At 39.0% G+C, this 57,671-nt stretch carries 54 protein-coding genes and 4 tRNA genes; 39 read left to right on the top strand and 19 right to left on the bottom strand.

The window, feature by feature from the left end; all coding sequences use genetic code 11:
• Positions 1–209: 209 nt before the first annotated feature.
• The 7 genes from I2F17_RS06065 to I2F17_RS06035 all read left to right on the top strand — a co-directional run bounded on the left by I2F17_RS06065 (position 210) and on the right by I2F17_RS06035 (position 9,849).
• Positions 210–1,814, top strand: coding sequence for a TerC family protein (locus I2F17_RS06065; protein ID WP_196421733.1), 1,605 nt, complete (start codon positions 210–212; stop codon positions 1,812–1,814).
• Positions 1,815–1,870: 56 nt separating this feature from the next.
• Positions 1,871–2,344: a YchJ family protein gene (locus I2F17_RS06060; RefSeq protein WP_211139341.1), complete on the top strand. Its 474-nt coding sequence runs from the start codon at positions 1,871–1,873 to the stop codon at positions 2,342–2,344.
• A 120-nt stretch (positions 2,345–2,464) separates the two neighbouring features.
• Entirely contained in the window at positions 2,465–3,106 is a 642-nt protein-coding gene (locus tag I2F17_RS06055) for a trimeric intracellular cation channel family protein (RefSeq protein ID WP_196421731.1), read from the top strand.
• A gap of 51 nt (positions 3,107–3,157) precedes the next feature.
• Positions 3,158–4,468, top strand: a complete 1,311-nt coding sequence (gene niaP, locus I2F17_RS06050) for a niacin transporter NiaP (RefSeq protein ID WP_211139340.1) — start codon at positions 3,158–3,160, stop codon at positions 4,466–4,468.
• A gap of 94 nt (positions 4,469–4,562) precedes the next feature.
• Entirely contained in the window at positions 4,563–5,765 is a 1,203-nt protein-coding gene (locus I2F17_RS06045) for an MFS transporter (RefSeq protein WP_211139339.1), read from the top strand.
• Positions 5,766–5,875: 110 nt separating this feature from the next.
• Positions 5,876–8,095 carry a DNA topoisomerase IV subunit A gene (gene parC, locus I2F17_RS06040; RefSeq protein ID WP_211139338.1) on the top strand — a complete coding sequence of 740 codons (2,220 nt, stop codon included), beginning with the start codon at positions 5,876–5,878 and terminating at the stop codon, positions 8,093–8,095.
• A gap of 83 nt (positions 8,096–8,178) precedes the next feature.
• A complete protein-coding gene (locus I2F17_RS06035; protein WP_196421727.1) occupies positions 8,179–9,849 on the top strand; it encodes an AMP-binding protein in 1,671 nt (556 codons plus the stop codon).
• 38 nt (positions 9,850–9,887) lie between these two features.
• Here the strand turns inward: I2F17_RS06035 and I2F17_RS06030 are convergent, their stop codons facing one another.
• A complete protein-coding gene (locus tag I2F17_RS06030) occupies positions 9,888–10,274 on the bottom strand; it encodes a hypothetical protein (protein WP_196421726.1) in 387 nt (128 codons plus the stop codon).
• A gap of 107 nt (positions 10,275–10,381) precedes the next feature.
• On the opposite strand from I2F17_RS06030, the gene I2F17_RS06025 reads away from it, so the two are divergent.
• Together I2F17_RS06025 and ppa are read left to right on the top strand one after the other, a co-directional pair.
• A complete protein-coding gene (locus I2F17_RS06025; protein WP_196421725.1) occupies positions 10,382–10,780 on the top strand; it encodes an MAPEG family protein in 399 nt (132 codons plus the stop codon).
• Positions 10,781–11,013: 233 nt separating this feature from the next.
• Positions 11,014–11,538 (top strand): inorganic diphosphatase, encoded by a 525-nt coding sequence (ppa, locus tag I2F17_RS06020; protein ID WP_196421724.1) that lies wholly within the window; start codon positions 11,014–11,016, stop codon positions 11,536–11,538.
• Between the two features lie 71 nt (positions 11,539–11,609).
• Here the strand turns inward: ppa and I2F17_RS06015 are convergent, their stop codons facing one another.
• Positions 11,610–12,905: an OprD family outer membrane porin gene (locus I2F17_RS06015; RefSeq protein ID WP_211139337.1), complete on the bottom strand. Its 1,296-nt coding sequence runs from the start codon at positions 12,903–12,905 to the stop codon at positions 11,610–11,612.
• 305 nt (positions 12,906–13,210) lie between these two features.
• Here I2F17_RS06015 and I2F17_RS06010 point away from each other — a divergent pair, with 305 nt between their 5' ends.
• The gene (locus I2F17_RS06010; protein WP_211139336.1) at positions 13,211–13,993 is read left to right on the top strand and encodes a TorF family putative porin; all 783 of its coding nucleotides are present in this window, start codon (positions 13,211–13,213) and stop codon (positions 13,991–13,993) included.
• Between the two features lie 39 nt (positions 13,994–14,032).
• Here the strand turns inward: I2F17_RS06010 and I2F17_RS06005 are convergent, their stop codons facing one another.
• Positions 14,033–15,517: a YifB family Mg chelatase-like AAA ATPase gene (locus tag I2F17_RS06005; RefSeq protein ID WP_211139335.1), complete on the bottom strand. Its 1,485-nt coding sequence runs from the start codon at positions 15,515–15,517 to the stop codon at positions 14,033–14,035.
• Positions 15,518–15,899: 382 nt separating this feature from the next.
• Between I2F17_RS06005 and glnK the strand changes: the two genes are divergently transcribed.
• From glnK to I2F17_RS05975, 6 genes are all read left to right on the top strand, one after another.
• On the top strand, positions 15,900–16,238 hold the full coding sequence (glnK, locus tag I2F17_RS06000; RefSeq protein ID WP_196421720.1) for a P-II family nitrogen regulator: 339 nt from the start codon (positions 15,900–15,902) through the stop codon (positions 16,236–16,238).
• A gap of 60 nt (positions 16,239–16,298) precedes the next feature.
• Entirely contained in the window at positions 16,299–17,687 is a 1,389-nt protein-coding gene (locus I2F17_RS05995; RefSeq protein WP_196421719.1) for an ammonium transporter, read from the top strand.
• A gap of 131 nt (positions 17,688–17,818) precedes the next feature.
• Positions 17,819–18,292, top strand: a complete 474-nt coding sequence (gene nrdR, locus I2F17_RS05990) for a transcriptional regulator NrdR (protein ID WP_196421718.1) — start codon at positions 17,819–17,821, stop codon at positions 18,290–18,292.
• Positions 18,289–19,389: a bifunctional diaminohydroxyphosphoribosylaminopyrimidine deaminase/5-amino-6-(5-phosphoribosylamino)uracil reductase RibD gene (gene ribD / locus I2F17_RS05985; RefSeq protein ID WP_211139334.1), complete on the top strand. Its 1,101-nt coding sequence runs from the start codon at positions 18,289–18,291 to the stop codon at positions 19,387–19,389. The genes nrdR and ribD overlap by 4 nt, the downstream gene beginning before the upstream one ends.
• A complete protein-coding gene (locus I2F17_RS05980) occupies positions 19,386–20,690 on the top strand; it encodes a DNA adenine methylase (RefSeq protein WP_196421716.1) in 1,305 nt (434 codons plus the stop codon). Before ribD ends, I2F17_RS05980 begins: the two co-directional genes overlap by 4 nt.
• Before the next feature lie 17 nt (positions 20,691–20,707).
• Positions 20,708–21,367: a riboflavin synthase gene (locus tag I2F17_RS05975; protein ID WP_211139333.1), complete on the top strand. Its 660-nt coding sequence runs from the start codon at positions 20,708–20,710 to the stop codon at positions 21,365–21,367.
• Positions 21,368–21,380: 13 nt separating this feature from the next.
• On the opposite strand, the gene I2F17_RS05970 is transcribed toward I2F17_RS05975, so the two are convergent.
• From I2F17_RS05970 to I2F17_RS05960, 3 genes are read right to left on the bottom strand one after another with little or no spacing between them, the layout of a single operon-like run.
• Positions 21,381–21,983 carry a hypothetical protein gene (locus tag I2F17_RS05970; RefSeq protein ID WP_196421714.1) on the bottom strand — a complete coding sequence of 201 codons (603 nt, stop codon included), beginning with the start codon at positions 21,981–21,983 and terminating at the stop codon, positions 21,381–21,383.
• A 30-nt stretch (positions 21,984–22,013) separates the two neighbouring features.
• The gene (locus I2F17_RS05965; RefSeq protein WP_211139332.1) at positions 22,014–22,418 is read right to left on the bottom strand and encodes a DNA polymerase III subunit chi; all 405 of its coding nucleotides are present in this window, start codon (positions 22,416–22,418) and stop codon (positions 22,014–22,016) included.
• Between the two features lie 2 nt (positions 22,419–22,420).
• The gene (locus I2F17_RS05960) at positions 22,421–23,851 is read right to left on the bottom strand and encodes a leucyl aminopeptidase (RefSeq protein WP_211139331.1); all 1,431 of its coding nucleotides are present in this window, start codon (positions 23,849–23,851) and stop codon (positions 22,421–22,423) included.
• A gap of 216 nt (positions 23,852–24,067) precedes the next feature.
• Between I2F17_RS05960 and lptF the strand changes: the two genes are divergently transcribed.
• The 4 genes from lptF (at position 24,068) to I2F17_RS05940 (ending at position 29,083) form a co-directional block, all read left to right on the top strand.
• Positions 24,068–25,159, top strand: coding sequence for an LPS export ABC transporter permease LptF (lptF, locus tag I2F17_RS05955; RefSeq protein ID WP_196421711.1), 1,092 nt, complete (start codon positions 24,068–24,070; stop codon positions 25,157–25,159).
• Between the two features lie 9 nt (positions 25,160–25,168).
• The gene (gene lptG, locus I2F17_RS05950; protein ID WP_196421710.1) at positions 25,169–26,239 is read left to right on the top strand and encodes an LPS export ABC transporter permease LptG; all 1,071 of its coding nucleotides are present in this window, start codon (positions 25,169–25,171) and stop codon (positions 26,237–26,239) included.
• A gap of 109 nt (positions 26,240–26,348) precedes the next feature.
• Complete coding sequence (gene gpmI, locus I2F17_RS05945; protein WP_196421709.1) at positions 26,349–27,896, top strand: 2,3-bisphosphoglycerate-independent phosphoglycerate mutase; 1,548 nt, start codon at positions 26,349–26,351, stop codon at positions 27,894–27,896.
• Between the two features lie 11 nt (positions 27,897–27,907).
• Entirely contained in the window at positions 27,908–29,083 is a 1,176-nt protein-coding gene (locus I2F17_RS05940) for a S41 family peptidase (RefSeq protein WP_211139330.1), read from the top strand.
• Between the two features lie 6 nt (positions 29,084–29,089).
• Here the strand turns inward: I2F17_RS05940 and I2F17_RS05935 are convergent, their stop codons facing one another.
• Genes I2F17_RS05935 through gacA form a run of 3 tightly spaced genes read right to left on the bottom strand, consistent with a single transcriptional unit; the run spans position 29,090 to position 32,719 of the window.
• On the bottom strand, positions 29,090–30,493 hold the full coding sequence (locus tag I2F17_RS05935) for a sigma-54-dependent transcriptional regulator (protein ID WP_211139329.1): 1,404 nt from the start codon (positions 30,491–30,493) through the stop codon (positions 29,090–29,092).
• A 25-nt stretch (positions 30,494–30,518) separates the two neighbouring features.
• A complete protein-coding gene (locus I2F17_RS05930; RefSeq protein WP_196421706.1) occupies positions 30,519–32,075 on the bottom strand; it encodes an ATP-binding protein in 1,557 nt (518 codons plus the stop codon).
• 8 nt (positions 32,076–32,083) lie between these two features.
• Entirely contained in the window at positions 32,084–32,719 is a 636-nt protein-coding gene (gacA, locus tag I2F17_RS05925) for a response regulator transcription factor GacA (RefSeq protein ID WP_196421705.1), read from the bottom strand.
• A gap of 208 nt (positions 32,720–32,927) precedes the next feature.
• Here gacA and I2F17_RS05920 point away from each other — a divergent pair, with 208 nt between their 5' ends.
• Entirely contained in the window at positions 32,928–33,956 is a 1,029-nt protein-coding gene (locus tag I2F17_RS05920; protein WP_407926552.1) for a serine hydrolase, read from the top strand.
• A gap of 63 nt (positions 33,957–34,019) precedes the next feature.
• Here the strand turns inward: I2F17_RS05920 and thrC are convergent, their stop codons facing one another.
• The 4 genes from thrC to xerD all read right to left on the bottom strand — a co-directional run bounded on the left by thrC (position 34,020) and on the right by xerD (position 38,469).
• A complete protein-coding gene (gene thrC, locus I2F17_RS05915; protein WP_196421703.1) occupies positions 34,020–35,159 on the bottom strand; it encodes a threonine synthase in 1,140 nt (379 codons plus the stop codon).
• A gap of 60 nt (positions 35,160–35,219) precedes the next feature.
• Positions 35,220–36,521 carry a homoserine dehydrogenase gene (locus I2F17_RS05910; RefSeq protein WP_196421702.1) on the bottom strand — a complete coding sequence of 434 codons (1,302 nt, stop codon included), beginning with the start codon at positions 36,519–36,521 and terminating at the stop codon, positions 35,220–35,222.
• A 100-nt stretch (positions 36,522–36,621) separates the two neighbouring features.
• Entirely contained in the window at positions 36,622–37,437 is an 816-nt protein-coding gene (locus tag I2F17_RS05905; RefSeq protein WP_211139327.1) for a DsbC family protein, read from the bottom strand.
• 111 nt (positions 37,438–37,548) lie between these two features.
• Positions 37,549–38,469: a site-specific tyrosine recombinase XerD gene (xerD, locus tag I2F17_RS05900; protein ID WP_211139326.1), complete on the bottom strand. Its 921-nt coding sequence runs from the start codon at positions 38,467–38,469 to the stop codon at positions 37,549–37,551.
• A 140-nt stretch (positions 38,470–38,609) separates the two neighbouring features.
• Between xerD and I2F17_RS05895 the strand changes: the two genes are divergently transcribed.
• The 5 genes from I2F17_RS05895 to ftsW all read left to right on the top strand — a co-directional run bounded on the left by I2F17_RS05895 (position 38,610) and on the right by ftsW (position 43,692).
• The gene (locus I2F17_RS05895; protein ID WP_211139383.1) at positions 38,610–38,873 is read left to right on the top strand and encodes a FeoA family protein; all 264 of its coding nucleotides are present in this window, start codon (positions 38,610–38,612) and stop codon (positions 38,871–38,873) included.
• Positions 38,870–40,723: a ferrous iron transporter B gene (gene feoB / locus I2F17_RS05890; protein WP_211139325.1), complete on the top strand. Its 1,854-nt coding sequence runs from the start codon at positions 38,870–38,872 to the stop codon at positions 40,721–40,723. The genes I2F17_RS05895 and feoB overlap by 4 nt, the downstream gene beginning before the upstream one ends.
• A 17-nt stretch (positions 40,724–40,740) precedes the next feature.
• Positions 40,741–40,992, top strand: coding sequence for a DUF6587 family protein (locus I2F17_RS05885; RefSeq protein WP_211139324.1), 252 nt, complete (start codon positions 40,741–40,743; stop codon positions 40,990–40,992).
• Between the two features lie 155 nt (positions 40,993–41,147).
• Positions 41,148–42,503, top strand: coding sequence for a UDP-N-acetylmuramoyl-L-alanine--D-glutamate ligase (gene murD / locus I2F17_RS05880; protein WP_211139323.1), 1,356 nt, complete (start codon positions 41,148–41,150; stop codon positions 42,501–42,503).
• A complete protein-coding gene (gene ftsW / locus I2F17_RS05875) occupies positions 42,490–43,692 on the top strand; it encodes a putative lipid II flippase FtsW (protein WP_407926551.1) in 1,203 nt (400 codons plus the stop codon). The genes murD and ftsW overlap by 14 nt, the downstream gene beginning before the upstream one ends.
• A 35-nt stretch (positions 43,693–43,727) precedes the next feature.
• Here the strand turns inward: ftsW and gluQRS are convergent, their stop codons facing one another.
• The 4 genes from gluQRS to I2F17_RS05855 form a co-directional block, all read right to left on the bottom strand.
• Complete coding sequence (gluQRS, locus tag I2F17_RS05870) at positions 43,728–44,615, bottom strand: tRNA glutamyl-Q(34) synthetase GluQRS (RefSeq protein WP_196421695.1); 888 nt, start codon at positions 44,613–44,615, stop codon at positions 43,728–43,730.
• A 2-nt stretch (positions 44,616–44,617) separates the two neighbouring features.
• The gene (gene dksA, locus I2F17_RS05865) at positions 44,618–45,142 is read right to left on the bottom strand and encodes an RNA polymerase-binding protein DksA (protein ID WP_196421694.1); all 525 of its coding nucleotides are present in this window, start codon (positions 45,140–45,142) and stop codon (positions 44,618–44,620) included.
• Between the two features lie 217 nt (positions 45,143–45,359).
• Entirely contained in the window at positions 45,360–46,136 is a 777-nt protein-coding gene (gene cpdA, locus I2F17_RS05860; RefSeq protein ID WP_196421693.1) for a 3',5'-cyclic-AMP phosphodiesterase, read from the bottom strand.
• Complete coding sequence (locus I2F17_RS05855; RefSeq protein WP_211139322.1) at positions 46,133–46,780, bottom strand: NUDIX domain-containing protein; 648 nt, start codon at positions 46,778–46,780, stop codon at positions 46,133–46,135. Before I2F17_RS05855 ends, cpdA begins: the two co-directional genes overlap by 4 nt.
• Before the next feature lie 387 nt (positions 46,781–47,167).
• On the opposite strand from I2F17_RS05855, the gene phoU reads away from it, so the two are divergent.
• Positions 47,168–47,902, top strand: a complete 735-nt coding sequence (phoU, locus tag I2F17_RS05850) for a phosphate signaling complex protein PhoU (RefSeq protein ID WP_196421691.1) — start codon at positions 47,168–47,170, stop codon at positions 47,900–47,902.
• Positions 47,903–48,193: 291 nt separating this feature from the next.
• Here the strand turns inward: phoU and I2F17_RS05845 are convergent, their stop codons facing one another.
• Positions 48,194–48,463, bottom strand: a complete 270-nt coding sequence (locus I2F17_RS05845) for an oxidative damage protection protein (RefSeq protein ID WP_196421690.1) — start codon at positions 48,461–48,463, stop codon at positions 48,194–48,196.
• Between the two features lie 10 nt (positions 48,464–48,473).
• Positions 48,474–49,916 (bottom strand): argininosuccinate lyase, encoded by a 1,443-nt coding sequence (gene argH / locus I2F17_RS05840; RefSeq protein ID WP_211139321.1) that lies wholly within the window; start codon positions 49,914–49,916, stop codon positions 48,474–48,476.
• 272 nt (positions 49,917–50,188) lie between these two features.
• Here argH and hemC point away from each other — a divergent pair, with 272 nt between their 5' ends.
• The 12 genes from hemC to I2F17_RS05780 form a co-directional block, all read left to right on the top strand.
• A complete protein-coding gene (gene hemC / locus I2F17_RS05835) occupies positions 50,189–51,109 on the top strand; it encodes a hydroxymethylbilane synthase (protein WP_211139320.1) in 921 nt (306 codons plus the stop codon).
• Positions 51,109–51,882 (top strand): uroporphyrinogen-III synthase, encoded by a 774-nt coding sequence (locus tag I2F17_RS05830; RefSeq protein WP_211139319.1) that lies wholly within the window; start codon positions 51,109–51,111, stop codon positions 51,880–51,882. The genes hemC and I2F17_RS05830 overlap by 1 nt, the downstream gene beginning before the upstream one ends.
• Entirely contained in the window at positions 51,882–52,706 is an 825-nt protein-coding gene (locus I2F17_RS05825; protein ID WP_196421686.1) for a hypothetical protein, read from the top strand. The genes I2F17_RS05830 and I2F17_RS05825 overlap by 1 nt, the downstream gene beginning before the upstream one ends.
• Before the next feature lie 25 nt (positions 52,707–52,731).
• On the top strand, positions 52,732–53,928 hold the full coding sequence (locus I2F17_RS05820; protein WP_211139318.1) for a heme biosynthesis protein HemY: 1,197 nt from the start codon (positions 52,732–52,734) through the stop codon (positions 53,926–53,928).
• 124 nt (positions 53,929–54,052) lie between these two features.
• On the top strand, positions 54,053–54,385 hold the full coding sequence (locus I2F17_RS05815) for an H-NS histone family protein (RefSeq protein WP_196421684.1): 333 nt from the start codon (positions 54,053–54,055) through the stop codon (positions 54,383–54,385).
• Positions 54,386–54,653: 268 nt separating this feature from the next.
• Complete coding sequence (locus tag I2F17_RS05810; RefSeq protein WP_211139317.1) at positions 54,654–55,181, top strand: FHA domain-containing protein; 528 nt, start codon at positions 54,654–54,656, stop codon at positions 55,179–55,181.
• Positions 55,182–55,326: 145 nt separating this feature from the next.
• Positions 55,327–56,820, top strand: coding sequence for an anthranilate synthase component I (trpE, locus tag I2F17_RS05805; protein ID WP_211139316.1), 1,494 nt, complete (start codon positions 55,327–55,329; stop codon positions 56,818–56,820).
• A gap of 98 nt (positions 56,821–56,918) precedes the next feature.
• Positions 56,919–56,994 (top strand) — tRNA-Thr (locus I2F17_RS05800).
• Positions 56,995–57,043: 49 nt separating this feature from the next.
• A tRNA-Tyr gene (locus I2F17_RS05795) sits at positions 57,044–57,127 on the top strand.
• A gap of 35 nt (positions 57,128–57,162) precedes the next feature.
• A tRNA-Gly gene (locus I2F17_RS05790) sits at positions 57,163–57,238 on the top strand.
• A 12-nt stretch (positions 57,239–57,250) separates the two neighbouring features.
• Positions 57,251–57,325 (top strand) — tRNA-Thr (locus tag I2F17_RS05785).
• Positions 57,326–57,478: 153 nt separating this feature from the next.
• On the top strand, positions 57,479–57,671 hold a 193-nt coding region (locus tag I2F17_RS05780), incomplete at its 3' end, for a GTP-binding protein (protein WP_235985925.1).

Below are 57,671 nucleotides of genomic sequence, written 5' to 3'. Positions count from 1 at the left end.
CTATAAAAAATGATGAAAGTTAGTGAATTTGCAATTAATCTTTTCTATACTGAAAGTCCGTTTAACAACATTTTTATTAATATGAGTAGTGGTTGTAGGCCCTCAACTAAAAAACCCCAAATTTCAAATGCAATCGCTTGCGTACAAGCGATTGCATATATTAAAACTAAAAACCAAAATCAGACTACTATCATGCAGGAGCATGGGCGATGATATTTGAATGGATGTCGGATCCATCTGCATGGGTAGGTTTAGCCACACTTGTGGTATTAGAAATTGTTTTAGGTATTGATAACCTTGTATTTATTGCAATTTTAGCAGAAAAACTACCACCAGAGCAGCGTAACAAGGCTCGAATGATCGGTCTGACTTTAGCACTTGCAATGCGAATGGTATTACTTGCGTCTATTGCGTGGGTTATCACGCTGACGCAACCACTCTTTCATATTTTTGACCAAGCATTCTCTGGCCGAGATCTCATTTTAATTTTTGGCGGTATATTTTTATTGTTTAAAGGAACCATGGAGTTACATGAGCGCCTTGAAGGTAAAATGCATGTCAAAGATGATAACCCTGTACATGCTGCCTTTTGGGTAGTAATTGCGCAAATTGTTGTGCTTGATGCAGTATTTTCACTCGATAGCGTGATTACTGCAGTGGGTATGGTGAAGCACCTTTCTGTCATGATGATTGCGGTGGTGATTGCAGTGGGTATTATGATGCTTGCCTCAAAAGCACTCATGAACTTTGTCAATCGTCATCCAACCGTAGTGATGCTGTGTCTTGGCTTTTTAATGATGATTGGTTTTTCATTGGTGGTGGAAGGCTTTGGCTTTCATATTCCAAAAGGCTACTTATACGCAGCGATTGGATTCTCTGTGATGATTGAATTTTTAAATCAAACAACACGTAGAAATCAAGAAAAATTGGTCACGACCAACGACCTACGTTTCAAAACAGCATCTGCTGTAATGCGTATGCTAGGTGGTAAACCGAAACATAGTCAAAATACAGAACATAATCATGGCGACAGCGATGTTTTAGCAACACGAGCATTGGCCGATGAGTTATTTGACGATGAAAATAGCACTTATCATAGTGTAATGGTACAAGGTGTATTGGGCTTGTCGGAACGTCCAGTTAAATCAATTATGACACCACGTCCAGATATTGATTGGATTGATTTAGCAACAAACCCTAAAGATATACAAACACGTCTAATGCAAATGACACACTCAAGAATCATTTTTGCGCATGGTGAATTAGATAATCTTGCAGGTATTGCATTGACACATAAGTTGCTCAATGAGTATGTAGAACATGAGCAATTTAATATTGAACAAAACATGCGTGAACCGATGATTGTGCATGAAAATGCACCTGTATTAATGGTTTTAGAACAATTGCGCCAAGCACCATTGCAGATGGCCATTGTACTGAATGAATACGGATCTATTGAAGGTTTAGTGACCCCAATTGATATTTTAGAAGCCATTGCAGGTGAGTTTCCTGACGAAGATGAAATGGAAGCGATTGCAGAAAGTCTTGAAGATGGTTCACTGATTTTAGAAGGCTCTACAGATATTCGTCATTTATCGTTGTTGTTAGATCAAGATCTTGTTGACGATAGTGAAGAATATTCGACATTATCGGGTTATTTACTAATGCATTTAGGGCATTTGCCTGAAAATGGCGATGTCGTGACAGCCGATGGGTATCATTTTGAAATTGTGACGATGGATGGTCATAAAATTGAAAAGGTACATATTACAGCCATTGAACAACCAAAAAATGATCAGTCAGAAGATCACTAGTCATGTTTGATTCAGATCTGAACTGATTTAAAATAGCCTTTTTAAAGGCTATTTTTATGTCTGAAGTTTATTGCCCATGTAGTGGTCATTCCAATTTATACGCAGCATGTTGTCAACCCTTACATGAGGGTCAAAGCAAGGCAACAACGGCAGTACAATTAATGCGTTCACGCTATAGCGCGTTTGTAAAACACAACATTGATTATATTGTTCAAACGACGGCAATTGGGCAACAGCAACAGCTCGATGTCAGTGCATTAAAAGAATGGAGTATTACAACACAGTGGCATCATTTAGATGTTTTACAGCATCATGTGCATTCAGATAAGCGCCATGCGTATGTTGAGTTTAAGGCTTATTTTATGCAAGCAACTCAATTACAGGCCCATCATGAAACATCTGCTTTTGTATTTGTAAATGGGCAGTGGTATTTTCTAGATCCTACTGTCGAACTAAATTACAGCATGAAAAAGCCATGTATTTGCGGGTCTGGCAAAAAGTTTAAGGCCTGCTGTGCGACATTTTTATAAGCTTGATGGTTATTGTAGCAATGCATTGAAATGATAAGACTAAATAATTTTATTTTTTAAGTTGAATCGCTTATAAGTTCTGTAAAATAGCGCCTATTTTAGCCCCTAAAAGGAAAGGGTATGCTACTGACCATTATTTACATTGTTGCCATTACTGCAGAGGCCATGACAGGTGCACTTTCTGCTGGGCGTCGTAGTATGGACTGGTTTGGGGTCATTTTAATTGCTTGTGTCACGGCATTGGGTGGGGGTTCAGTGCGAGATGTATTACTTGGTCATTACCCTTTGGGATGGGTAAAGCATCCAGAATATTTAGTACTGACCTGTTGTGCTGCCTTATTTACCATATTAATTGCCAATTGGATGAAGCATTTACGTTCTATATTTTTATTGCTTGACGCTTTGGGATTAATTGGTTTCACCATTATCGGTTGTCAAATTGCCATTCATTTAGGCCATGGATTTGTTGTATCTGCTGTTGCAGGGATGATGACAGGGGTTTCAGGTGGAATTTTACGTGATATTTTATGTAATGATATTCCTTTAGTATTCCGCCGTGAGTTGTATGCCAGTATTTCTTTTGTGGCTGTGATTTGTTATTGGCTATGTATGTCGTTAGGAATGTCGCTTGAATGGACAGTGGTGACGACATTGGTATTTGGATTTAGTCTACGAGTCATTGCAATCTACTTTGGTTTAGAAATGCCAAAATTTATCTATCAAGATGATGATGATCAATCGGCATCTTCTCGAGATCATTAATTCAATAATGAAACTGAATTCTAAAAATAAATCAGTGTTTAGGACAAATGCATGTCAGATTTGATTACACGGGTACAGCGATTACCTGTTGGTAAATTTCATTATACCTTGCTATGGGTGGTGGGTTTGGGATGGATGTTTGATGCCATGGATACAGGGATCATCGCATTTATCTTACCTACACTGATTAAAGATTGGCAATTGAGCCCCACACAAAGTGGTTTGATTGTCAGTATTAGCTTTGTTGGTATGGCATTTGGTGCGATTCTATCTGGAAAGATGGCTGATCGTTTTGGGCGTAAGGTCATGTTTATGTTGACTTTAGCCGTATATAGTATTGCAACAGCCTGTTGTGCTTTTGCACCCAATTTGAGTTGGCTTTTGCTATTTCGTTTTATTGTGGGTATTGGTTTAGGGGGGCAATTGCCCGTGGCTGTGTCATTGGTGAGCGAGTATATGCCAGCACAAGTGCGCGGAAGATTTATTGTATTGCTCGAAAGCTTTTGGGGGTTAGGCTGGTTGATTGCAGCGCTGGTGTCTTATTTTTTGATCCCGCAATTAAGTTGGCATATTGCATTTTTAATTGGTGGACTGCCTTTATTTTATATTTGGGTCATTTGGAAAAAAATCCCAGAATCTATTCCGTATTTGATTCAACGTGGTGACATTGAACGAGCACATCGTATTATACAGCGTTTAGAACACCAAGCAGGGGTACCTGTTGTAACCGAAGCAATCAAGCCTGCTGTTCAGCCACATCAAAAAACAAGTTTTAAACAGTTGTGGTCAAAAGATTTTTGTCGTGCAACAGCCATGTTATGGCTCATTTGGTTCGGTATCGTTTTTTCTTACTATGGTATTTTTACATGGTTGCCTAGTTTATTGGTGAAACAAGGTTTTGATATTGTAAAGTCTTTTGAATATGTTTTATTGATGATTTTAGCTCAACTTCCAGGTTATGCCGTTGCTGCATGGTTGGTTGAACGGTTAGGACGAAAAATGACCTTATCAGGTCTGATTGGTTTATGTGCTGTGTGTGCTTATTTTTTTGGTCAAGCACAAAGTAATCAAGAGATTATGTTTTGGGGCTGTTTGATGTCATTTTTTAATTTAGGTGCATGGGGCGTTTTATATACCTATACCCCAGAGCAATATCCTACACACATCCGTGCGTTTGGTGCAGGTTGGGCTGCGGCCATTGGGCGTATTGGTGGCATTTTAGCACCAATGGCAGTGACACAAATGATGGTCTTTGAGCATGCATTTCAATATGTATTTATGATGTTTACTGTAGTGATGCTTGCTGTGGCGCTTACCGTAGGTGTGTTGGGTAAAGAAACAAAGGGTCAACCTTTACAATAGCCTTGCTTATTGTTTTGTATCTGAAAGCTGAACTTTTTGTCAGATTGATTTATAATCAGTTACATCCTAAAAAACGAAGATTTCATATTATTGCATGGCTACCACCTCATCTGCCCACTTATCAACATTTCAACTAAATAAACGCATACTTTCTGTGGTTATGTTTACTTTTATGGTGTATTTGTCCATTGGTTTACCTTTGGCAGTACTCCCACAACTTGTACATAAAGAACTGGGTTTTAGCTCATTTATGGCAGGAATTGTGATTAGTGTGCAATATGTGGCAACGCTGTCATTTAGACCAAAAGCTGGGCAGTTGGCTGATTCTTTAGGCGCCCGTACAGTTGTACTGATGGGTTTAGCCTGTTGTGCAATGAGTGGTGTGTTGGGTATTTTTGCAATTTTATTTTTATCGAATCCCACGGTAAGTATTGTTCTGATTATTTTGAGTCGATTGTTTTTAGGTACGGGTGAAAGTTTTACAAGTACAGGTGCAACCTTATGGGGCATGAATTTAGTTGATCGTAGTGAAACATCTCGTGTCATTTCATGGAATGGTGTTGCAACGTATTCTGCCATGGCATTTGGTGCACCATTGGGTGTATATCTAGACAGTAAAATTCCTGCGTATGGATTTGCAGTATGTACTTTACTTATTGCTATTTTGGGTTTTATATTGGCATATCGTAAGCCAAAAATAAAAGTGAAAGTAGATACAAAAATTGCCTTTTTAAAAGTTGCTTCTAGAGTATGGATCTTTGGTGTGGCGTTGGCTTTAGGTACAGTCGGTTTTGGGGTGTTGTCTACCTTTATTACCATATATTTTGCAGAGCAACGTTGGCCCAACCCTGCATATGCACTGAGTGTTTTTGGTGCAGGTTTTGTGATTATTCGTCTTATATTTGGTCAAATGATTCCTAAGTTTGGTGGCATAAAAGTCAGTATGGTGTCGTTTGTTGTAGAAGCACTTGGGTTGTTTTTAATTTGGGGCGGAGAGCATATTGGTGTGGTGTATGCTGGTGCCTTTTTAGTTGGTGCAGGATTCTCTTTGGTCTTTCCATCATTAGGTGTTGAAGCAGTAAAACAAGTTGAAGCAAAAAATAGAGGGTCGGCCCTTGGGGTTTACAATGCCTTTTTAGATATTGCACTGATGTTTATTGGTCCAATGGCAGGACTTCTTATTCCTTTGATTGGTATACGAGATGTTTATGGCGTTGCAGGTGTGATTACGGTCTTTGCCGTATTACTCATGGCGTATCTACTCTATAAGACCAAGCCTACGGTAAAAAATGTATAATTGCAGATAAAAGCAATAAAAAGAAGCAACAACAGAACAAATGCTTGATCGCTTGCACAGCACGGTCTAGCATAGGCTGAGATTAAAAGTAATATACTGGCCTTGTTCTTATGTCTAACCTTCATCCGCATGCCACCGAAAATCGTTCTCTTGCCGAATTTACCGAGCAAGCATATTTAAAATATGCCATGTACGTGATTATGGATCGTGCATTGCCACATATCAGTGATGGACTCAAACCTGTACAACGCCGTATTGTATATGCAATGAGTGAGCTTGGATTAAAAAACAGCGGTAAACCCAAAAAGTCTGCTCGTACAGTGGGCGATGTACTTGGAAAATATCATCCGCATGGCGACTCAGCATGTTATGAAGCGATGGTGCTTATGGCACAGCCGTTTAGCTATCGTTATCCTTTTGTCGAAGGCCAAGGCAATTGGGGGTCGCCTGATGATCCAAAATCCTTTGCTGCGATGCGTTATACAGAGGCAAAGCTGTCGCAGTATAGTGAGCTATTATTGTCTGAATTGGGACAAGGCACATGTGAGTGGCAAGATAATTTTGATGGTTCAATGAAAGAACCCATTAATTTACCTGCACGTGTACCTAATATTTTACTCAATGGCACCACAGGTATTGCTGTAGGTATGGCGACCGATGTACCACCACATAATTTGCGTGAAGTGGTCAAAGGTACAATTGCACTGATTCGTCAGCCTCATTTAACAGATGCTAAAGTTGCAGAGTATATTCCTGCTCCAGATTTACCAACACACGCTGAAATTATTACTGCAAAAGAAGAATTACTCAAAATACAAATGACGGGGCGTGGTAGCTACCGCATGCGTGCAATCTATACTCTAGAAAAAAATGAGATCGTTATTGCACATTTGCCCTATCAGGTGTCGGGATCAAAAGTCATTACTCAAATTGCAGATCAAATGCAGGCAAAAAAATTGCCGTGGGTATTAGACATTAAAGATGAATCTGACCATAGAAACCCAACTCGTATTGTGATTGTTTTACGTTCTAATCGCGTTGATGCAGACAAGGTGATGAGTCACTTATTTGCCACTACAGATTTAGAAACAAGTTATCGTGTTAATCTAAATATGATTGGTGCAGATGGTCGGCCACAAGTAAAGTCGATTCGAACAATTTTACTTGAATGGATTGAAATACGAAAAAATACGGTCACACGGCGCTTGCAATATCATTTAAATAAAATCGAAAAACGCTTACATATTTTGGCGGGTTTGCTCATTGCTTATTTAGATATAGATGCAGTGATTCAAATTATTCGTGAAGAAGATAAGCCTAAGCCTGCGCTTATGCAACGCTTTCATTTAGATGATACACAAGCTGAAGCCATCTTAGAGCTTAAATTACGCCACCTTGCTAAATTACAAGAAATGGAAATTAAACAAGAGCAAGATGAGCTTTCAGCACGTGCAGCAATCATCAAAGAACAGCTTGAAAATCCTGAATCATTAAAAAACCTGATGATTGGTGAGTTAAAAGCAGATGCTAAACGCTTTGGTGATGATCGTCGTTCACCTTTAGTGACGCGTGCCGATGCAGTACAATTAAAAGAGCAAGATTTTATACCTGCTGAAGCGGTGACGGTCGTTTTGTCACAAGCAGGTTGGATTCGATCTGCAAAAGGTGCAGAAGTTGATGCAGAGAAACTGAACTACCGAGCAGGGGATCAGTATTTAAGTCATGCTTCAGGAAAAAGTAATCAAAGAGTGTATGTGATTGATGATGCGGGGCGAAGTTATGCTTTGGGTATATCAACACTTCCTTCAGCAAGAGGGTTAGGTGAGCCACTAACATCACGGTTAACACCTGCGCAAGGCGTACATTTTAATCAATTGTTGATTGCAGATGATGAACAAATGTTGATTGCATTAAGCACGGCAGGATTTGGGTTTAAAACCAAAGCACAGGCACTCGATACAAATGCAAAAGCGGGTAAAGCATTTTTAACTCTTTCGGACAATGCACAAGTATTACCACTTCAAACTGTACAGCAACAGACGCATTTGGCGCTGTTAAGTTCAGCTGGGCGTTTACTTCTTGTCGATTTAGCAGAATTGCCAATGCTAAATAAAGGTAAAGGCAATAAATTAATGGCTTTAGATGGACAAGACACAATTGTTGCCGTACAACTTTTAAATTTGTCAGCAACGTTAGAAGTAACAGCAGGTCAGCAAAAGTTGAAATTAAAAGCGGACGATTTACACAAGTATATTGCTAAGCGTGCCAGTAAAGGACATATTTTACCAAGAGGCTACCAAAAAGCACATCAGTTGTTCTGTTTAGCTTGATGTGATCATGGTAAAAATAAGTAGATGAAAATATAAACTGCTAAACAGCAATATATGTATTTGGACATGAAGTGAGTAAAATTATGGAAAAGAGATGGTTGGGTGAGTTTGATAAAACGGGGATTCAAGATGAGATTAAATTACCTCCAGAAAACACGTCTTTACTCGATCTCTTTGAAAGTAGTTTTCAAAAATATGGCTCACGAGATGCATTTATCTTTATGGATAAAGCCATTTCTTATGCAGAATTGGAAGAAGAAAGTCGTAAATTTGCATGTTACTTGCAAGGAATTGGTTTAAAACAAGGTGATCGTGTCGCCATTATGATGCCGAATGTATTGCAATACCCTGTAGTGAGTTTAGGTGTATTGCGTGCAGGGTGTGTATTGGTGAATGTAAATCCACTTTATACTGCACGAGAGTTAGAGCATCAGCTTAACGATGCAGATGTAGATACATTGGTTATTATTGAAAATTTTGCGGCTGTATACGAAAAAATTATCGGCAAAACTTCTGTTAAACATGTGGTGGTTGCAACTGTAGGTGACATGCTTGGTTTTATTAAAGGCAATGTAGTCAATTTTGTTTTACGCACCATTCGTAAGCAAATTCCTAAATGGAATATTCCTGGTGCAGTATCTTTTAGTGATGCACAAAGTCAGTTTAACCCAAGTCAGTACAAGCGCCCAGCCCTGAATTTAAACGATACAGCATTACTGCAATACACAGGTGGTACAACAGGACTGTCTAAGGGCGCAGAGCTTACACACCGTAATTTAGTGGCAAATATACTGCAAATTAGCAATCTTTTTGACAGTAAATTTAGAACCTTACCACATGTAGAATATCGCTTTTTAGCGGCTTTGCCTCTGTATCATATTTTTGCATTTACATTGTGTGAATTATACGCATTGCACCAAGGTGCAACCAATTTACTGATACCAAATCCAAGAGACCTGCCTGCATTAGTAAAAGAAATTGGTAAATTTAAACCGACTCTATTTCCTGCAGTAAATACATTGTTTAATGCACTGATTCATAATGAAACCTTCAAACAGCTTGATCATAGCCAAATGCAAATTGCTGTTGGTGGAGGTATGCCTGTCCTTCCTGCAACCGCAGAAGCATGGAAAAAGCATACAGGTATTATTATTCATGAGGGCTATGGACTATCAGAAACTTCTCCTGCGGTGGTATTTAATCCACCAATATCACAAGAATTTACAGGCACGATTGGCATACCATTACCAACCACAGATGTGGCTTTGCTAGATGATGCGGGTAAAGAAGTGGCTTTGGGTGAACAAGGTGAAATCTGTATTAAAGGCCCACAGGTAATGAAAGGATATTGGAAACGTGCCGATGAAACGGAACAAGTCATGACCAAAGATGGCTTTTTTCGAACAGGTGACATCGGAATTATGGATGAAAAAGGCTATATCAAAATTGTAGATCGTAAAAAAGACATGATTTTGGTGTCGGGTTTTAATGTATATCCGAATGAAATTGAAGAGGTAGTATCGCAACATCCGAAAGTATTAGAGGTGGCAGTGATTGGTGTACCTGATGATAAATCAGGTGAGGCACCCAAATTGTTTGTCGTCAAAAAAGATCCATCTTTGACAACGGAAGAAATTCTTGCATATGCCAAAGGCCATTTGACAGGTTACAAACGTCCTCGATATGTAGAATTTATGGATGAATTACCAAAATCAAATGTTGGAAAAATTTTGCGTAAAGAACTTCGTAAATAAAGCAATAGACCTAAAAAGGCCGATATATTCGGTCTTTTTTATGGCCGAGAGTTACGCATAAGTTGATCTAGGCGAGGACGTGCAAAGTAGATGATCACCATAAAGCTAATCATTGTACCTGCTTGCATTTTAAACGGGCTGAGTTTGAATGTACCGTAACTAAATATGTTGTCGATTACACAATATACAGCAACAATGATCATTCCGATGAGTAAAGGAAGGCGTTTAATACTCACAGCAATGAGAGCAACAGAGAGAATCAAAAATGTTGCGAGAGTCGATTGCCAATTTAAGTTAGCACAAATCATGCTGATTAAAAATGAAACAATGGGTAAGACAATATATAAAATACGATCTAATTTTTTCTGTGTATTATTGTGTTGTTTTAAAGCATGAAGCAGCTCATCTTGACTTTGCTTAGACATATTTTTTCCATATACAAATTGCTATATTTAACCGAAAAAATCATGAAAAAGCCATGATATGATAGTCAATCATAGATAAATTTCATTGAGATGACAATATAATGATCATGCAAAGCATCAGTGCAGTGGTTTATATTATTCTGATTGCTTGTTTGCTCCCGTATGTGTTTACAGTGGTTGCAAAAGTCATTGGTGGTTTTAAAGGACAAGACAACCTTAATCCGAGAGAATTTCTTTCACAAACCACAGGGCTTGCTGCAAGAGCAGATGCAGTACAGAAAAATAGTTTTGAGAGTTTGCCTTTGTTTATTGCTGCTATCTTAATGGCAGAATATATGGTGGTAAATCAGTATTTTATTTACAAATTAGGCTCAATGTATATTGTTTTACGTATCATTTATGGTATTTGCTATTTAGCCAATTGGGGTAAGCTTCGCTCAGTGGTTTGGCTTCTTTCAATGGCCTGTCCAATTTTATTACTTATTTTAGTGATTCGTTTAAATTAAAAGGTATGTTGTTTTGATGTTGATCTAAAATGACAGATTGTCAATAAAGTGTCATATCGTATTGTTAACCTGTGATTGGCTACAGAAAAAGATAGATTTATCGGCTATAGTATGGCGAGAGCTACGTCATACATTGTCCATGCTATATGAGTGCTTAAAAAAGCGGTTAAAAATCATTGTAGTAAGTGTATAATTTATGACGTAATCCGTTGACTGTCATATAGAGTATTGAAATGAGCTATAACAATATCCCCGCAGGTAAAGATGCACCAAACGACATTTATGTCATTATTGAAATTCCTGCAAATGCAGCACCTATTAAATATGAAATCGATAAAGATTCAGATGCTTTATTTGTTGATCGCTTTATGGGTACAGCGATGTTCTATCCTGCAAACTATGGTTACGTACCAAATACATTGTCTGAAGATGGCGACCCGTTAGATGTATTGGTTGTAACACCACACCCTGTTGCCCCAGGTTCAGTGATTCGTTGCCGCCCAGTCGGTAAACTTAAAATGGAAGATGATGGTGGTATTGATGCAAAATTAATTGCAGTACCACACGAAAAGCTTTCACCTTTATATAAAGATGTTCAAGAATATACTGACTTACCTCAATTATTGATTAGTCAAATTGAACATTTTTTTGCGCATTACAAAGATTTAGAGCCAGGTAAGTGGGTTAAAATCTCAGGTTGGGAAAGTGCAGACGTGGCAAAAGCAGAAGTGCTCAAAGCCATTGAAGCAGCAAAGTAATGTGAAGAACTAAAAAAACCTACACGAAGGTGTAGGTTTTTTTTATGCATGAAAGAATATATTACTTCATATTAGAAGTTTAAAGTATATTCAATAAAGCCACGCCAATCGCTAGTGTCACCTGCATAAGACTTATACGCATCGTTGGTACGATAAGTTGAGTTACGTAGTTTGAAGCTTAGGTTTTTAGCAAATCCACTTTGAACGGTATATTTAATTTGGTTAAATAATTCGTGTTCTTTCCCCTTGCTAGTTTGACCATCCACTTTAATATTCCAACCGTATAAAAATGCGGTTGTCCAAGAAAGACCTGGTACGCCAAACTCACCAAAATCAACCGAGTAAAGCGCTTGCATAGATTTTTCGCTATTACCATTGTAATCAGAGAAGAATGAATTTGGTACAGCAAGTGTTGCACCACCATCACCTACGATGCCATAGTCATATCCAACGTTACCTGTACTTTGCTCATAAGTTAGCATCGCAGTATGAGGGCCTTGGTTATATGTTGCAGAAGTTGCCCATAAATTATTTTTCTTTTCAGTACCAGCCGAACCTGTAGGATAGGTAAGTATGCGTTTTGAAGGATCAGGTGAGTTTAAAGAAGCATCATATTTGGTGTGATAGCCACTTGCATCAAGTGTTAAAGATGCATTGTTATCTAAAGCCATTTTATAATTGACATTTAAGTAATGACGTTCTAAAGCATCTTTAAGTTTTGAACCAAAATATGAACCACTCAATGCATCTGTAAATTTATAGCTTGCACCCCAGACATCAGCACGCTTTAAATGGTTACCATCGCTTGAAATTTGGTTTACATCTTGGTCTTTCGTGAAATGACCATAGGTTAATTCAAGGTTTTTAATTTCACGGCTGGTCACCAAAGTACCTGTAAAATATTCAGGTGTTAAGCGATAGTCACTACTTGCAAGTACAGGCAGCTGTAAATATTGTGTACCATATACAACAGTGGTATTTGAAATACGTGCTTTAACGTTTGCCCCACCACGAGTCCATTGATCTCGACCTGATTTGCCATCAATCATGTTGAGCATTTGGTTGCCCGCTTTGTTGTTTTGGCCAATTTTGAATGAAAAATCACCCAATACACCCACACCCACACCCACAAGCCCTTGGGTATAGCCAGAATCTAATTTAACAATCGCTGTTTGACCCCAAGAATTTGTATCTTGACGACCATCCGTTCTGTCACGGTAAATCCAACCATTACGGAATAATACAGAACCTTTCGCCTCTTCTACAAAGCCTTTTGCTTCACTTTGTTCGCTGGCATGTAGTGTTGTTGAGAGTAAAGCAGCATTTACAACGAGTGCAAGTGTCAGTTTTTTGTGTATTTTTGGCATTTATATCCCCGAGGGTGAACTGTAGTTCTGAGCTAATCGAAACACAGTAAGGTAACAGAAAGACTAAACAACTTATAACAAAGAAAACGTTATTTGCAAATTTATTTACCATATAAAGAATATAAATGGCCAATTTATCAGGTGTTTTTCAATGTTTTGAGTAAAATAGTCATCTTTTAATCATTCAAGAATTATACCAAGTTATTTAATCTTTATAAAAAAATGTAATTTTTGTTAAAAGATTGTATTGTTGGCGTAGTATTTGCTATTTTTGTCAGGTGGTTAAACTATAGACGGATGTCAACATGATTAAAAAATTGGTACTTTTATCATTGCTTACAACTGCTTCAGGGGTGGTAATGGCGCAAGACAATGCACTACAAGCGTATGGCTTGAGTTTTAGTGGTGCAGCAACCCTTGCTTCAGATTATCGTTTTCGTGGTCAATCTCAAACAGAAAACGATCCAGCATTGCAAGGTACCTTTACCTTAGCGCATTCATCGGGTCTATATTTTAATGTATTTGCATCAAGTGTAGATTTACCAGTTTCAGAGGGTAAGTCGGCACATTTGGAACTAGACCCAACTATTGGGTTTACAACACCGATTACATTGGGGCAGATTAAGCCAACTTTAGATGTTGGTGTGGCATATTACAATTACCCAAGTGCAAGTGATTTAAACTATCCAGAGTTTTATGCAAAACTTACTTTTGCAGACAGTATTATTAAAGGCGATCTCTTAACTCCAAGTGTTGCATATACATATAAATATGGGGGTAATACTACTTCAGAAATTGCAGGCGATGATGCAACAAACTGGACAGTAAATTTAGCTTATAGTGCACCATTTGCAGATACTGGCTTCGGTGGTGTTGCAAGCGTGGGGTATAGTAAATCTAATAAAGACATTTATGGTGTTAAAGATAATTTTGTAGATTGGAAAGCAGGTGTGACCTATAGCTTTAAAGCGGTTAGTGGTTTAACCGCTGAATTAGATGCAGTTGGTTCTACCATTGATGGGTATACAGGTGCTGCAAATCGTGCAGTTGATGCAGGTGCAATGTTTAGTTTGACCAAGAGTTTCTAAAAAACACGCTAAAAAATACCCGTTTTAACGGGTATTTTTTTATTCAAAAGGGGCTCTATATGATAATGCTTCAGATAAGTGTTTGGTTTGAATGGTTTTTTTAAGATCTAAATCTGCAATTGTACGAGCAACACGTAGTACACGATGGTAGCCTCGCATCGATAAGTTAAGTTTTTGTTGTGCAAGTTCTAAAATACGCTGACAATGTTGATCTAGAGGACAATACTTTTCTAAATCATTGTTATTTAATAATTGATTTTGTATACCTTGACGCTCAACCTGTTGTTTATAGGCTTGATAAACACGTTGTTGTACGGTGGTTGAGTCTTCAGGTTTTTGTTCTTGCATGTCTTTGTAACTGATTGGTGGTACATCAATATGTAAATCTATACGATCAAGCAGTGGCCCTGAAATACGGTTTTGGTATCGTTTAATTTGATCGATACTGCATTGACAACGTGTATCTTGATTAAAATGGTAGCCACATGGACAAGGGTTCATTGCAGCAATCAGTTGAAAATGTGCTGGAAATGTGACTTTTCTAGATGCTCTTGAAATGGTGATCTCTTTACTTTCCATCGGTTGTCTTAATACTTCTAGGACTTTGCGATCAAATTCAGGTAGTTCATCTAAGAACAGTACACCATGGTGTGCCAACGTAATTTCCCCAGGTTTTGGTTGTGTTCCACCACCCACTAAAGCCACAGCTGAACAGGTATGATGAGGAGCTCTAAAGGGCCGTGTTCCTAGCATATACGCCTGATCTGCAATGGAATAAATATTTGCAATATCTAGCATGTCATGTGAGTTTAATGGAGGTAAAATCCCCGCTAAACAAGAAGATAAAAGCGTTTTACCTGTGCCTGGTGGGCCTCTAAACAATAAAGAGTGTCCTCCTGCTGCTGCAATTTCAAGTGCTCTTTTGGCAGCAGCTTGTCCTTTGATTTCTGATAAATCTGATGTACGTACTGTGTGTGATTGAAGTGGTATAGATTGACCTTCGATGAGTTTTTTTGTATTTGAAAAGTGTTCACAGACTGTTTTTAACGTTGTGGCAGGAAACCAAGTAAGTGATGTAAGTTGCTGTATATGTTCTTGATTTTCTAACGGTAAAATCAATGCACGTTGATCTTTTTGACATGCCATGGCAATGGTCAACATACTACGAATAGGTCTTAGTCGGCCATCTAAAGCCAGTTCTCCAACAAACTCATAATCTTGTACCTGTTCAGATGAAATTTGCCCTGAGGCCATTAAAATTCCCATCGCAATAGGTAGATCTAAACGTGTTCCCTCTTTAGGAAGATCTGCAGGTGCTAAATTAATGGTGAGGCGTTGGCTTGGAAAAGTAAAACCACTGTTAATAATCGCAGAACGTACACGATCTTTACTTTCTCTGACTGCTGTTTCGGGTAAACCTACAATAGTGAGAGAAGGAAGTCCCTGACTGATATGTACTTCAACTTCAATCAGTGGTGCAGATAGTGCACAAATGCTACGAGTGTAAATTTTAGAAAAAGACATTTTTATCCCATTTTAGTGCTTTTTTACCATAATATAAAAAATCATGTTAACTTTTGGTGCAAAAAACATGCACTGTTGTTGTGCCACTTAGAGAGGTAGTATAAAAAATGTTTTTATATTTGTGTTGTACAGTTCACATTTTAAAAGATCACACGAGGCTAAAGTGCTACAAAACTGACAGTGATTGAATAAATCCAAAAAAATAAAGCGTGTAGTCAAAGAGATTGGAACACTCCTCTATAAGAGTATTCATATAAACTCAATTATTTCAATATTAAAGCGCTTTAATTTAAGCAAAATTAAAAACATGATGCTGTATTATTGGCACGAAACTTGAACATAAAATGATGTAATAACTAAGCACTCAGGCGAAGGAAAAACAATGAAGCTCGTAACTGCTATTGTAAAACCATTTAAATTAGATGATGTACGTGAAGCTCTTTCAGATATTGGGGTTCAAGGGATTACTGTTACTGAGGTGAAAGGCTTTGGTCGTCAAAAAGGGCATACCGAATTGTATCGTGGTGCAGAGTATGTGGTTGACTTCCTTCCTAAAGTGAAAATTGAAATTGCAATTAGTAGCGATATGCTCGATAGCGTGATTGAGTCTATTACGCGTGTTGCAAGTACAGGAAAAATTGGTGATGGTAAAATTTTTGTGACAAGCCTTGAGCAGGTCATTCGTATTCGTACCGGTGAAACAGGGCCAGACGCAGTATAGCTTGGCATAAACATTGCTAAGAGCTGAGTAACTTGCAAAACATACAGCTTGGGGGGAGTCATGAAAAGAATAATGATGGCGTTTGGTTTAGCCGGCGCATTGTTCGGTGGTAGTGCAACATGGGCAGAAGAAGCCAGCTCAGTTGCGCCAACATCTACATCGGTCACGGCAAGTACAACAACAGCACCTGTGGTCACTGTACAAACAGCAACACCTACAACTGCACCTGCCGCGCCTGTTGCCACTGCAAAATTAGATACAGGCGACACAGCATGGGTGCTGATTTCAACAGCACTTGTATTAATGATGACAATCCCTGGGCTTGCATTGTTTTACAGTGGCATGGTGCGTAAGAAAAACGTACTTGCAACAATGGCACACAGTTTAATCGCAACAGCAGTGGTCAGTATTGTATGGGTGGTGATTGGTTATACATTGGCCTTTGATTCGGGTAATGCATTTATTGGTGGTTTAAGTAAAACCATGCTTTCAGGCATTACTTTAGATGCATTACAAGGCACGATCCCTGAAATATTGTTTGTAATTTTTCAAATGACTTTTGCGATTATTACTGTTGCCATTATTAGTGGCTCTGTCGCAGAACGTATGAAATTTGGCTCTTTTGTGACATTTATTGCCATTTGGGTTGTGGTTGTTTATGCACCCATTACACACTGGGTTTGGGGTGGAGGCTGGTTAGGAGCAGATGGTGCTCTTGATTTTGCTGGTGGTACAGTTGTACACATTAACTCAGGTGTAGCAGGTTTGGTGGCAGCATATGTGCTGGGCAAACGTGTTGGGCTAGGTAAAGAATCTATGGCACCTCATAACCTTGTACTCACTGTAATTGGTGCAAGTTTACTTTGGGTTGGCTGGTTCGGTTTCAATGGTGGTTCTGCGTTAGGTGCAAATGGGGCTGCAGGTTATGCTCTAGTGGCAACGCAAGTAGCTGCTGCGGCTGCTGCAATTTCGTGGGGACTGGTTGAGAAATTTGTGAGAGGAAAGGCATCTATTTTAGGTGTTGCATCTGGTGCAGTTGCAGGTTTAGTTGTCATTACTCCTGCGGCAGGCTTTGTGACAGTAGGTGGCTCATTAGTCATGGGACTCATCGGTGGTGTGGTCTGTTTCTGGGGTACAACAGCACTTAAACGTATGTTAAAAGCAGATGACTCTTTAGATGCTTTTGGTCTACATGCGGTTGGTGGTATAGCAGGCGCTATCTTAACAGGGGTATTTGCAAGTCCATTCATTATGGGTGATAAAGCACCTACTGACTTAATGCATCAACTTTGGGTACAAGTGGAAGGTGTACTTGCAACGATCGTTTATAGTGCGGTATGTACTTTTGTGATCTTGAAAGTGATTGATGTCATGATGGGTCTACGTGTGAGCACAGATGATGAACGCATGGGTCTCGATTTAAGCCAACATGGCGAACGTGTTGAATAAGCATTTTTGAGATAAACCTCATAAAAAATAGCTCCGATCTCGGGGCTATTTTTATTTCAAACACCACATTTAGTATCTTTATGTTTTTTGCTACACTAGATGAAACATGGCTGATTGACTGAAAAATCATAATGTATTGTCCATTTTGTAATGTTCCAGATAGTAAGGTTATTGACTCACGGCTTGCTGCTGAAGGCAGTCAGATTAGGCGCCGTAGAGAATGCGCAGGATGTGGTGAGCGATTTACAACGTTTGAAACCTATGAGGTGGTGATGCCTCGAGTCATTAAATCAAATAAAAAAAATGAACCTTTTGATGAAATGAAGCTACGTAAATCTTTAATGCATGCCTTACAAAAACGCCCTGTGACACAAGAAAAAATTGAAGCCGTACTCAATGACATTCAACAAATGATCCGACGATTAGGTGAGCGAGATATTACATCGTTACGCATCGGTGAAATTGTTATGCAGGCTTTATTTGCTTTAGATCATGTCGCTTATGTACGTTTTGCATCGGTATATCAAGACTTTCAAGATGTTGAAGCTTTTCGTAAACACATTGCACAAATGCAACAGATGCAAAACAACACAGGCAATATATGAATCATATTTTCTCAGAAAAAGAACAACAATATATGTTGCAGGCGATTGCACTAGCGCATCAGGCACGTTATGCAACCAAGCCTAATCCAAATGTCGGTTGTGTCATTGTCAAAGATGATGAAATTGTGGGTCAAGGATTTCATCCTAAAGCAGGCCAGTCTCACGCAGAAGTATTTGCTTTAGCACAAGCAGGAACACAGGCAACAGGTGCGACAGCATATGTGACCTTAGAACCTTGTGCTCATTTTGGAAAAACACCCCCATGTGCACTGGCTTTAGTAAATGCAGGTGTCGCAGAAGTGATCATTGCAAACTTAGATCCTAATCCTTTAGTGGCAGGAAAAGGGGTAGAGATACTTAAACAAGCAGGTATAAAGGTACGATATGGCTTGTGTGATGAACAGGCAAAACAATTAAATTTAGGATTTTTAAAAGCAATGGCAACGGGATTGCCATACGTGCGCTTAAAGATTGCTTCAAGTTTAGATGGTCGAACTGCAATGGCTTCGGGTGAATCTAAGTGGATTACAGGAGCACAAGCTCGCCAAGATGTTCAACACTTGCGTGCCATTTCTGGAGCGGTCATTACAGGCATACAAACAGTGTTAGCAGATGATTGTCAGCTTAATGTACGTCATTTAACTGATGTAGAAGACCATCAAATGAGTCAAATTGTGCAACCTAAAAGAGTGGTACTCGATCGTCAAGGGCGATTGCCTCTCAATGCTCAGATTTTACAGCAACCTAAGCAAACGATCGTAATGACCCCTTTTCGTGAAGATTTAGCCGCGTTAGGTGTTGTACAACTTGAACCACAATCTTTGACATCTTTATTACAGACCTTAGTGAAACAATATCAAGTGTACGATGTTTTAGTTGAGGCAGGGGCAACACTCGCTACCGCATGTTTAGACCATGAAGTTGTTGACGAATTGATTCATTATATTGCACCAACATTGCTTGGACAAACTGCTCGCCCAATGTTTACCGCTGAGTTGGAGCAACTTTCAGCACAAAAGCGCTTTACGATTTGTGATGTCACTCAGCTAGGGCAAGATATACGCCTGACGATGACCCCTGTTATCGAGGTTGTATGAGCTTAGAACAGCAACAAACGATTTATCATAAACGCAAACATGCTGCTCGAACCACAGATGAATATTTATTTCATCAACTTGTACCTTATTTAGGAAATAAACGCCGTTTACTACACCTCATTTTAGAAGCATTAGAAATGACTGGCACACTCAATGGGCATGATCAACACAAGAGAGCCCCTATTTTTGCCGATTTTTTTGCAGGTAGTGGCGTGGTATCTCGATTGGCGCGACAAAATGGGTATCGAGTGATTGCGAATGATTGGGAGCCATACAGCCATGCTTTAAATCATGCTGTATTAGCCAGTACGTATGCGCCTGAATTTAAACAATTGGGTGGCTATCAACGGGCCATAGATTATTTAAACCGATTACCTTTAGTAAAAGGCTGGGTAACACATAATCTGTGTCCACGTAATGATGAAGCATATGATCCTGCAAAAGATCGTTTATTTTTCAAACGTAGAAATGGCATGCGTATTGATGCGATTCGTCAGCAAATTGCTATTTGGCAAGCAGAAGGTGCAATTGACGATGTGGAAATGAGCGCACTTTTAGCACCATTATTATATTCTGCCAGTTTTGTGAGTAATACCAGTGGTGTATTTAAAAGTTTTCACCATGGCTGGGGTGGAAAAACACAAACGGCACTAGAGCGTATAGAGTCTTTACTGTGGCTTACCCCGAGTCGTTTTTGTGATAAAGGTGATATTCAACATCCTATGGCGGAAGTATGGTGTGTTGATGCACAGCATTTGGCCAATCAAATGCGTAACTTTGAAGTTGATGTTGCCTATTTAGATCCACCTTACAATCAACATGCTTATGGAAGTAATTACCATGTATTGAACTCACTGACTTTGTGGGATCAAGTTGATCTACCATCGCCTGATACAAAAGGCTTTAAAAGTGGTATTGATCGTGCATGGCGTAAAGAGCGCCCAAGTTTGTATAATTCGTCTAAATATGCCAAAGAAGCCTACGAAAAGTTATTAGATACCGTCAATGCACGATATATTTTGACCAGTTATTCAACAGATGGAAATATTTCAGCCACAGATTTACTCAAAGCCAATTTGGCACGAGGCAAAGTCACATTGCTGACTCAAGATGTACCACGTTATCGTGTGAGTAAACAGCGCCAATCTGAGCGTGCACGTGTGTTAGAGTTTATTGTAATTACAGATACAAAAGCGAAATCAGGGCCTCCATTGCGCCAATTGTTGGCACAATTGTATCACTATGCTGAATTGGGTGGTGTAGATACATCAGGCGTTAGTTCACAACTTGCGCTTTGGTAGCGTAAAAGGAAAAACATATGTTTACAGGTATTATTGAGCGAGTTGGTCGTGTTAAAAGTATACAAAATATTGCAGGTGATGTCCGCATCACGATTCAGACAAATTTAGATTTATCAGATGTCCAACTTGGTGACTCGATTGCGACGAATGGTATTTGTCTAACAGTAGTGGCTTGGGGCGTGGATTGGTATGCTGCTGATGTATCTATAGAGAGTTTAAATCGTACAACGTTAGCACAATGGCAAATGGGTCAGGTTGTGAATGTTGAAAAAGCCATGCTTCCGACGACTCGATTTGGTGGCCATATTGTCAGTGGTCATGTTGACGTTGTGGGTGAAATTACAGCCATCCGCCATGATGCACGTTCATTATATTTTGAAGTGACAGCACCTAAAGAGATTGCTAAATATTTGGCAGAAAAAGGTTCGATTACTGTGGATGGGATTAGTTTAACAATTAACCATTTAAATGGTTGTGTACTGAGTTTAAATTTGATTCCACACACGGCTGAACGAACCAATATTGATGCATGGATCGTGGGTGCAAAAGTGAACCTAGAAGTCGATATTTTATCGCGATATATCGAACGATTATTATTAGGTGATCGTGCAGGTGACAGTCAACCAAGCTCAAACATTAGTATGGACTTTTTAGCCAATCACGGTTTTTTAAAATAACTGCTGATAGATGTTATTTTTTGGTATGAGTGGCTTGAGTCATTTGTACCAAAGAAAGTTTAATTTCTTCTTGTGTCGCTTGGTGTAAGTTTTGTGTGAATTCACTCACCACCTGCTTGAGTTTATTGGCTAAACCTTCGGCTTCAAGCTCTAGCAAGATATTCATGTTTTCAATGGCTTGTTGCTGTTTTTTGTTGCTGGATTTTTGCTTTACGAGTGCTCTATTTGTATCGTTTAAAGTGTGCGTAATCAGCTCATTTTTTAAATTATTTAATGTGATTCGCTGTTGTTCTTGACGCTGTTTTTCATGCGCAAGATGGCTTACATGCTGTTCTTGTTCGTATTGACGTTGTTGTGCAAGATTTTGCTCTCTGCGCTGTTGTTCTTGTTGTTTTGCTTTTTCTAAACGTTGCTTTTTGAGCTCAGTATATGTTTCATCAATACGTTGCTGTGACTCTTGCTGTGCTTGGTGATTGTGTGTTTGCCATTCGGATAGTACTGTATTTGGCTCTAATAATCGACAAATACGTTCTAGATCAGCAATATAGGTTGTACGTACTGTGTCTGGGGTACTGAGCCAACGTGCTGTAAAATGCTCTCCAACATTTAATGTCATGGGGGTTACTCCAGTAAGATGATCAGCCATTTATAATTTAAACGTTCTGGGGGTGATATTACACTGGCGATAATATTTAAATTTATCGCGCCCAATCACTTTGGTGCTTTCATTATTCTCGATGATTTCAATGCTGTGTGTAATGTAATCATTTTTCGGAATAGGCGTATCTGCAAAATTAAACACAATCCATTCATCGGCTTGGGGGAGTTGTGTAGAAATGCAGATTTGACCCATGTGGCAATCAATTCCATGTGTAATAAAACTACTAGAATCAAACGACCACAATAATTCATCAAGTAAATGTTGTTGCTTAGGATCAGGGCAATACCACCATAATTTTTTTGTACTTTTTAATATTTTTCGTGCCAAACGGCAAGCACTGTGTGCTTGCGGTTCGGTACTTGTTTCAAATAAATAAAAGCTAACTTGCATGGTTAGGCTTTAACACGATTAGCAATAAATTGAGTAAGCAACGGAACAGGGCGACCTGTTGCACCTTTGTGTGCACCAGATGTCCATGCAGTGCCTGCAACGTCCAAATGTACCCATGTGTAATCACGAGTAAAACGTTGCAAGAAGCATGCAGCTGTGGTTGCCCCTGCGCCAACAGGGCCTGTAATATTACCCATATCTGCAAATGGAGAATCTAGACCATCTTGATAATCATCAATCACAGGCATGCGCCATACACGGTCAAAAGTTTGCTCACCTGCATGATTAAGTTCAGTAATTAATGCGTCATTGGCAGAAAATACCCCACTTAGAATTTTACCTAGAGCCACAACACAGGCACCTGTAAGTGTAGCAATGTCTATGACCACTTCTGGATTAAAGCGTTTGACATAGGTCAGTGTATCGCATAGAACTAATCGTCCTTCTGCATCTGTATTTAAAATTTCAACGGTTTGACCACTCATGGTGGTTACGATATCACCTGGGCGTGTGGCATTACCTGATGGCATATTTTCAGCAGCTGCAATTGCACCAACCACATGAATTGGTAAACGTGCTTCGCATAATGCACGAATGGTTCCGAAAACTGAAGCTGCACCGCACATGTCAAATTTCATTTCGTCCATACCTGCGCCTGGCTTTAATGAAATACCACCTGTATCAAAGGTTACGCCTTTACCTACGAGCACAATCGGTGCTTCTTCACGTTGTGCGTTGTATTCAAGCGTGATCAGTTTCCCTTCACGTTCAGAACCTTGACTGACTGCTAAAAATGCACCCATACCAAGATCGGCCATCTGTTGTTCATCAAGCACAGTGACTTTGAGTAAGTCTGGAAACTCTGCTGCAAGTGATTGTGCAAGTGTTGCCAAATATGCAGGATAGCAAACATTACCCGGTTTATTGCCCAAGTCACGAGCAAGATTTTGGCCTGATTCTAAAGCATTGAGTAATTCAATTTGAGCTGTCGTGAGTTTTGCACCAATGAGTTGAATATCTGTTAAAACTTGTTCGTGTTTTTTGGATTTGAACTCATCAAAATGATAGTTGGCTTGTGTTAAATTTAAGGCAAAAATATAGTGAAACTGCTCAGGTAGGGCAGAAATATCAACGTCAATGACATCAAATTTTTTCTGTGCAAGTTGAATGACCTGTTGTGCAAGTGTACTGAGCTGGCGTGTGTTCAGTGTATTTGCATCACCTAAACCAATTAAAGTCGTGACTGCTGAATAGGTGCTTTGACCGAGTGTTGGTAACACTTCATTGAAATTGGCATTAAATTTTGCATGTTGTACAAGGGTATCTAATGCTTCGATACCTGTTTTATCTTTTGCTTGCGCAAGTTGATGAGTATCAATCAGAGAAAATCGTGCAGGGCTGTGGTTGAGCTGAGAAGATAAAGAAAGTTTCATATATACCAAATGACCTTTAATTTTAAGATATGATGATTTGATCAAAATAACATTAGATATGAAGTCAACAAAACCTGCAACAATAGGCGAGCGTGTTTTGTTGTAAAACTGCACATTATAGAGTAAAGAGCAGCAAAGACGATGCCATATGCTTTTTTATTCTGTGTATTCGGTTAAACTAAGCACATATTAGTTTTTCGATCATGGAAAATACTTTTGATTATTCGGCGTTATCTGGTGAAACAGGTTGTAGCGACCACGATAGTAGTGGTGGCATTGCTCACACTGATTATGATGGGTGCGCGACTCATTAAATATTTTGGTGTTGCTGCACAAGGTCGTTTAGACAGTGGTGTGCTGTTTAGCATTATTGGCTATCGTTTGCCTGAATTTCTAACCCTTATTCTTCCTTTGGGTTTTTTTATTGCACTTATGCTTGTATTTGGACGTTTGTATACCGATAACGAAATGGCGGTATTCAACGGCAGTGGTATGAGTCGAAATCGCTTGGCGGGATTGTTAATACCGCTCACTGTATGTGTGTTGGCTGTGCAAACTGCACTCATGGGGTGGATTTCACCGTGGGGGTTGCGTCAGTTTCAGCAATTAACCAGTGCTCAAGCCATTCGAACGGGATTTGATTTAGTTCGTCCAAAAGAGTTTGTATCTTCAGGGCCGTATACGATCTATGCCAGTGATTTATCTGAAGATCGAAAAAATTTAAAAGATGTTTTATTTTACCAACGTGCTCAAGCAGAAAATAAACCAGATATTGTGATCTTAGCACGAGAGGCGAAGCGGGTAGATATACCCAATGACCCTGCAAATGTTGTCGATTTAATTGATGGCCGTCGTTATGAACTTCGCCCAGGCCAAGCACAATATGCACAAGCGGAGTTCAAAAACTATCGTTTACGCATTGAAAATGACCGTGAAGCAGCCGTATCAGGCGACCAAGTTGAGTCCATGAGTATGGCAAAACTATGGAAAAAACGTGATGATATGGTGGTGCAAAGTGAGCTAGGTTGGCGTATCTTTGGCCCTTTTGTGATGGTCATTGCTCTGATGTTGGCCACCATTTTATCTGAAGTTAGCCCACGTCAAGGTCGTTATTATCGATTATTACCAGGAATTTTAATTTTTGCGAGCCTCATTGTAGCGCTGATGGCAGTGAAAACACGTATGACGCGTGGTGAACTTGCGATATGGACATATCCTGCTGTTATTTTATTTTATGGCGTAATTACTTTGGTTTTTATGAAGTCGCCAAATTTAGCCCCTAAAATTAAATCTAAATTGAGCAAGTGAGGTCTATAAATGTTTGCACGCCGTATTGTTGCGAAACATGTTACGCAAACGACAGCGCTTGCTATGCTAGGCGCAACTGCAGTTTTAACCATGTTACAAGTATTGTTTACTTATTTGGCTGAGCTGAGTCAATTAAAGCATGGCTATAACGCGATCCAAGCGTTGCAATTTGTATCTTGGAATACTCCACATTATTTGTATCAAATTTTACCGATTTCTGCCTTAATTGGTGCAGTGATTGGTTTGGGTACATTGGCATCTAATAGTGAACTTGTCGTGATGCGTTCGGTTGGTGTCAGCCTGTGGCGTATAGTTGGTTGGGTGATTCGTTCAGCGATGTTATTGGTGATTTTGTCTTTTGCTTTAAGTGAATGGGTGATTCCATATAGCAGTGAAAAAGCAGATCAGTTAAAAAAATACCAAACAGTTGCATCTTTAGGGGAAGTAAAAGGGTATTGGACACGAGAAGGTCAACGATTTATTTATATTGATTATGCCAATGCTCAAGGGGCACTTAAAGGTATACAAGTATTGAGTTTTGATGATGAATATCGTTTAAATACTTTAACCAATGCTACAACAGGGCAATTTAAAAGTGATGGTCATTGGTTGCTGAATGACAGTGATGAAACAACCATTCAGCAAACAGGAAATGCCGTATTACAGCATCTTAAACAACAAGATTTTGAGTTGGCCTTACAACCTAAATATGTACATATGGTCACGATTGATCCTGAGGATTTATCACCAAGCCAATTGGTTTCTTTTATTCGTTATTTATCAGAATATAGTCAAGTTCCAAAAACATATCAGTTGGCATTTTGGAAAAAGATCGCAATGCCATTTTCTTTAATTGCATTAGTTGTGGTGGCTTGTTCTTTTATTTTTGGCCCGTTACGTCAGCAGTCTATGGGTTTTAGGCTCGTGATTGCTTTATTTGTTGGTTTGGGCTTTTATTATTTACAAGACTTTTTAGGCTATGCCAGCCTTGTCTATACACCATCACCTGTTTGGTTTGTATTTGGCCCTATTGCATTGATTTTATTGATTGGTGGTTACTTATTGCACCGTGCAAAATAGCTATTTTTAAGGTTGTAAATCTTTGTAGCTTACCACCTTGGTAACATAGTCTATTGCTCAAAAATTAGGTAATATAGATATTTCAAGTAGACAACAAAGAGAATATACGATGACGGACGCTAAGGTTGGCAAGATTCCGCATATCTTGGTCATAATGGATGGTATAGGTCATAGAGAAATAGCCGCAGATAATGCTGTGCTTGCAGCAAGAACGCCACATCTCGCCCAAATGAAAAAAGATCACCCACATAGTTTAATCTCTGGTTCAGGTGAAGATGTTGGATTGCCTGATGGTCAAATGGGTAACTCAGAAGTTGGGCACATGAACCTTGGCGCTGGGCGGATTTTGTATCAAGACTTTACCCGTATTACCAAAGAAATTCGTACAGGTGAATTTGAAAAAAATACTGTATTGGTTGATGCTGTAGAAAAAGCCAAAGCAGCACACGGTGCAGTACATATTATTGGCCTGCTTTCTGCAGGGGGTGTACATGCGCATGAAGATCATATTGCGGCAATGTGTGAACTTGCACTCAAACGCAATGCTAATGTGTATTTACACGCGTTTACAGATGGTCGTGATACACCACCAAAAAGTGCACAGCCATCTTTAGAAAAGTTAGATGGCTTATTTGCAAAATATCCAAACCAAGGGCGTATAGCGACAATGGTCGGTCGCTATTTTGCCATGGATCGTGACAATCGTTGGGATCGAGTGGAACAAGCCTATCGTGTGATTACAGAAGGTGAAGGCTTGCGTACGGCAACGTCTGCACAAGATGCATTAGCACAAGCCTATGAAGCTGGTGAAACAGATGAGTTTGTGAAAGCCACTCGTATTGGTGAGAAAGTACCTGTACAAGATGGTGACGCGGTAATTTTTATGAACTTCCGAGCAGACCGTGCACGTGAATTAACACGTGCTTTTGTTGAAGAAGATTTCACCGCATTTGAACGTAAAGTACAGCCAAAACTGTCCGAATTTGTGATGTTGACACGTTACCAAGCATCGATTAAAGCACCTGTAGCATATATGCCAACAGAGCTACACAACAGCTTGGGTGAGTACGTGTCTAACTTAGGTAAAACACAGTTACGCATTGCAGAAACTGAAAAATATGCCCATGTAACCTTCTTCTTCAGTGGTGGACGTGAAGATGAATATCCGGGTGAACAACGTATTTTGGTCAAGTCACCCAATGTGGCGACATACGATTTGCAGCCTGAAATGAGTGCATATGAAGTGACAGATAAAGTCATTGAGGCACTAGAATCTGAAGCATTTGATTTGATCATTTTAAACTTTGCCAATGGCGATATGGTAGGTCATACAGGCGTATTTGATGCCGCAGTAAAAGCGGTAGAAACGGTAGATACCTGTGTGGGTCGAATTTATGATGTGGTGATGGCTAAAAAAGGTCACATGTTAGTTACAGCAGACCATGGTAATGTCGAGCAAATGCAAGACTATGAGAGTGGTCAGGTGCATACACAGCATACAACAGAACCTGTGCCATTTATTTATGTGGGTCCAACACAAGCAACAATTGCTGATGGTGGTATTTTGGCCGATGTTGCTCCAACACTTTTAGCCCTCATGAAGTTACCACAGCCTGAAGAAATGAAAGGTCGTAACCTCGTGACGCTGACCCCTTAAAAGGAATAAACATGACTTCACCACATAAAATACTGATCTTATGTTTGGGTTTAATGGGGTGTGTAAGTCATGTTGTTTATGCTGCCGATACTCAGTTTTCGGCAGCACATTCAGATTTTGATAAAAACACAGCAAGTAGCCAAGAAATTCCTATTGAGTCGATTCAAAGTTTTGTACAAATTTATGCCATGATTAAAGACAATTATGTCGATGAAAAGGCAGATGATCAGTTGTTTGATCAAGCCATTAAAGGGTTGGTGAGTGGTTTAGATCGTTATTCTCGTTACTTACCTGCAGAAGACTACAAAAAACTTTTGCAATATACAGATGGAGATTTGGCATCGATTGATTTTGAGCTAATTTTAGATAAATCAAAGCAACAATGGTTTATTCGTAATTTGAAAGAAAGCTCAGATTCTGCAAAACTTGGTTTATACAATGGTCAAACCATTTATAAAATAGATGGTGTTGAACTGAAAGATTTAACAGTTGAACAGGTCAAAAATTTGGTATATGGCGCAATTGGTACAGCAATTAATGTGCAAACGACAGCATCATCTGCACCGATTATTATTATTAGAAATCGAAAAATCGAAGCAGAAGTCAGTGAGATTTTATTAAAAAATCAAGTATTAATCATTAAAGTTCCTGTGTTTCAACAAGAAACAGCCAGTGAAATTAAAAATATTTTAGAGCGTTATTCTCATAAAAATATTAAATCTGTTGTGATTGATTTAAGAAACAACCCCGGAGGACTCTTGTCCTCTGCTGTTGAAACGGCAGATTTATTTTTAACCAATGGTGTTATTGTAAAAACAGTGAGTCGTTCAGAGGGCAGTCAAACATTTCAAGCATTGCCAAATAAAGAATTTAATGATTTACGCATCGGAATACTGATTAACCAGCGTTCTGCATCTGCAGCAGAAGTATTTACCGCAGCATTAAAAGACCATCATCGTGCATGGGTCATGGGTGAAAAAAGTTATGGTAAAGGTGTCGTACAAAAGTTATTTCCTTTACCGAATGGTGCTGCTGTACAAATGACGGTATCGCACTATATTACCCCAAGCGGAAATATGATTGATGGTAAAGGAATTGTGCCAAATCAAATCATATTGCCGATGATAGACGAAAAAGATCAGGTGTATTTAGATTCAGTATCTACTGCATTATTAGCACAACAGTAAAATTATTTATTCATTGTTTTGATGATCTAATCCAAATTTTTTCAATCTGTAACGTAAAGATCGAAAAGACATTTTTAATTTTTTAGCAGCCAATGTTTTATTCCAATACGTTTGATTGAGTGTATCTACTAAAATTTCTTTTTCAATAGACTCTAAATATGCTTCAAGGCCTTGTTGTGCCATCACATCTGGCTGTGGCGCAGTCTTTTGATGGGTTTGAGCATGGGGGAAGTGTTGTGTTTGAGGTGGTGTAGGTACTGAATTGATTGAGGGTACACAAGGTAGATGATTGTATTCAATCACTTGTTCATCACAAAGGGTAATGGCTTTTTCTAAAATATTTCTAAGTTCACGAATATTCCCCTGATAAGGATGTTGATATAGCCAATCTATGGCAGATGGAGCCAATGTTTTTTGAGTAATATTCCATTCTTCACAAATCTGTGTAATAAAATATTCTGCAAGTTGTAAAATATCTTCGCCACGATCTCGTAAAGGAGGTAAAAACACGTCCATCACATGAAGTCGAAAGTACAAATCTTGTCGAAATAAACCTTGTGCAATACGTTGTTCTAAGCGCTGATGAGTTGCACTAATCACTCTAAAATCGACTGCTATTTCTTGATCTGAACCAATGGGTCGAATTTTCTTTTCTTGTAAAGCACGTAATAATTTGACTTGCATGGGCATGGATAATTCAGCAATTTCATCGAGAAACAATGTTCCACCATCTGCTGCGACAATAAGGCCTGCTTTTTGTTGAGTCGCTCCTGTAAAACTGCCTTTGGTATGGCCAAAGAGTTCACTTTCCATCAATTCAGATGGAATAGCCCCACAGTTGATGACAACAAATGGCCCAGACTTACGATGACTTTTTTCATGAATAAAACGTGCAGCAATGTCTTTTCCTGTACCTGATTCCCCCGTAATAAACACCGGTGCTTGTGTACGAGCAATTTTTTCGAGTGTTTCTCGAAGGGTTTGCATGGTTTGAGATTGACCAATCATTTGAATGGTTGAACGGCCGATTTCTTTGTGTGATTTTACACTTTGTTTGATCAGTTGATATAAAGCTTGAGTATCAATAGGTTTATTTAAAAAATCAAAAGCACCTGCTTTGAGTGAGTGAATTGCAATATCCATTGAACCGTAGGCGGTAAGTACAGCAATCGGAATGTGATTAAAATGCTGAGAAACGTAACGTACAAGTTCAATGCCATGTCCATCTGGTAAATTTAAATCACTAATACATAGATCATATCGATATTTTTTGAGTTTTTCTTTCGCTTGAGCAATAGAGTGAGCTGTATCGCATTGAATATGCATTTTTTTTAAACTCATTTGTATGAGTAAACACAAATCAATTTCATCATCTATGAAGAGGATTTTTATGGTTGGTGTGTTTTGCATTGTCTTTCCCCATCAAGAATAATTTTTATAGTGCTGTACACTCAATACGAAAGTAAGTTGCATTGTGCTGTCTTAAATAGGATAACTGTGCTTGATTTGCTTCGCATAGACTTTGAGATAAGTATAATCCAAGCCCTGTTCCTTGTTTTTCTGTCGTAAAAAATGGGTTAAATAAGTTTTTTACATGCTCTTCAGGGACACCTTGACCAAAGTCAATAATATCAATCATAATTTTCTTGTGCTGTTGATATGCATGAAGCTGAACAGGTTTTTCAGTATGGATATTATACCGTAAGGCATTGCGAATGAGGTTAATTAAAATTTGCTTGAGATGAATTTCATCAAAAAGTAATTGAATAGGTTGATTTTGTACATAGCTGATCTGTGTGTTTACATCAAATAAATCTTCAGTAAATAATGTGTCAATGGTTGTTTTTAAATCAATCTGTGTGGGTTGCTGAGAAGGGGCATGTGCTAAATCAAGTGTAGATTGAATAATACGATTAATACGGTTACTTTGCTTTTTAATCATATTATGCATGACGTGTTGTTGTTCTGTGTTGGCATCAAGCATTAATTCGTTGGCTTGCACTATGGTTGCAAGAGGGTTTCGAATTTCATGTGCAATACTTGCAGAAAGTTTTCCAAGCGAGGCAAGTTTCAGTTGTTGGGCATGTTGTTGTAAACGTTGCCCATCTTGCATAATGAGTAGTGTCAATTGTTGTTCTTTTACATGAAGTTGTTGTATTTGAATGTGAATGTGTTTTTTAGGTGTGGTTAATTCAAAAATAAAACGATCACCATTTTTTAAGTGTTGTTGTTTCATTTTTTGATACAGCATAGGCTGAAGAATAGATAAATGCTGTGTAGCTGTGCCATGCGCTGTGTAATGAAGTAATTGATAAGCTGCAGGATTAATTAACACAACTTGATCATGGGCATTTAAGATGATGTAACCCATATCAATTTGTTCGAGTAAATATTGGTTTAATTCATGGAGTTGATTCAACTCTATTTTTTGGTTGAGGTTTACTTTTTCTAAAAAGTAAAAATACTTACCTAAGTATTGTGCAAGAATATAAATCGTGAAAAAAACAAAAGCCAGAATTAAGTTGTTACTGAGGGTCTCACCTTTATTACCGCCATTGATCCAATTTAAAATGAGTGGGCTATAAATGACGCTACTCATCGATAACAGCGTAATCAAAAAGGCCATTTTTCGCTGTAAAACAAAATTGCTAATAAAAAGTGTGATCGCAAAAAGCAGGCCAATATTAATATTTTGCCCACCTAATACCAAACTCATGAGGTTAAATGCAATCAGGTCAATACTTGCAAAAAAAACAGCGGTGTATTTGACGGTTTTATGGTAGCAAAGTACAACAATAAATTGACCAATGGTCATTAATAGATAGATAAGTAGGGTAAAAATATACAACACATCAATATTTCTAAATGTGTGTAATGCTTGGTAGATGGGTATGCTCAGTGAAAAAAATAGGCCACCTGCAATAATAATCCGATAAATGCCATACCAGAGCCTAAGGTGGTGAGGGTCTTTTACGGGAGCACGTGTGGCCATCAACAAACTTATAATTGAACGAGGTTATAACGTAGTGCTAAATGTGTCAGCTTGACATCACTATCGATATTGAGTTTTTCAAAAATACGATAACGATAGGTATTCACTGTTTTCACACTCACAAAAAGTTTATCTGCAATATCTTGTGCACTATGGCAGTTAACAACCATCATTGCCACTTGCATTTCTCGTTCTGATAACTGATCAAAAGGTGAAAGCTGTTGATCTGAAAGGTAGGAGCTGGCCAATTGTTCTGCGATATCTGCACTAAAGTATTTGCCACCTTGCATGACCTTTTTAATGGCACGAACCATTTCATCAATAGGAGCACCTTTGGTAATGTAACCTTTTGCACCTGCTTTAAGAATCAATGAAGGGTAAGGCTCTTCTGCAATACCACTCACTGCAATCACACGAGTTTCAGAAGCACTTTGCACAATACGACGTGTGGTTTCAATACCGCCTATACCGGGCATATTTACATCAAGTAAAACAATGTTTGGGTGATGTTGTTTTGCAAGTGCCAGTGCATCTTCACCAGACTCAGCTTCGGCAATCACATGAATACCAACTTGGTCTGCTAACATACGACAAATACCAGTACGCACTAACTCGTGGTCATCTACGACTAAAACTGAAATCACATTTTACCTCGTGGCTAACTTTTTTGTTACATAAAGCAAATTCGGCTTGCAATTTAACCTTAAAGTTAGCAATGTTATCTTAAAATGCAAATCTGTAGCTCTTTTGTATGAAGTGACAGGTTTGCAACGTTCTGTTATATGCCAATGTAAGCCAATTTGTTGGTATAAGCAAATGTCTCTTAGTGTCCTTTGAGTCGAGTATGATATTGTGAAAATTTTAAAAAAAATCTCGACATACTTTTTGGGTGTGTCACTTTGCATGGGGCTATCTAGCGCAAGTTTTGCAGATCTCCAAATCAATAATACGCCAACAAGTGTGCCTAAAGCACATGTGAGTTGGTCGGATGACGACGCAAAACAGCTTTTGTCTAACGATACCGATGAAGAAGGCACTCCTGAAGGCAGTACGGTTGTTTCGATTACTCAAAGACCTAATGCACCAACAACCAATAGTCCTCCTGTTTCTGACACACGATTTTTTAATAATGCAGGACCGATTGTACAAGCAGGTTCTGCGTTGGTGATGGATGCACAAACAGGGGAAGTACTGTTTAGCAAAAATAGTAGTATGGCTCGTCCTATGGCGTCTATTACCAAGCTAATGACTGCTGTTGTGATTGCAGATGCACACTTAGATATGTCAGAACAAATTTCTTTAGATCCAATTGATTTTGTGGGGCCTAAGCAAGCCAGTACGAAGCTTCGTATCGGTGATCAGATGAATCGTGCAGAAGTGTTGCTCATGGCGCTCATGAAGTCGGAAAACCCTGCGGCGGCGGCATTAGCAAGAACATATCCTGGTGGAAAAGTAGCATTTATTAGTGCAATGAATTTAAAAGCACAGAAATTAGGTATGCATTCGACACGTTATTTTGAGTCTACAGGTTTAGATTCGCGTAATGTTTCTTCTGCGCGTGATTTGGCCATTTTAGTGGCTGAAGCCTATAAATATGGTGTCATTCGCCAGTTTTCATCTACAGCGCATTACGATTTTGACTTAGGATATCGTATGTTAAATGCAAGTAATACCAATGCATTGGTGCGTAATGGGGGTTGGAATATTAACTTGTCCAAAACAGGTTTTATTAATGAGGCAGGGCGTTGTGTGGTCATGCATACTACTGTGAACTCTCGACCTGCAGTAGTGGTGTTGATGGGTGAACCATCTACAGAAGCACGTAATGCAGACGCTACAGACTTATTAAATTGGTTGAGTGCTTTACCAAAAGATGCTTAATTTTTAACTCACAACAATAAAAAAACCCCTGTGTACATACAGGGGTTTTTAAAAATACGAGTATTACATATTTGCTAGAATCGATGTTTTTACATCATTCATCGTAGCATCAATTGTGAGCATGACTGCATCTGCACATTGTTTAATGGCAGTATCAGGATCTTTCAGGCCATTACCTGTAACAGTACATACAATCACTGAACCTTCTGCAATTTTACCTGCTTTAATATCGCGGATTGCTCCACCAATTGACGCGGCTGATGCTGGTTCAACAAAGACACCTTCGTACATTGAAAGCATGCGCTGAGCATCTAAAATTTCACTGTCGTGTAGTTCATCAAACCAACCGTTTGAGTCACGTACCACAGCTTTAGCGTGGTTCCAACTTTGTGGGTTACCAATACGAATTGCCGTTGCTACAGTTTCAGGGGAATCGATGGGTGCGCCACGTAAAAATGGTGCAGCACCTGATGCTTGATAACCGACCATTTGTGGGAGGCCGTCAGGTTTTGGTCCTGTAAATTGATCTGTTTGCGCATCGTAAATTACTTGTTCAAACTGATCTACTGGTTGATCTGCAACAGCTTCAGTATAACCCATCCAGTGTGCTGTAATGTTTCCTGCATTTCCAACAGGCAGACAGTGATAATCAGGAGCACGCCCAAGTGCTTCAACGATTTCATATGCAATCGTTTTTTGTCCTTGCAAGCGATACGGGTTAATTGAGTTTACAATCGTAACAGGTGCTTCGCTTGCAATCTCTTTCACTAGGCGCATGCCATCATCAAAATTACCACGAATTTGCATTGTGATTGCACCATACATCATGGCTTGGGCAAGTTTACCCATTGCAATTTTGCCTTCAGGAATCAAGACAAATGCTTTAATTCCTGCACGTGCTGCATAAGCTGCTGCCGCTGCTGAAGTATTACCTGTAGATGCACAAATGATGGCTTTAGAACCTTCTTCAACTGCTTTGGTTACAGCCATTGTCATACCACGGTCTTTAAAAGAGCCTGTTGGGTTTAGCCCTTCATATTTGACATAAATTTCAACATTTTTGCCAATAATACGTGGAATGTTTTCTAGCTTAATCAGTGGCGTATTACCTTCGCCCAAAGAAATTGCACGTGTGGTTTTAGACACAGGTAAACGATCACGATAGCGATCTACAAGACCAGTATAACGATGGGCATTCGACATGATGATGTTCCAAAATTTGTTAAAGCTGGTGAGGGAATGATCCTCACCAATGAAAGTTGATTAGCTATCGAGCGATTCTAAACGAATTCTCACAATTTCGCCATGTGTTGCAGGCAATGCTTGAATTTTTGTAATGGCTTCATCCATTTTAGATTCAACAATAGGATCTGTCATAATCACAATTGGCACACGATTTTTCAGACGTGGTTGTTGTAAAATCGCATCAATACTAATACCACAATGGCTTAAAATAGTCGTAATATCAGCCAAAACACCTGTGTGGTCATCGACATTTACACGTAAATAGTAGCCAGTGGTGAACTCTTCACGGCTAAGTATGTTCATATCTTCAAGTGATTCAAATGCCAATTGAGGAATGGTTCCTGAACCATCTTCGGTGTAACAAATGTCACGTACAATATCAATAATGTCGGCAACCACTGCAGAAGCCGTTGGACCACCACCAGCACCTGGGCCTGAGTACATGGTTTGACCGACTGCACTGGCTTTCACAGAGACAGCATTTTGAACGCCATTTACATTTGCTAGTGGTTGTTCTTTAGGAATGAGTGTTGGGTGTACACGTAGCTCAATGCCTTTAGGTGCACGGCGTGCGATACCAAGGTGTTTAATACAAAAACCTAATTCTTCAGCATATTGCACATCTTGTGCAGTAATTTTACTAATGCCTTCGGTATATACCTTATCAAATTGCAATGGAATACCAAAAGCAATAGAAGCCAATAACGTCAGTTTGTGTGCAGCATCAATGCCTTCAACATCAAAGGTTGGATCTGCTTCAGCATAGCCAAGCGCTTGGGCTTCTTTAAGAACATCTTCAAATGGACGAGCATGGTCACGCATTTCGGTCAGAATAAAGTTTCCTGTACCGTTAATAATACCTGCTAACCATTCAATTCGGTTGGCTGCAAGACCTTCACGCATGACTTTAATAATTGGGATACCACCAGCTACAGCTGCTTCATAAGCAATTTGTACGGTGTGTTGATCAGCAGAAGCAAAAAGTTCATTGCCGTGTTCAGCTAAAAGTGCTTTATTTGCTGTAACGACTTGTTTGCCATGCTTAATCGCTTCAAGAAAAATTTCTTTTGCAGGTGACACGCCACCAAGGAGCTCAATGACAACATCGACGTCTGGTTGACGAACGATATCGAGTAGATCAGCACTTTGTTGAATGCCTTCAAGGTTTAAGTCTGGGCGGGGACGGCGGGTACCTACATGGGTAATCTGAATTTCTCGACCTGTACGGCGTTTAATTTCTTTGGCATTTTCTTGTAATAGTTGTAGTACACCAGTACCGACAGTGCCGAGGCCAAGAATGGCCAAGCGAACAGGTTTCACGTTACACTCCAAAAATAATCTAACGATTGACCTTAGATCATAGCTAAAAAAAGTGAGATTAAATAGGTAAAGATGTGTGAATCTTTACCTATTTTTAAGATTATTTGCTTAAACGTTTATTAAGTTCATCTGCAGTGAGGTAGCCACCCAAATAATGTCCATCTTGGCTATAAATTGCAGGTGTGCCGTTCACGCCAATTTTCATCCCTAACATATATTGTTCTTTCACGGGATTTTTACATTCTGCAGTCGAGATATTTTCACCTTTTACCGCAGCAGCAAATGCTGCTTTACGATCTTGACTACACCAAATGCTTTGCATGGTTGGATAAAACTGTTCGCCACGTGGCCATGCGATATAGCGAACTTCGATGCCTTTGGCCGTAATTTCTGGTAATGATTCGTGGAGTTTGTGACAGTATGGACAGCTAGCATCGGTAAATACATAAATAATGTGCTGAGTCTTTCCTTGTGCAGGGTAAACAATTAAATCTTTATTGTCTAAAGCTGCAAATAATTTTTTGTTTTCTGTGGCTTGAAGATCTTCACCTATATTGTGAATTTTGCCATCGCCTAAGCCTAAAATATCACCTTGAATGACATATTTCCCATCTGCTGTGGCATAAATTGAAGGTGCACCATCTAGATTAACCCAATATATATTAGGTACTTCAGTTTTTTTAATGTCTGTGACTTTAATATTAATATTTGATTTTTTAAGTTGCTCTTCAAATGTCGTAATGAGTCGTTGTTTTTCATTGCGCTCTAAAAGAGGAGAAGCTTCACCTGTTGCAGGCGTGGTGGCTGTGAATGCATCGCTTTTTTGTTCGTTTACTTTGTCTTTTGAACAGCCTGAAAGTAACGCACTAAGGGCAAGGGTACAGGCAACTGCCGTTTGAGAGTAACGAAAGAACATAAAAAACCTTTTTCATTAAAATTGCTTAATAATTTGCACATAGCATAGCAAAAAATCTTTCTTATATTTGTGAATTTTCATGGTGGAAATGTCACAACTCATTTTAAAAGATTAACCTCTTGGGTGAAATTGCTCATGCAGTTGTTGTAAACGAACTTGTGCCACATGCGTATATATTTGTGTGGTCGATAAATCTTGATGTCCAAGAAGCATTTGTACAACACGTAGGTCTGCGCCGTGATTGAGCAAATGGGTTGCAAAAGCATGGCGTAATGTATGAGGTGATAAAGGTGCTTGAATATTGGCAATCAGCGCATATCTTTTAATCATATACCAAAAATTTTGTCTGCTCATGACACCACCATTTTGGGTTAGAAAAACATAATCTATGGCACTTTTGTACAGTGTTGGGCGTGCATCGTTTAAATATTTTTCTAGCCACTCTATGGCATTTATACCTACAGGTACGAGCCGTTCTTTGTTACCTTTGCCTTTGATACGAATAAAGCCCTGCTTGAGGTTAAGTCGATCAGTTTCAAGGGTAATCAGTTCACTGACCCGTAACCCCGATGCATATAGAACTTCAAGCATCGCTCGATCACGCAAACCGAGTGTTGTTGTGGTGTCGGGGGCATGTATCAGTGCTTCTACATCATGCTCACTTAAGTCTTTGGGGAGTGATTGACCGACTTTAGGGCTTTTGTGCTGTGCTAATGGATTATCTGTACGGAGTTTTTGTTCACGTAAAAATTTAAAAAATGAGCGTAATGCAGAAAGAATGCGTGCAATGGAGCGAGGGCTTTTGTTTTGTGCTTTTAGTGCGTCTAAGATCTGAGAAATATGTTCATGGTTCCAATGTGGTATGGGTTCATGGTTCATTGAAGCACATTGAATGAGATCACTTAAGTATGCATTGCGTGTATGTGGGCTGACTGAGTTTGCGACCAAGTAGTTACGATACGTCTGTAAAAAAGGCATATGCGTTGGAATATTTATGCTACTAGGTGTACGTGGTTTTTTGTGACTTAGCATATTTTACACAATAAATAATCTTAATTTAATGCAAATTTTTAGAGAAGTCGATGCATTAGATCATGTTTGCTGACATTTACAACATATAAATTATTCTCATTTCGTTTTATAATCGTGAAAAAGATTATGGAATGATTACGGTGCGATTATCGGAGTTAAAAGTCAAGCAAGCGGCGACTATTGAAAGCGTGAGCTGCCATTCTTCTGAAACAGAGCAAAGTGATTTAATCGCAAGTCGACTAGAAACATTAGGTTTTGTACCCGGGGTAGAGGTAAAAGTGATTGCACGTGGTGTTTTTGGTGGAGACCCTATCTTAATTCAAGTTGGATTTACTCGCTTTGCATTACGTAAATCTGAAGCAGAAAAAATACAAGTATGTTTGAAACAAGGAGTTTCTGCATGAGTGAAGCACTGAGAATCGCCCTAGTTGGAAACCCAAATTGTGGTAAAACATCTGTATTTAATCAATTAACAGGAACACGGCAAAAAGTAGGTAATTACGCAGGGGTGACTGTTGAGCGTAAAGTTGGTTTTTTTAACTTACCTTCTGAGCGACAGGTTCGTGTATTGGATTTGCCAGGAACATATAGTCTAAATGCAACGAGTCCAGACGAAGCAGTCACGCGAGATGTTTGTTTAGGTAAAATTGACAGTGAAGCCCAGCAAGATGCATTTGTATGTGTGGTCGATGCTACAAATTTAAATTTGCATTTGGGGTTGGTACTTGAAGTACTTGAACTTGGAAAACCTGTCCTTGTTGTGCTAAACATGATGGATGAAGTACGTCGTCGTGGTATTCAAATTAATGTACAAAAACTCTCTGAGTATTTGGGTGTAGCTGTCGTGGAGACAGTGGCTAAAAATAGCTCAGGTGTGAGTAGTTTAGTTAAAGCATTGCAAGAAAAACGCTTTTCTTTTGCCTCTCATGACACGAAACAATTACATGGTACATCACATCAAAAAATACAACGTATTGTGAATGATGTCGTTGTTTATGTGAACCAAGAAGACAAGCGTACTGAATTTTTAGATCGTATTTTTCTACACCCAATTTTGGGTTTAATTACCTTAAGTTTACTCATGTTTGTTGTCTTTCAGGCCGTATTTACATGGGCTGCACCATTTATGGACAGCATTGAGGGTGGCTTTAAATGGCTCGGTGAGTTTATTGGTGGCATGATTTCACAGCCCTTATTACACAGTTTAGTGGTTGATGGAGTAATTGCGGGTGCAGGTAGTGTGGTGGTGTTTTTACCACAAATTATTATTTTATTTTTCTTTATTTTATTATTGGAAGAAACGGGTTATTTACCAAGGGCAGCATTTTTACTCGATAAACTCATGTATAAAGCAGGGTTAAGTGGTCGTTCGTTTATTCCCTTATTGTCAAGTTTTGCATGTGCGATTCCTGGCATTATGGCGACACGGAGTATTAATGACTCTCGTGACCGTTTAACAACGATTTTAGTTGCTCCTTTAATGACCTGTTCAGCCCGTTTGCCCGTTTATGCCTTACTCATTTCTGCATTTATTCCCAATCAAACCGTGCTTGGTTTTTTAAGTTTGCAAGGTTTGGTGTTATTTGCACTGTATATGGCAGGGATTGTGAGTGCATTAATTGTGGCATCGATTATCAAACTGTTTCAAAAAGACAAGTCTGAATATGCATTATTGATGGAATTACCAAGTTATCAGTTACCAAGTGTAAAAAGTATTGCTATTGGCTTATTAGACCGAGGTAGAATATTTTTAAAACGAGTGGGTGGCATTATTTTTGCCTTATCCATTTTATTATGGTTTTTGTGTACATTTCCTCAAGCACCAGAACATGCCACACTACCTGCTATTGACTATAGTTTTGCAGGACGTTTGGGTCAAATGATTCAACCTCTATTTGCACCTATTGGATTTAATTGGCAAATTTGTATTGCTTTAATTCCTGCAATGGCTGCGCGTGAAGTGGTGGTGGCAGCATTAGGTACAGTCTATGCTTTGTCTGGTGCAAGTGATGATGAAGTTGCACAAGGCTTGTCCCATTTAATTAGTTCTCCAACCTCTGGGTGGGGAATTGCAACAGGTCTGTCTTTATTGGTGTGGTTTATTTATGCACCACACTGTTTGGCGACATTGGCAACAGTACGCCGTGAAACTGGCTCTTGGCGGATGGTTGCATTTATGACAATTTATTTGTTTGGTTTGGCTTATTTTGCAGCCTTTCTAACCTATCAAATTGCCTTACATTATTTTGGCTAAAATTAAAGGAGGCTAAAATGGTTGAAGTGGTCATTATTGCAGCACTGGTGATTTGGAGTGTGGTATATACATTTAAAAAAGTATTTCCACAGTCTGCATTTAAAGTATTTAACAGTTTGGCAAACGTTTTAGAACAGCAAAAGTTACATAAGCTGGCGACATGGGTAAGACCTGCAATGGTCTCTGGGTGTGGCGGTGGCTGTGGTTGTGGTTCAGAAGAGCAGCCACAAAAATCCATTGAAACGGTAAAAGCAGTGAAATGGAAATAATCATACGGCGATATTGATTCTAAAAGTCACCCAAGAGGTGGCTTTTTTACTTGAATAACACAAAAAACATGGGCTAGATTTAATCTATAAAAGCAATCTGAAAAGCAAAGTGCTACCATTTCATGATTAAAAAATCACAATAGAATAGGATTGATATGTTAATTCAACGTGGTGGGTTAAAGGTCGTGGCTGGACTGGGTGTATCTGGGGTTTCAGTCGTCAATTTTTTAGTTGAAAAAGGATACCGAGTTGCTGTAACAGACTCTAGAGAAACACCGCCAGGTTATGAGCATATTCCAAAACATATCGATACACATTTTGGTAAACTCGATCAAGATCTATTGCTCAGTGCCGAAGAAATTATTTTAAGTCCGGGACTGTCACCACAAACGGCCGAAATTCAACACGCGCTTGCGCAAGGGATTGCCGTTGTTGGTGATATACAGTTATTACGTCGTGCAACAGATGTTCCGATTATTGCCATTACAGGTTCAAATGCAAAAAGCACAGTCACGACATTGATTGGGAAAATGGCACAAGATGCAGGGAAAAATGTTGCTGTTGGTGGTAATTTAGGACGTCCTGCACTCGACTTACTCAAAGATCAACCTGAATTGATTATTCTTGAACTTTCTAGTTTTCAATTAGAAATGACATCAAATCTGCATGCCGAAGTGGCTGTGGTTTTAAATATTAGTGAAGATCATCTTGATCGTCATGGAGATATGCTCGGTTATCATACTGCAAAACATCGCATTTTTCAGGGGGTAAAACATGTGGTTTACAACCGAGATGACAGTCTTACACGTCCATTTGTACCAGATGTAACACCGATGAAAAGTTTTGGTTTAACTGCACCAGATATGAACCAATACGGTATTTTAACCGATCTCGATGGTACGATTTGGTTGGCTCGTGGTCGTGAGCGTTTGATTACAAGTCGTGATTTGTATATTCAAGGCACACACAATGTCGCCAATGCTTTGGCTTGTTTAGCGATTGGTGAATATATTGGATTAAAACAAGACAGCATGTTGGCGACTTTAAAGACGTTTAAAGGCTTAGCACATCGTTGTGAGTACATTACGACCAAAGCAGGTGTTCGTTATTATAACGACTCTAAAGGTACGAATATTGGTGCCACAATTGCAGCTGTAGATGGCTTAGGTCAATCCATTGCCCCACAGCAAGGTCAGGTGGTTTTAATCTTGGGTGGTCAAGGCAAAGGTCAAGATTTTACTGTCCTTAAAACCGTCTTAGCACGTTATGTAAAGCATGTTGTTTTGATCGGTGAAGATGCAAAGAACATTGCTTCAGTGATTTTAAATACTGTACCTGTAACATTTGCAGATACATTGGCTGAGGCAGTTAAGCTTAGCCAACAACAAAGTACACCAGAAGATGTGGTGTTACTGTCACCTGCATGTGCAAGTTTTGATATGTTTACAGGTTATGTAGATCGAGGTCAGCAATTTGTTGCATCTGTAGAGGCTTTAAATGATGATCGGTAAAAAAAAATCGATAACAACAACACGTTTTTCAGAGTGGTCTGAGCGTTTAACACAAAGGCTTCCACAAGAATTATGTGCGCGAAATGTTTTATTATTTTGTGTATGTTCTTTATTTGTTATTGGTGCAGTGATGGTGGCATCTGCCTCTATGCCTTATGCCAATACCACGTATAAAGATCCATTTTATTTTCTAGAGCGTCACGTGATTTCAATTTGTGTGGCGTTTATGGTGGCCGTTGTTGTTTCTCGATTTACCCTTGAAACGTGGTTTAAAAATATCTTTTTAATTTGGTCTTTAACCATTATTTTGCTGTTGATTACATTAGTGATTGGTACTGAAGTTAATGGTGCCCGACGTTGGATTAGATTGGGTTTTTTTACATTACAACCTTCAGAAATTGCAAAACTCGTTATGGCAATTTTTACGGCAGACTATGTGGTACGCCGTGCCAATGAAGTACGTAGTGGTTGGAAAGGGCTACGCCGTTTGGGCTTGGTGATGATTGTGTCGCTGACATTCATTATTTGGGAGCCTGATTTTGGTTCAACGTTTGTGATCGTTGCCATGATGTTTGGTGTGTTCTTTTTGGCAGGTGCGCCGTTTAAACAATTTGGTATGTTGGGGCTAACCATTTTTGTCTCTCTTGGGGCACTCATTTTATTTGAGCCATATCGTTTGGCACGTTTGATGTCATTTTCTAATCCGTGGGAAAATCAACTCGGTTCGGGGTATCAATTATCAAATGCATTGATGGCTTTTGGTCGTGGAGAGTGGTTTGGGGTTGGCTTAGGTCATAGTATGCAAAAAATGTCTTACTTGCCTGAAGCACATACTGATTTTATGCTCGCCATTTTAGCCGAAGAGTTTGGTTTGGCAGGTATTGTGACTGTACTGTCTTTAGAATTTATTATGTTGGCCTGTTGCTTGAAAATTGGTTATAGAGCATTGCAAAATAATCATTTACGTGCAGGTTATTTGGCATATGCCATTGGTTTTATTTTTCTCATGCAAATTTTGGTCAATGCGGGAATGAATATGGGGTTACTCCCTACCAAAGGTTTGACGTTGCCATTTATTAGTTATGGCGGATCATCTTTAATGATGTGTACAGCAATGATTGTGCTGATTTTAAAGATTGATACATCTACAAAAAACACCAACCCACAAAAAGAAATTGCAGATTTTTAGTCGTTTAAACGCCTAAATAATAACGTCAATCTTGACTATTGGTATATACCACGAAGTGTCATATGGGGCGGTATCTGTTGAGCAGACCATTGTTGTATTGCTTGCTTGAGCATAACATTTGGACGATTCAACTCAACAGGTGCTTGCCCCAAACATTGGAGGGCTTGTTGGAGTAGCTGTGGTGCATTTTTGAGATCTAAAGCATGTGCTAAATTTTGCTTTGAGAGTTTTTGCCCATGTTTATTCATGGCGAGAGGTAAATGCATATAATTGATAGACGGTGTTTTGAGCAGTTGAGAAAGCCAAATTTGCCGAGCAGTATTATCGAGTAAATCAGAACCACGTACTACATGAGTAATGCCCTGTAAAGCATCATCAACCACGACAGCAAGTTGGTAATTAAAAATACCATCACGTCGAAGTAAGACAAAATCTCCTAAATCTTGTTGTAGATTTGAACAATGATGACCTTGTAATTGATCTTGGAAGCAAATCGGATGCGGATCTACTTTGACTCGAATGGCTTGGTGTTCAAAGTCAAGATGAAGATCGCGACAATGCCCTGAGTAAATCGCATTTGATCCCAACATTTTTCGGGTACATTGGCACGCATAAACCTGTTGTTGTTGTTTGAGTTGTTCTATGGCGTGTTGATAAAGATGTAAGCGGTCTTTTTGGTAAAGAATCGGTGCATCAAGTTCAAATTCAAAACATTCAATACAGGCTAAAATATGTGAAACGCTGTTTTGATGAATACGAGGGATATCAGTATCTTCAATACGTACAAACCATTGGCCGTGTTTTGATTTTGCATCACAGTAACTGGCCACTGCTGTGATAAGTGAGCCAAAATGCAAAGGGCCGGTTGGAGAGGGAGCAAACCGGCCACGATAGGGTCTTGTTTGAGTGTGATTAACACTCATAACTAGCCTTTGTTTTGTTTTTCTTTGATTTCTGCAAGCGTTTTACAGTCAATACATAACGTTGCTGTTGGTCGTGCCTCTAAACGGCGTAACCCGATTTCGATTCCACATGTTTCACAAAAACCGTAATCACAGTTTTTAATGGTTTCTAAAGATTTTTCGATTTTACGAATCAAACGACGTTCACGGTCTCGTGTACGTAGTTCAATGGCAAATTCTTCTTCTTGGGTGGCACGGTCGTTCACGTCAGGTAATGCAGAGGACTCATCTTGCATCGCACTGAGCGTACGATCAACTTCAGACATGAGATCGTTACGCCAAGCCAATAGAATTTTTCTGAAGTGTTCAAGCTGTGCATCAGACATGTACTCTTCATTTTTGTGTGGCTCATATGGTGCAATACCAAATAAGCTTGCAGTTGAAGCTGTTGTTGCTTTTACTTTGGTTTTGCGTCCACGTTTTGGCGCTTCAACCTCAATGCTATGGGTTGGTTCATCTAACACTTGGTTTAGAGCATCATTCGCCATAATCGGGCTTTCCTCATCATATACGTGATCACAACGTATTGGTTGTGGTGATCTGCAGGCTTTTTATTATTGACCTTTGCTATTGCAACACCACCTGCAAGGGCTCGCTATCATAAAGACTTTTTTTGTACTTGAATAGTCTTTTTTGCACTCTCTTTGGGTGGTCGGGCAATGGTTATGACGGATTAAGTTAATATAAATTCTAAATAATGAAAAGCTAATAACCAGAAAAATGAGGATTTATTTCTGTTTGTGCGTCATAAACACGATAAATTTCAGTCTCTAAGTGACCATTATCATGTAGTTTAAGTACACGATAACCTGGTGCCGCTTCATCTAAAGCAAAATCTTTGCTTTTAGGTTTAAATTGTACGCATGTCGATGGAACTGAAAGAACCATAATATTCCCAAAGTTGACTTGTGCTTCTTGATGAATATGCCCATGAATGATGGCTTTAATATTATGGTGTTTTTCGATAATTTTGCTAAAATCACGTGTGTTTTTTAAACAGTGTTGATCGATCCAATCAGAATCAATATGTAAAGGATGATGGTGACAACCTAAAATAATGTGTTTATCTTGCTGTTGTTGCAAAATACCCTCAAGTAAAGTCAGTTGTTCATCATCAATATGACCGTCTGTTTGTCCTGTGACAGCACTGCATAATAAAACAATACACCATTGCTCTAAATCGATCACGGTGACTTTTTGCTGTTGTGGGTATGGAAAGTGAGTGAGGTTGTCGTGGTTTCCTGGGGTTTGATAAAAAGGTATATCTAAGGTTTGCATGTACTTTAAATAACGATGATACGTTTCAGGACTTGCAATTTGTGCAACATCACCAGTATGAATAATACTATCAATCACATCATGGCGCTGACAAATGTCATGCATAATACGATGAAAGGTATATTCTGGATTCATTTCAATAAACACTTTTTCTGGTGTATCCATTAAATGAGTGTCACTAATTTGCACAAGTGTCTTGATCATGTTTTGTGCTCAACTGTGTTGTGTGAAAGTGATTTATTGGCAATGTGTTGCTGTAACCATTGCAGTGCCATAATGACAGGCGCGTTACGTAGTCGTTGTTGTTTAAAAAGTGTAGGAAGCTCACTATAATTAAAAATATGCGCTTGGATATTTTCAGCCTCTTCAACTAAGCCAAAAATACGCCCATGTTCGGGTAGTTCTGCTTGAGCGGTGTATAAATAAAATAATTCATTGCTTGCACCTGCAGAAGGGTAAAAGGTAAATAAATGTGCTAAGTTAAACAGTGAACATCCTGCTTCTTCTAAACTTTCTCGGTATAAACAGTCCTCTGCTGATTCATCACCATCAAGAAGCCCTGCAACAATTTCTAAATGCCATGGTGAAATGGGATCGGCAATCGCGCCGACTCGAAATTGTTCAATGAGTAAAAATTGTTCTTTATGGTCATTGTAAATGAGTACACCCGCGGCTTTTTTACGTTGAACACATTCTCTTTGAACAATGGCAGAATAATGATTTTGATGAAAAAGACGATAAGAGAGGCTGATTCGTTCGACTTGAACAAATCCTGTGTAGATTTTTTCTCGTTTGATGATTTTCAAATCATTTGAGGTGTATTGATTCGCCATTTCAATTACGTACATGCTTTAGAAAGATTTATGCTAACTGACTTCAGTGCATCAATAAATGATTAATTTTCATTCTTTTGTGATGCTATTTGCAGTATTTTTACTGAGTATTAAACAGCACAATAAATTATTTTGTTTGAAATATGGCTTCTATGTATAGATTTGCATTGTTTATGGATGGGTGGGTGATGCGGAGTAAAATGATGATTGAGAAAATCAACATAGTCGTTTTTCGCGGTATTCAACGGTTAAAAAATCGAGTTGAAAGAATGTGGTATGGACTGAAATTTATTTGAATGATTCTTGCCATTTAATAAAAATAATAACGTGCTGTCACGTTATCGTCAAAGCAATATGTTTTAATAAAAACCCCATTTAAAAAATACAGTTTTGGAGATCATCTTGAGCTTAAAGAATCCGATGTTATCTCATCATATCTCATCACAATATAATGAAGATTTACAAGAAGTAAATGCCAAGTTTATGTCGATGGGAGGCTTGTTAGAACAGCAAGTAACAGATGCTATTCATGCACTTTTAGATGCAGATATTAGTCTAGCTGTAGATGTGCAATATAAAGAACAAGCAGTTAATCGCTTAGAACAGGAAATTGATGAAAGTTTAACCATTATTTTGGCACGCCGTCACCCTGCTGCCATTGATTTACGTATGGTGATTGCCATGAGTAAAGCGAATACAGATTTAGAGCGTATTGGTGATGAATCTGCAAAAATTGCAGGAATTGCCAAGAGTTTGTGTGAAGAAGGGGGCAGTGCTCGTGGTTTTATGGAAGCACGGCATATTGGTAATCAAGTCCGTGTCATGATTCATGAAGCATTAGATGCATTTGCTCGCTTAGACACAGAGCAAGCACTGAAAGTTTTACGTGCAGACGCAGATACAGATCGAGAATATCAGTCAGCAACACGTACTTTAATGACATATATGATTGAAGATCCAAGACAGATTTCTCGTGTATTAAATGTGATGTGGGTACTACGTTCATTAGAACGGATTGGTGATCATGCACGTAATATTGCAGAGCAAGTGATTTATATTGTGAAAGGGTTAGATGTAAGACATACCAGTGTAGATGAAATTGAGCGACAGGTCACACAAGATGAGCGTAAAGATTAAATGAACGCAGGCATCTATCGCTTAAATTAGAGGCACGACCTGTGCCTCTTTTTTATCTGTTCCATCGATAAAAAAAACCCCAAACCTTGGGGGAGGCTTGGGGTCAATAAGGGGTATTACTTATTGTTATAATGTTTTCACATCACTAACTTGTTAAATCTATAATACAAATGCATGAATGATTTGTCATGCATCATCGTGTAAAGGCTTGTAGCGTTATGCATGTGCTTTGTTAAGTTAGGTAAATTGCGAGTTTCAAGGGTATTTCACCTTGAAACATCACATCATCATTTATACGGGTTTCCATCCTTCTGCTTTTTCTACACTGAGATCGTTTTCAAAAAACTTCTCTCGTTGTTCTTCTAAAAACTTTTTTGCTTCAGGTTCAAAAACATTGAGTCGTTTTTCATTAATCAGCGTAGTTTGGTGTTGTAACCATTCCTGCCATGCCTGTTTTGATACTGTTTTTAAAAACTCTTCGCCTTTTACGCCTGGAAAGGGTGCAAAATCTAGAGCATCCATATTTTTTTGGTATTTACGACAAAATACTTGATTGGACATGAGAAGTCTCCTATTCGGCTGTTTGAGAGTATAGGTGATCTATACGTACATATGCACGTTCAATGGCTGCTTTTACTTGGTTTGGAGCAGTACCACCAATATGATCACGAGCACTGACAGAAGCTTCTAGTGTTAATGCTTTGTCGAATACATCAGCAGTAATGAGGTCTGAAAATTGTTGTAATTGTGCTAGTGTTAGTTCAGATAAATCTTTGTCTTCGGCAACACCTAGTGCAACTGCTTTACCAACAATTTCATGGGCATCACGAAATGCAACTCCTTTTTTGACCAGATAATCTGCTAAATCTGTGGCGGTCGAAAAACCTCGAAGTGCAGCTTCGCGCATATTTTCAATGTGAGGTACCAGTGCAGGAATCATGTCGGCAAAGGCCATTAAACAACCACGAATTGTGTCAATAGCATCAAAAAGAGGCTCTTTATCTTCTTGGTTGTCTTTGTTGTATGCCAAAGGTTGACCTTTCATTAAAGTCAGTAAGCTCATCAAATCACCGAACACACGACCTGACTTACCACGTACAAGTTCAGGAACATCTGGGTTTTTCTTCTGAGGCATAATAGAAGAGCCTGTACAAAAGCGGTCGGGAATTTGTACAAATTTAAACTGCGCAGATGTCCATAAAATCAGCTCTTCAGACATACGAGACAAGTGCATCATAATCAGAGCGGCAGCGGCATTAAATTCTATGGCAAAATCACGATCAGATACAGCATCGAGTGAATTTTCACAGATGGCTTCAAATCCTAATAGTTCTGCGGTGTATGCACGGTCAATCGGATAGGTGGTGCCTGCAAGTGCTGCAGAACCTAACGGCATACGGTTGGTACGTTTACGGCAATCTTGCAAACGCTCGGTGTCGCGTAGTAGCATTTCAAACCATGCCAAAAGATGATGGCTAAATGTAACAGGCTGTGCTGTTTGTAGGTGTGTGAAACCCGGCATGATGGTGTGAGTATGTTGTTTTGCTAGCGCTAAAATGCCTGTTTGCAATTGTTTTAATGTTGCAAGTGTACTGTCAATTTCATCGCGTAAATATAATCGAATATCTGTTGCTACTTGGTCATTACGACTACGACCGGTATGTAGTTTTTTACCTGTAATACCAATGCGTTTGGTCAGTTCAGCTTCAATATTCATATGAACATCTTCAAGGTCAATACGCCAATTGAATTGCCCAGCTTCAATTTCTGTTTGAATGGTGTTTAAGCCATGAATAATGTCATCACGTTCTTGTGTGGTGAGTACACCTACGCTTGCAAGCATGGTGGCATGTGCAATAGAGCCTGCAATGTCTTGTTTGTAAAAGCGTTGGTCAAATTGTACTGAGGCCGTAAATTCTGCAACAAAAGCATCAGTTGCTTCTGTAAAACGGCCGCCCCACATGCCTGATGTGTGTTGAGAAGATGGTTTTTTTGAATCTTGTTGTGTGGTCATAGTCACTCAATATAGTTAATTGTTGCAGCGCAATATCATATCAAATATAAATATTTTAGCGTACAAGGTGATGTTTGGGTTATTTTAACAGATGATTGTATAAATCTGAGCGTAGGCCACACAAATGCTCAGATTTATACAATCATATGGTATTTGCAATATAGGTATAGATTTATTCGATGCTCTTGATGATAAAACTTTGAGAAAATAGGCTTGCAATTTTTAGTGATCAGGTTAGTTTAGAGCCTAAATTGATTATGCTTTAAGACCTTATGAAGACGTTAAAAATCGCAACACGTAAAAGTCCATTGGCACTGTGGCAAGCTGAACATATTAAATCTCGATTAGAACAATTGCATCAAGGGCTCAACGTAGAATTAGTCACCTTTGTGACACAAGGGGATAAGATTTTAGATACACCTTTGGCTAAAATTGGTGGTAAGGGATTGTTTGTTAAAGAACTAGAAAATGCTTTGCTAGATGGACGAGCAGATTTGGCTGTACATTCAATGAAAGATGTACCCATGCAATTGCCTGAGGGTTTAGAATTGGCAGTCATTTGTGAGCGTGAAGACCCATTAGATGCCTTTGTGTCTAATCAGTACCCAAGTTTTGCACAATTACCGCAAGGTGCTGTGGTAGGTACCTCAAGTTTGCGCCGTAAAAGTCAGCTATTACATCATCGCTCTGATTTGGTCATTAAAGACTTACGTGGCAATGTTGGTACCCGTTTATCGAAATTAGATGATGGCCAGTATGATGCAATTGTTCTTGCAAGTGCCGGACTCAAACGGTTGGGACTTCATGAACGTATTCGACACACCTTAGATTCAACATTGAGTTTACCTGCTGTGGGGCAAGGTGCACTTGGTTTGGAGTGTCGTTCAAATGACCAAGCAGTTTTAAGCTACATTCAACCACTGCGTGATGAAAAAACAGAGGTGTGTGTTCGTGCAGAACGTGCATTTAACGCATATCTAGAAGGTGGTTGCCAAATTCCGATTGCAGGGTATGCGGTTTTACAAGATGGTTGCATTTCTATGGAAGGTCGTGTTGGTAGTATTGATGGTCATCAATTACTTAAAGTGCAAAGACAGGCGTCTTCTGTAGATGCTGTGGCTTTGGGTGAGCATATTGCAAAAGACTTACTTGCACTTGGAGCAGGTGAGTTGCTAAATGCATTAAAATCCTAATGCGATTTATTAATACTCGTCCAGCCGATCGGGCAGAACCATTGACCCAACAGTTACAACAGTTGGGTCATGAAGTATTGCAATTGCCTTTGTTGGTTTTAAAGCCAATCGCCTTGCACGATCATTTGAGGTCTCAATTGATGCGTTTAAATCAAGCGCAAATCGTGGTGGTCGTGAGTCCAACCGCTGCATATTTAGGGCTACAGTATTTACAGGTTTTAAATATCCCTGTTGCTACATTAACACAGCTTAAATGGATTGCTGTGGGAGAAAAAACAGCCAAAGTCTTGGCTGTTGCGGGCATTGATGCATGTGTACCAACAGTAGAAACCTCAGAGGGAATGCTTCAGTTGCCTTTACTTCAACAGTCGGGTCTGAACATGGTCGCATTTTGGCGTGGTGAAGGTGGCCGTCAATTTATGATGGAGCAACTCAGGGCGCAAGGTGTTCAAATTTTCAATATGCTCTTATATCAAAGAGCATTACCTCAAGATGCTTTAATGCATGCACACAGTATATCTCAACAATTACATCAGGAGGTCAATCAACAAACATTTGTATGTATTAGTAGTGAGGCCAGTTGGAAAAATTGGCAATATTTGTGTGCGCAACAAAACTGGTCATTATCTCACTTTACATACTTGCCATTAGGACAACGGTTAGCAGATCTTCTTTCTACCGATTTAACGCATATAGCCACCACGATTTATCCAATTTTTGACCTAAAGCCTGCTACAATACATACAGCGATGGTACAAGGTCAAAGAACGTAATGAACATGAAATGGCTACTGGTGAGTACTATATTGTTGATGTGGGTGGCAAAACTAACTTATGACCAGCAACAATATGGTGAGCAAATTACAAGTTTACAAAGCCAAATTACCAAAGCAAATCAAGCGACAGACAATCTAAATGATCAATTTGTGGCCTTGCAAAGAAAAGATGCATCTAGCATCAATGACAATAAACCTCTGACAGAAACAGAAAGTAAACATGTTGCTAGCCCATTTAATCCTCTTGTCTTGGTCAAGCAACAACTTGACCTGATTCAATTTTCTTTACAGCAACAACAAAATAGCTATGCTTTAGAGCATCTACAAATACTCATTCAAAATTTAGTCCACTATGATATTGCACCAGCACTCAAACAAAACTTATTAGACACGCTATCTTTAGATCAACAACGTATTACGCAGTATTATCAACAGCAGGAATTACAAAATAAGCACACTGCTTTACAGCTACAACAGATCAATCAATATTTAAACTCACTGATGACGAAAGTGGCTATGCGTGATGAACAAACCATACACGATAAAACATGGTTTAGCTTACAACACACAGATCAAGCCAAAACAGCCCTTATGAGTCGAAGTATTATGATTAAGGAGCTGCAATTACGATTGCTTTTAGCGCAACAGCTTTTTTATCATGGGCAATATCAAGCTTATCAGGTCAACATGGATGATATGATGGCTTTAACGAAACAATCGCCACTTGTGAATCAAACAGATTTACAGCAGATGCTGATGCAAGCAAGAAGCATTAATGTACTCAATTTACCAAAATTGCAAGCAACCGCCTTGATCAAATAAGTGAAGTTATGTTGAGCCAACCAATATGAAAAAAACCATACAAGCCTATTTGATTGTGATGGTGTTGTACTTTTTATTACTGTATTTTACAACACTATTTTTTGGCTCAGGTTACGTATATATATACTTTTTAAACTGGGAATTACAAACAAACATTTGGATCCTTTCTTTACTGATGTTTGGGGTGAGTTTTTTTATACAAAGCATGTATATTGTCATCAAAAAAATATCTGCACAGCGTAAACTTCAGGCACAACAAGCAAGCTCATTTTCTGCTTTACATCCCTATGAAAAGCTTGCTGTATCGTGGTTGCTTCATGCAGAGGCTGAAACAGAACAGATAGTAAACCAAATTTTTGCACATTCAGGCATGCTCAAACATGTGATAACAGCCAGCTTTTTATACAAACAACAACGTTTTGAAGAGGGTCATGCAGAACTGACACAAGCGCCAAATGATGCATATGAATTAAAAGAAATACTCTACATTAATGCTTTGCTCGACCAGTCTGAGCAAGATCTTGCTTTTCAACACTTAGAGGCATTGTCTAAACATCAACCAAATGCTTGGTTGGTTGATGTTATGCAAGGCTATGAACAGGCAATTTCACGATTATGGGGGAAGTTTGCGTTTAAATTTCCGTGGGATTATTTAAAAACAACACATTATGGTCACTTAAGTGCAGTAGATAATACAGCGTGGCTCACAGCAATATTACAACGCTTTGAAATGAGCGACGCGCTACAGCAAGACGCATTGAAAGCGCGTTATATCTCTTTAGAAGATACATATATTGAAGACACTGTTCGTGAAAATAAAATCTTGTGGTTAAAAGTACTGGTTCGTTGTCATGATGTGATGGCACAATATGAACGTCTTGTGAATCATTTACTCAATGAGCAGTTTGACCAAGAAGTATGTTTGATGTGGTTTGAGCAACAAATGCATGTGACACAGCCCGATTATTTGGCGATTGAACAGCAAATTAATACGTGGCAACACAGATATACAGATGCACCGATATTTAGTTTTGTGAAGTGGTATATATATCAAGCCACAGGACGATATTTAGAAGCAGAGCAATTATTAAATACATTCCCAGATCATGTATTAATGAATTACTTACGTATCAAATCCAAAATTCAAAATGATCCTATTTTACTTCATCAATTGAATCAAATATTTGAAACAAATACACAGTTTTTAAAAATACAAATATAAAGAACAATATATCTCACCACTGATTTAAAAATATATTGAATATATAATGCTTGCGATGTATTTATTTTTGTGATGTATATGTGCTTATAATGAATACAAATACATCGGTAAGGAGGTCTATTAAATGCAAGATATTCATGAAATGAATGTGGAACAATTAGAAAGTCTGAAAAAAAAAGCAGATTTACTGATCGTCTCGAAAAAAGAGCAGTCGGTCGCAGATGCTTATGAAGAAGTTGTGGCGATTGCAGCATCTGTTGGGCTCAGTATTGAACAATTACTAGATTATGGTGTTCAGAAGCGTAAAACAGGTCTTCGTAAACCTGTTGCACCAAGGTATTGTAATCCAGAAAATGTTGTAGAAACGTGGACAGGCCGAGGCAAAAAACCGCGTTGGCTCGTGGCACAGTTAAATAAAGGTGCAGAATTAACAGATTTTCTGATTACAAAAGAATAAAGCATCTCAGTGTTTTAGGTTGAACGAGCAATGACACGATTGGTCGTTCAACCTAAATAATTTATCTTGACCATTGATGTTCTTTGAACTCAGGTAGTTTTAGCAAGACTAAAAATAAAAATATCGAAAAGAATACCTTGTAGGCCAATCGTATAATTATGGTAAGTAGATTCAACGGCAAAAGCCCCTCAAAGGCATAGACTTGTCGTTTTGCTAACGATTAAATATGCTATGCTAAGTTTAACAAAGCATGAATGAGATATTAGCAATGAAGTGGAATTTAACGCCAATTTCTGAAGAACTTTCTGATCAAAACACAATAATACAGCAAGATGTCTTAGTCGGACGTCATGCGGCTTGTGATCTGATACTGCAAGATGCAAAAATCTCTCGAAAACATGCAGTTTTTATCGTTAAAAAAGAAAACTTATGGCTTGAAGACTTACAATCATCCAATGGGACTTTTGTTAATGATGAAAAAATCGAAGTGGCTACCCAGTTAAAGGGTGATGAAAAAATTCAATTTGCAGACCTTGTATTTCAGTTAGAAAGTGTAGAAGAGCAAATTCCTGTTGTAGAAAAAACAGCGCCTATTACACCTGAAAAACCAACAATTGAACCTGACATTACACCAGCACCTACCGCTAAAAAAGAAGAACCAATCACGTCTAAAGCAGATGAAGGCGTCTCATCAACATCAGATACACAACCTGTAAAACAAAATAAACCACAGGCAATGATCTTTATTGTAATTGCATTGATTATTGCGTTTATTGCGTGGATGTTATTGAAGTAATATAAAGTTACCATCAATAGCATGTTAAAATCTAAGATGCATGGATCTATCATTTATATAGGAATTGTATGAAACCAAGTCAATTTTTTCGATGGCGTTACTCATAGAGCCCTTTTAATCTTAAAAAATCATGAGAGTACGCAATATGCAAAAATCCACATTTGAAAAATTAGTACAGCAAGGTTTTAATACCATTCCCGTATATCGTCAACGTTTAGCTGATACAGACACACCACTTTCAGTCTACGCAAGATTACAACAAGCACTAACACCATCTTATCTGTTTGAGTCAGTCGAAGGTGGAGAGCGTTGGGCACGTTACTCCATTATTGGTTTGGGAGAATCAACCATATTCTCATGTAACCAAGGGGTGCTTACCATACAACATCCAGATGGCACTCAAACTTGTCAAGATAATATTGATCCATTTCAATTTATTCGAAACTTTCAAGCACAATTTACTGTACCAACAGCTCAAGATATACCTGAACTACCAACATTTACAGGGGGATTGGTTGGTTATTTTGGTTACGATACTGTTCGCTATATAGAGCCTAAATTGACCAATATGCCGAGTGACGATCCAATGGATTTGCCTGATATTTGGCTCATGCTCTCAAAAACAGTCATTGTCTTTGATAATTTAAAAGATACTCTTTTTTTAATTACTCATGTAGATGTCGAAGCAGGTGAGGATTATGACAGTGCACAGCAAAAATTAGATGAGTTAGAAGAAAAATTAAATACAAGTATTACTCTTGTTGCTCAACCACATACATTTCCTATTTTTACCTCAATCACAGGGGAGCAAAACTATAAAAATAGTGTCGAAACGGTCAAAGAGTATATTCGGGCAGGTGATGTGATGCAGGTTGTTCCTGGGCATCGCATGGTTTCTGATTTTGATGGAGATGCGTTACAGGTATATCGAGCGCTCAGGCATCTCAATCCATCACCATATCTCTTTCTTATACATGGTCATAGTTTAAACGACCAAAAACCGTTTCAAATTGTGGGTTCATCACCCGAAATTTTATCACGTCTAGAAAATGGTGTTGCAACAGTAAGACCGTTGGCAGGAACACGTCCACGGGGTAAAAATAAAGCAGAAGATTTGGCACTTGAGCAAGACTTACTTTCAGATGAAAAAGAAATTGCAGAGCATTTGATGTTAATCGACTTAGGACGCAATGACGTTGGACGTGTTTCTAAAGTAGGTAAAGTGAAAGTCACTGATCGAATGGTGGTTGAGCGTTATTCTCATGTGATGCACATTGTCTCTAATGTCGAAGGCGAGGTAGAGCAGGGAGTTGATGCTTTAGATGTGTTTAAAGCCACTTTTCCTGCAGGTACACTCTCGGGTGCACCTAAAATTAGAGCCATGGAAATCATTGATGAGCTTGAGCCTGTGAAACGTGGTATTTTTGGCGGTGCAGTGGGGTACTTAGGCTGGCATGGTGAAATGGACATGTCGATTGCCATTCGAACATGTGTTATTCGTAATCATCAAGTGTTTGTACAAGCAGGTGCAGGGCTTGTGGCTGACTCAAACCCAGATGCGGAATGGAATGAAACACAAATAAAAGCACGTGCAGTGATCAAAGCGGTTGAATTATCATCAACTGGACTGATTTTATAAGTTTTTTTTAAAAAAATGATAAAAAGCACTTGCATCATTTTAAAGTTTTGCTAAACTGCACACCGTTCCGATACGAAATGTACGAAACAAAATAAAGCGCCGACATAGCTCAGTTGGTAGAGCAACTGACTTGTAATCAGTAGGTCCTCAGTTCGAATCCGAGTGTCGGCACCAGTTTTATTTGTTTTAGTTCGGAACGGCACTGCCAAGTTAAGTGCGATATGGTGAGATTCCCGAGCGGTCAAAGGGGGCGGACTGTAACTCCGCTACGAAAGTTTCGAAGGTTCGAATCCTTCTCTCACCACCAAATTTACTTCGAATGAAGTGGTACATATACCAAATGCGGGAGTAGCTCAGTTGGTAGAGCGGCAGCCTTCCAAGCTGCATGTCGCGAGTTCGACCCTCGTCTCCCGCTCCATCGAAGGCTATCGCTCTTATAGCTCAGTGGTAGAGCACTCCCTTGGTAAGGGAGAGGTCTCGAGTTCAAATCTCGATAAGAGCTCCAGATACATACAGTTTAGCGATTTAAATCGCAACTCATCAAAAAGCAGGCTTATTAGTCTGCTTTTAAAGTATTGGGCGTTTGTTTTTTTAAACAAGTATGTCGATGTGCTGACTGTGATCAGCGTTTTGTTCGATGTGAATGAGGAAAATCATCATGGCTAAGGCTAAGTTTGAACGTAATAAGCCACACGTAAACGTGGGAACAATTGGTCACGTTGACCATGGTAAAACAACGCTTACTGCTGCAATTGCAACAATTTGTGCAAAAACATATGGCGGCGAAGCAAAAGACTACGCAGCGATCGACTCTGCACCAGAAGAAAAAGCACGTGGTATTACAATTAATA

This window comes from Acinetobacter baretiae (genome assembly GCF_015627105.1).
Classification (GTDB): domain Bacteria; phylum Pseudomonadota; class Gammaproteobacteria; order Pseudomonadales; family Moraxellaceae; genus Acinetobacter; species Acinetobacter baretiae.
The sequence above is the reverse complement of the archived record's forward strand: the minus strand, read 5'-3'. Positions and strand labels throughout refer to the sequence as shown.

Bases quoted from the DNA above. Each gene is read 5' to 3' on its own strand.
- I2F17_RS06065 (WP_196421733.1), top strand. From the start codon at position 210: ATGATATTTGAATGGATGTCGGATCCATCTGCATGGGTAGGTTTAGCC.
- I2F17_RS06060 (WP_211139341.1), top strand. From the start codon at position 1,871: ATGTCTGAAGTTTATTGCCCATGTAGTGGTCATTCCAATTTATACGCA.
- I2F17_RS06055 (WP_196421731.1), top strand. From the start codon at position 2,465: ATGCTACTGACCATTATTTACATTGTTGCCATTACTGCAGAGGCCATG.
- niaP (WP_211139340.1), top strand. From the start codon at position 3,158: ATGTCAGATTTGATTACACGGGTACAGCGATTACCTGTTGGTAAATTT.
- I2F17_RS06045 (WP_211139339.1), top strand. From the start codon at position 4,563: ATGGCTACCACCTCATCTGCCCACTTATCAACATTTCAACTAAATAAA.
- parC (WP_211139338.1), top strand. From the start codon at position 5,876: ATGTCTAACCTTCATCCGCATGCCACCGAAAATCGTTCTCTTGCCGAA.
- I2F17_RS06035 (WP_196421727.1), top strand. From the start codon at position 8,179: ATGGAAAAGAGATGGTTGGGTGAGTTTGATAAAACGGGGATTCAAGAT.
- I2F17_RS06030 (WP_196421726.1), bottom strand. From the start codon at position 10,274: ATGTCTAAGCAAAGTCAAGATGAGCTGCTTCATGCTTTAAAACAACAC.
- I2F17_RS06025 (WP_196421725.1), top strand. From the start codon at position 10,382: ATGCAAAGCATCAGTGCAGTGGTTTATATTATTCTGATTGCTTGTTTG.
- ppa (WP_196421724.1), top strand. From the start codon at position 11,014: ATGAGCTATAACAATATCCCCGCAGGTAAAGATGCACCAAACGACATT.
- I2F17_RS06015 (WP_211139337.1), bottom strand. From the start codon at position 12,905: ATGCCAAAAATACACAAAAAACTGACACTTGCACTCGTTGTAAATGCT.
- I2F17_RS06010 (WP_211139336.1), top strand. From the start codon at position 13,211: ATGATTAAAAAATTGGTACTTTTATCATTGCTTACAACTGCTTCAGGG.
- I2F17_RS06005 (WP_211139335.1), bottom strand. From the start codon at position 15,517: ATGTCTTTTTCTAAAATTTACACTCGTAGCATTTGTGCACTATCTGCA.
- glnK (WP_196421720.1), top strand. From the start codon at position 15,900: ATGAAGCTCGTAACTGCTATTGTAAAACCATTTAAATTAGATGATGTA.
- I2F17_RS05995 (WP_196421719.1), top strand. From the start codon at position 16,299: ATGAAAAGAATAATGATGGCGTTTGGTTTAGCCGGCGCATTGTTCGGT.
- nrdR (WP_196421718.1), top strand. From the start codon at position 17,819: ATGTATTGTCCATTTTGTAATGTTCCAGATAGTAAGGTTATTGACTCA.
- ribD (WP_211139334.1), top strand. From the start codon at position 18,289: ATGAATCATATTTTCTCAGAAAAAGAACAACAATATATGTTGCAGGCG.
- I2F17_RS05980 (WP_196421716.1), top strand. From the start codon at position 19,386: ATGAGCTTAGAACAGCAACAAACGATTTATCATAAACGCAAACATGCT.
- I2F17_RS05975 (WP_211139333.1), top strand. From the start codon at position 20,708: ATGTTTACAGGTATTATTGAGCGAGTTGGTCGTGTTAAAAGTATACAA.
- I2F17_RS05970 (WP_196421714.1), bottom strand. From the start codon at position 21,983: ATGACATTAAATGTTGGAGAGCATTTTACAGCACGTTGGCTCAGTACC.
- I2F17_RS05965 (WP_211139332.1), bottom strand. From the start codon at position 22,418: ATGCAAGTTAGCTTTTATTTATTTGAAACAAGTACCGAACCGCAAGCA.
- I2F17_RS05960 (WP_211139331.1), bottom strand. From the start codon at position 23,851: ATGAAACTTTCTTTATCTTCTCAGCTCAACCACAGCCCTGCACGATTT.
- lptG (WP_196421710.1), top strand. From the start codon at position 25,169: ATGTTTGCACGCCGTATTGTTGCGAAACATGTTACGCAAACGACAGCG.
- gpmI (WP_196421709.1), top strand. From the start codon at position 26,349: ATGACGGACGCTAAGGTTGGCAAGATTCCGCATATCTTGGTCATAATG.
- I2F17_RS05940 (WP_211139330.1), top strand. From the start codon at position 27,908: ATGACTTCACCACATAAAATACTGATCTTATGTTTGGGTTTAATGGGG.
- I2F17_RS05935 (WP_211139329.1), bottom strand. From the start codon at position 30,493: ATGCAAAACACACCAACCATAAAAATCCTCTTCATAGATGATGAAATT.
- I2F17_RS05930 (WP_196421706.1), bottom strand. From the start codon at position 32,075: ATGGCCACACGTGCTCCCGTAAAAGACCCTCACCACCTTAGGCTCTGG.
- thrC (WP_196421703.1), bottom strand. From the start codon at position 35,159: ATGTCGAATGCCCATCGTTATACTGGTCTTGTAGATCGCTATCGTGAT.
- I2F17_RS05905 (WP_211139327.1), bottom strand. From the start codon at position 37,437: ATGTTCTTTCGTTACTCTCAAACGGCAGTTGCCTGTACCCTTGCCCTT.
- xerD (WP_211139326.1), bottom strand. From the start codon at position 38,469: ATGCTAAGTCACAAAAAACCACGTACACCTAGTAGCATAAATATTCCA.
- feoB (WP_211139325.1), top strand. From the start codon at position 38,870: ATGAGTGAAGCACTGAGAATCGCCCTAGTTGGAAACCCAAATTGTGGT.
- I2F17_RS05885 (WP_211139324.1), top strand. From the start codon at position 40,741: ATGGTTGAAGTGGTCATTATTGCAGCACTGGTGATTTGGAGTGTGGTA.
- murD (WP_211139323.1), top strand. From the start codon at position 41,148: ATGTTAATTCAACGTGGTGGGTTAAAGGTCGTGGCTGGACTGGGTGTA.
- ftsW (WP_407926551.1), top strand. From the start codon at position 42,490: ATGATGATCGGTAAAAAAAAATCGATAACAACAACACGTTTTTCAGAG.
- gluQRS (WP_196421695.1), bottom strand. From the start codon at position 44,615: ATGAGTGTTAATCACACTCAAACAAGACCCTATCGTGGCCGGTTTGCT.
- dksA (WP_196421694.1), bottom strand. From the start codon at position 45,142: ATGGCGAATGATGCTCTAAACCAAGTGTTAGATGAACCAACCCATAGC.
- cpdA (WP_196421693.1), bottom strand. From the start codon at position 46,136: ATGATCAAGACACTTGTGCAAATTAGTGACACTCATTTAATGGATACA.
- I2F17_RS05855 (WP_211139322.1), bottom strand. From the start codon at position 46,780: ATGTACGTAATTGAAATGGCGAATCAATACACCTCAAATGATTTGAAA.
- I2F17_RS05845 (WP_196421690.1), bottom strand. From the start codon at position 48,463: ATGTCCAATCAAGTATTTTGTCGTAAATACCAAAAAAATATGGATGCT.
- argH (WP_211139321.1), bottom strand. From the start codon at position 49,916: ATGACCACACAACAAGATTCAAAAAAACCATCTTCTCAACACACATCA.
- hemC (WP_211139320.1), top strand. From the start codon at position 50,189: ATGAAGACGTTAAAAATCGCAACACGTAAAAGTCCATTGGCACTGTGG.
- I2F17_RS05830 (WP_211139319.1), top strand. From the start codon at position 51,109: ATGCGATTTATTAATACTCGTCCAGCCGATCGGGCAGAACCATTGACC.
- I2F17_RS05825 (WP_196421686.1), top strand. From the start codon at position 51,882: ATGAACATGAAATGGCTACTGGTGAGTACTATATTGTTGATGTGGGTG.
- I2F17_RS05820 (WP_211139318.1), top strand. From the start codon at position 52,732: ATGAAAAAAACCATACAAGCCTATTTGATTGTGATGGTGTTGTACTTT.
- I2F17_RS05815 (WP_196421684.1), top strand. From the start codon at position 54,053: ATGCAAGATATTCATGAAATGAATGTGGAACAATTAGAAAGTCTGAAA.
- I2F17_RS05810 (WP_211139317.1), top strand. From the start codon at position 54,654: ATGAAGTGGAATTTAACGCCAATTTCTGAAGAACTTTCTGATCAAAAC.
- trpE (WP_211139316.1), top strand. From the start codon at position 55,327: ATGCAAAAATCCACATTTGAAAAATTAGTACAGCAAGGTTTTAATACC.